The 45,452-nt window shown below is 44.1% G+C and carries 47 protein-coding genes; 41 read left to right on the forward strand and 6 right to left on the reverse strand.

Features of this window, described 5'->3' with window-relative positions; translation table 11 throughout:
* Nucleotides 1–64 precede the first annotated feature (64 nt).
* The 11 genes from D4N35_RS13415 to D4N35_RS13455 all read left to right on the forward strand — a co-directional run bounded on the left by D4N35_RS13415 (nucleotide 65) and on the right by D4N35_RS13455 (nucleotide 12,050).
* On the forward strand, nucleotides 65–1,372 hold the full coding sequence (locus tag D4N35_RS13415) for a purine-cytosine permease family protein (protein ID WP_120074498.1): 1,308 nt from the start codon (nucleotides 65–67) through the stop codon (nucleotides 1,370–1,372).
* A gap of 627 nt (nucleotides 1,373–1,999) precedes the next feature.
* Nucleotides 2,000–2,170: a hypothetical protein gene (locus D4N35_RS18145; RefSeq protein WP_164876375.1), complete on the forward strand. Its 171-nt coding sequence runs from the start codon at nucleotides 2,000–2,002 to the stop codon at nucleotides 2,168–2,170.
* A gap of 38 nt (nucleotides 2,171–2,208) precedes the next feature.
* Complete coding sequence (locus tag D4N35_RS13420) at nucleotides 2,209–3,630, forward strand: purine-cytosine permease family protein (protein ID WP_164876376.1); 1,422 nt, start codon at nucleotides 2,209–2,211, stop codon at nucleotides 3,628–3,630.
* A 62-nt stretch (nucleotides 3,631–3,692) separates the two neighbouring features.
* A complete protein-coding gene (locus D4N35_RS13425) occupies nucleotides 3,693–4,790 on the forward strand; it encodes a carbon-nitrogen hydrolase family protein (protein WP_120074502.1) in 1,098 nt (365 codons plus the stop codon).
* A 138-nt stretch (nucleotides 4,791–4,928) separates the two neighbouring features.
* Nucleotides 4,929–5,099, forward strand: coding sequence for a hypothetical protein (locus tag D4N35_RS18150; RefSeq protein ID WP_164876377.1), 171 nt, complete (start codon nucleotides 4,929–4,931; stop codon nucleotides 5,097–5,099).
* Nucleotides 5,100–5,135: 36 nt separating this feature from the next.
* The gene (locus D4N35_RS13430) at nucleotides 5,136–6,527 is read left to right on the forward strand and encodes a purine-cytosine permease family protein (RefSeq protein WP_120074504.1); all 1,392 of its coding nucleotides are present in this window, start codon (nucleotides 5,136–5,138) and stop codon (nucleotides 6,525–6,527) included.
* Between the two features lie 358 nt (nucleotides 6,528–6,885).
* The gene (locus tag D4N35_RS13435; RefSeq protein WP_120074507.1) at nucleotides 6,886–7,704 is read left to right on the forward strand and encodes a carbon-nitrogen hydrolase family protein; all 819 of its coding nucleotides are present in this window, start codon (nucleotides 6,886–6,888) and stop codon (nucleotides 7,702–7,704) included.
* Complete coding sequence (locus tag D4N35_RS13440; protein ID WP_120074510.1) at nucleotides 7,694–8,341, forward strand: cyclase family protein; 648 nt, start codon at nucleotides 7,694–7,696, stop codon at nucleotides 8,339–8,341. The genes D4N35_RS13435 and D4N35_RS13440 overlap by 11 nt, the downstream gene beginning before the upstream one ends.
* 30 nt (nucleotides 8,342–8,371) lie before the next feature.
* A complete protein-coding gene (locus D4N35_RS13445) occupies nucleotides 8,372–9,526 on the forward strand; it encodes an iron-containing alcohol dehydrogenase (protein WP_120074512.1) in 1,155 nt (384 codons plus the stop codon).
* A 75-nt stretch (nucleotides 9,527–9,601) separates the two neighbouring features.
* Nucleotides 9,602–10,561, forward strand: a complete 960-nt coding sequence (gene speB, locus D4N35_RS13450) for an agmatinase (protein WP_120074588.1) — start codon at nucleotides 9,602–9,604, stop codon at nucleotides 10,559–10,561.
* A 13-nt stretch (nucleotides 10,562–10,574) separates the two neighbouring features.
* Entirely contained in the window at nucleotides 10,575–12,050 is a 1,476-nt protein-coding gene (locus D4N35_RS13455) for an aldehyde dehydrogenase family protein (RefSeq protein WP_120074514.1), read from the forward strand.
* Between the two features lie 40 nt (nucleotides 12,051–12,090).
* Here the strand turns inward: D4N35_RS13455 and D4N35_RS13460 are convergent, their stop codons facing one another.
* Complete coding sequence (locus D4N35_RS13460; protein ID WP_120074516.1) at nucleotides 12,091–12,978, reverse strand: LysR family transcriptional regulator; 888 nt, start codon at nucleotides 12,976–12,978, stop codon at nucleotides 12,091–12,093.
* A gap of 150 nt (nucleotides 12,979–13,128) precedes the next feature.
* On the opposite strand from D4N35_RS13460, the gene D4N35_RS13465 reads away from it, so the two are divergent.
* The 4 genes from D4N35_RS13465 (at nucleotide 13,129) to D4N35_RS13480 (ending at nucleotide 17,834) form a co-directional block, all read left to right on the forward strand.
* Nucleotides 13,129–14,076, forward strand: a complete 948-nt coding sequence (locus D4N35_RS13465; protein WP_164876378.1) for a D-2-hydroxyacid dehydrogenase — start codon at nucleotides 13,129–13,131, stop codon at nucleotides 14,074–14,076.
* Nucleotides 14,077–14,109: 33 nt separating this feature from the next.
* A complete protein-coding gene (gene speB / locus D4N35_RS13470) occupies nucleotides 14,110–15,066 on the forward strand; it encodes an agmatinase (RefSeq protein WP_120074520.1) in 957 nt (318 codons plus the stop codon).
* Nucleotides 15,067–15,223: 157 nt separating this feature from the next.
* Complete coding sequence (locus tag D4N35_RS13475; protein ID WP_120074522.1) at nucleotides 15,224–16,624, forward strand: sodium:solute symporter family protein; 1,401 nt, start codon at nucleotides 15,224–15,226, stop codon at nucleotides 16,622–16,624.
* Between the two features lie 247 nt (nucleotides 16,625–16,871).
* A complete protein-coding gene (locus D4N35_RS13480) occupies nucleotides 16,872–17,834 on the forward strand; it encodes a nuclease-related domain-containing protein (protein WP_120074524.1) in 963 nt (320 codons plus the stop codon).
* Between the two features lie 184 nt (nucleotides 17,835–18,018).
* On the opposite strand, the gene D4N35_RS13485 is transcribed toward D4N35_RS13480, so the two are convergent.
* Nucleotides 18,019–18,363, reverse strand: a complete 345-nt coding sequence (locus tag D4N35_RS13485) for a spore coat protein (RefSeq protein ID WP_120074526.1) — start codon at nucleotides 18,361–18,363, stop codon at nucleotides 18,019–18,021.
* 22 nt (nucleotides 18,364–18,385) lie between these two features.
* Entirely contained in the window at nucleotides 18,386–18,649 is a 264-nt protein-coding gene (locus D4N35_RS13490) for a hypothetical protein (protein WP_120074528.1), read from the reverse strand.
* A 143-nt stretch (nucleotides 18,650–18,792) separates the two neighbouring features.
* On the opposite strand from D4N35_RS13490, the gene D4N35_RS13495 reads away from it, so the two are divergent.
* The 23 genes from D4N35_RS13495 (at nucleotide 18,793) to D4N35_RS13605 (ending at nucleotide 41,158) form a co-directional block, all read left to right on the forward strand.
* Nucleotides 18,793–19,710, forward strand: a complete 918-nt coding sequence (locus D4N35_RS13495; RefSeq protein ID WP_120074530.1) for a proline dehydrogenase family protein — start codon at nucleotides 18,793–18,795, stop codon at nucleotides 19,708–19,710.
* A 138-nt stretch (nucleotides 19,711–19,848) separates the two neighbouring features.
* Nucleotides 19,849–22,251: a 3-hydroxyacyl-CoA dehydrogenase/enoyl-CoA hydratase family protein gene (locus D4N35_RS13500; protein ID WP_430722750.1), complete on the forward strand. Its 2,403-nt coding sequence runs from the start codon at nucleotides 19,849–19,851 to the stop codon at nucleotides 22,249–22,251.
* Between the two features lie 33 nt (nucleotides 22,252–22,284).
* Nucleotides 22,285–23,460 carry an acetyl-CoA C-acetyltransferase gene (locus D4N35_RS13505; RefSeq protein ID WP_120074534.1) on the forward strand — a complete coding sequence of 392 codons (1,176 nt, stop codon included), beginning with the start codon at nucleotides 22,285–22,287 and terminating at the stop codon, nucleotides 23,458–23,460.
* 16 nt (nucleotides 23,461–23,476) lie between these two features.
* Nucleotides 23,477–25,261: an acyl-CoA dehydrogenase FadE gene (locus tag D4N35_RS13510; RefSeq protein ID WP_120074536.1), complete on the forward strand. Its 1,785-nt coding sequence runs from the start codon at nucleotides 23,477–23,479 to the stop codon at nucleotides 25,259–25,261.
* Nucleotides 25,262–25,548: 287 nt separating this feature from the next.
* Nucleotides 25,549–26,373 (forward strand): MotA/TolQ/ExbB proton channel family protein, encoded by an 825-nt coding sequence (locus tag D4N35_RS13515; protein ID WP_235870393.1) that lies wholly within the window; start codon nucleotides 25,549–25,551, stop codon nucleotides 26,371–26,373.
* Nucleotides 26,360–27,115 carry an OmpA family protein gene (locus D4N35_RS13520; RefSeq protein WP_120074538.1) on the forward strand — a complete coding sequence of 252 codons (756 nt, stop codon included), beginning with the start codon at nucleotides 26,360–26,362 and terminating at the stop codon, nucleotides 27,113–27,115. Before D4N35_RS13515 ends, D4N35_RS13520 begins: the two co-directional genes overlap by 14 nt.
* A 266-nt stretch (nucleotides 27,116–27,381) precedes the next feature.
* Complete coding sequence (locus D4N35_RS13525) at nucleotides 27,382–27,747, forward strand: arsenate reductase family protein (protein WP_120074541.1); 366 nt, start codon at nucleotides 27,382–27,384, stop codon at nucleotides 27,745–27,747.
* Nucleotides 27,748–27,817: 70 nt separating this feature from the next.
* Nucleotides 27,818–28,201, forward strand: coding sequence for a glycine cleavage system protein GcvH (gene gcvH / locus D4N35_RS13530; protein ID WP_120074543.1), 384 nt, complete (start codon nucleotides 27,818–27,820; stop codon nucleotides 28,199–28,201).
* 158 nt (nucleotides 28,202–28,359) lie between these two features.
* The gene (locus D4N35_RS13535) at nucleotides 28,360–28,713 is read left to right on the forward strand and encodes a toprim domain-containing protein (protein ID WP_120074545.1); all 354 of its coding nucleotides are present in this window, start codon (nucleotides 28,360–28,362) and stop codon (nucleotides 28,711–28,713) included.
* An 8-nt stretch (nucleotides 28,714–28,721) separates the two neighbouring features.
* A complete protein-coding gene (locus tag D4N35_RS13540; protein WP_120074547.1) occupies nucleotides 28,722–29,039 on the forward strand; it encodes a thioredoxin family protein in 318 nt (105 codons plus the stop codon).
* Between the two features lie 123 nt (nucleotides 29,040–29,162).
* Nucleotides 29,163–29,321 (forward strand): YuzK family famiily protein, encoded by a 159-nt coding sequence (locus D4N35_RS18735; RefSeq protein WP_483409538.1) that lies wholly within the window; start codon nucleotides 29,163–29,165, stop codon nucleotides 29,319–29,321.
* Nucleotides 29,322–29,512: 191 nt separating this feature from the next.
* Nucleotides 29,513–30,295, forward strand: a complete 783-nt coding sequence (gene sufC, locus D4N35_RS13545; RefSeq protein WP_120074550.1) for a Fe-S cluster assembly ATPase SufC — start codon at nucleotides 29,513–29,515, stop codon at nucleotides 30,293–30,295.
* 17 nt (nucleotides 30,296–30,312) lie between these two features.
* Entirely contained in the window at nucleotides 30,313–31,623 is a 1,311-nt protein-coding gene (gene sufD, locus D4N35_RS13550) for a Fe-S cluster assembly protein SufD (RefSeq protein WP_120074552.1), read from the forward strand.
* Nucleotides 31,623–32,852 carry a cysteine desulfurase gene (locus D4N35_RS13555; RefSeq protein WP_120074554.1) on the forward strand — a complete coding sequence of 410 codons (1,230 nt, stop codon included), beginning with the start codon at nucleotides 31,623–31,625 and terminating at the stop codon, nucleotides 32,850–32,852. The genes sufD and D4N35_RS13555 overlap by 1 nt, the downstream gene beginning before the upstream one ends.
* Nucleotides 32,842–33,279 (forward strand): Fe-S cluster assembly sulfur transfer protein SufU, encoded by a 438-nt coding sequence (gene sufU / locus D4N35_RS13560; RefSeq protein ID WP_120074556.1) that lies wholly within the window; start codon nucleotides 32,842–32,844, stop codon nucleotides 33,277–33,279. Before D4N35_RS13555 ends, sufU begins: the two co-directional genes overlap by 11 nt.
* Before the next feature lie 20 nt (nucleotides 33,280–33,299).
* The gene (gene sufB / locus D4N35_RS13565; protein WP_120074558.1) at nucleotides 33,300–34,700 is read left to right on the forward strand and encodes a Fe-S cluster assembly protein SufB; all 1,401 of its coding nucleotides are present in this window, start codon (nucleotides 33,300–33,302) and stop codon (nucleotides 34,698–34,700) included.
* A 934-nt stretch (nucleotides 34,701–35,634) separates the two neighbouring features.
* Nucleotides 35,635–36,477 carry a DUF72 domain-containing protein gene (locus D4N35_RS13575; RefSeq protein WP_120074562.1) on the forward strand — a complete coding sequence of 281 codons (843 nt, stop codon included), beginning with the start codon at nucleotides 35,635–35,637 and terminating at the stop codon, nucleotides 36,475–36,477.
* Nucleotides 36,478–36,495: 18 nt separating this feature from the next.
* Nucleotides 36,496–37,851: a bifunctional metallophosphatase/5'-nucleotidase gene (locus tag D4N35_RS13580; protein ID WP_120074564.1), complete on the forward strand. Its 1,356-nt coding sequence runs from the start codon at nucleotides 36,496–36,498 to the stop codon at nucleotides 37,849–37,851.
* 119 nt (nucleotides 37,852–37,970) lie between these two features.
* The gene (locus D4N35_RS13585; RefSeq protein ID WP_120074566.1) at nucleotides 37,971–38,273 is read left to right on the forward strand and encodes a YunC family protein; all 303 of its coding nucleotides are present in this window, start codon (nucleotides 37,971–37,973) and stop codon (nucleotides 38,271–38,273) included.
* 59 nt (nucleotides 38,274–38,332) lie between these two features.
* Nucleotides 38,333–39,109, forward strand: a complete 777-nt coding sequence (gene yunB, locus D4N35_RS13590; RefSeq protein WP_120074568.1) for a sporulation protein YunB — start codon at nucleotides 38,333–38,335, stop codon at nucleotides 39,107–39,109.
* 26 nt (nucleotides 39,110–39,135) lie between these two features.
* Nucleotides 39,136–39,339 carry a hypothetical protein gene (locus tag D4N35_RS13595; RefSeq protein WP_186306596.1) on the forward strand — a complete coding sequence of 68 codons (204 nt, stop codon included), beginning with the start codon at nucleotides 39,136–39,138 and terminating at the stop codon, nucleotides 39,337–39,339.
* A 182-nt stretch (nucleotides 39,340–39,521) separates the two neighbouring features.
* Nucleotides 39,522–41,042: a sodium-dependent transporter gene (locus tag D4N35_RS13600; RefSeq protein WP_120074570.1), complete on the forward strand. Its 1,521-nt coding sequence runs from the start codon at nucleotides 39,522–39,524 to the stop codon at nucleotides 41,040–41,042.
* On the forward strand, nucleotides 41,042–41,158 hold the full coding sequence (locus tag D4N35_RS13605) for a methionine/alanine import family NSS transporter small subunit (protein WP_120074572.1): 117 nt from the start codon (nucleotides 41,042–41,044) through the stop codon (nucleotides 41,156–41,158). Before D4N35_RS13600 ends, D4N35_RS13605 begins: the two co-directional genes overlap by 1 nt.
* 36 nt (nucleotides 41,159–41,194) lie before the next feature.
* On the opposite strand, the gene D4N35_RS13610 is transcribed toward D4N35_RS13605, so the two are convergent.
* Nucleotides 41,195–42,172: a M23 family metallopeptidase gene (locus D4N35_RS13610; RefSeq protein ID WP_120074574.1), complete on the reverse strand. Its 978-nt coding sequence runs from the start codon at nucleotides 42,170–42,172 to the stop codon at nucleotides 41,195–41,197.
* A 74-nt stretch (nucleotides 42,173–42,246) separates the two neighbouring features.
* On the reverse strand, nucleotides 42,247–42,885 hold the full coding sequence (locus D4N35_RS13615) for a YhcN/YlaJ family sporulation lipoprotein (RefSeq protein ID WP_120074576.1): 639 nt from the start codon (nucleotides 42,883–42,885) through the stop codon (nucleotides 42,247–42,249).
* Between the two features lie 116 nt (nucleotides 42,886–43,001).
* On the opposite strand from D4N35_RS13615, the gene D4N35_RS13620 reads away from it, so the two are divergent.
* Complete coding sequence (locus D4N35_RS13620) at nucleotides 43,002–43,277, forward strand: YutD family protein (RefSeq protein ID WP_120074578.1); 276 nt, start codon at nucleotides 43,002–43,004, stop codon at nucleotides 43,275–43,277.
* A 402-nt stretch (nucleotides 43,278–43,679) separates the two neighbouring features.
* Here the strand turns inward: D4N35_RS13620 and D4N35_RS13625 are convergent, their stop codons facing one another.
* On the reverse strand, nucleotides 43,680–43,994 hold the full coding sequence (locus tag D4N35_RS13625; RefSeq protein WP_120074582.1) for a cytosolic protein: 315 nt from the start codon (nucleotides 43,992–43,994) through the stop codon (nucleotides 43,680–43,682).
* A gap of 112 nt (nucleotides 43,995–44,106) precedes the next feature.
* Between D4N35_RS13625 and D4N35_RS13630 the strand changes: the two genes are divergently transcribed.
* Together D4N35_RS13630 and nucF are read left to right on the forward strand one after the other, a co-directional pair.
* Entirely contained in the window at nucleotides 44,107–44,544 is a 438-nt protein-coding gene (locus tag D4N35_RS13630; RefSeq protein WP_120074584.1) for a DUF86 domain-containing protein, read from the forward strand.
* Nucleotides 44,545–44,564: 20 nt separating this feature from the next.
* Nucleotides 44,565–45,329 carry a 5' nucleotidase NucF gene (gene nucF / locus D4N35_RS13635; RefSeq protein ID WP_208646306.1) on the forward strand — a complete coding sequence of 255 codons (765 nt, stop codon included), beginning with the start codon at nucleotides 44,565–44,567 and terminating at the stop codon, nucleotides 45,327–45,329.
* Nucleotides 45,330–45,452: the final 123 nt, after the last annotated feature.

A 45,452-nucleotide genomic window follows, 5' to 3' on the forward strand; every position in this document is an offset into this window, starting at 1 on the left:
CCCATTTTAATGGGGAGAGGTTTCAGAAGCCGCACTTGGCAATGATAATATACGCCCGCTGTCGATGCAGCAGCGAACTGTAGGATTCTTTGGTATTTTTTCTATTTGGGTATCGGCTAACTTTGTTATTACAACAATTTTAACTGGGATGCTTTTCTTACCTGACATTTCATTCTTAGATGCACTAAAGGCGATATTCCTCGGTTCGGTAATTGGGGCTATCCCGATTGCGCTGATGGGAAGAATCGGAACGAAGACAGGCTTGCCGACTATGGTTATTGCCAGGGCAGCTTTTGGGCAAAAAGGTGCCCTCCTACCAGCGGCTGCCAATACAGTCATACTTATCGGTTGGAGTTGGATTCAGGCTTATATGGCAGGATTAAGTCTGGATTATGCAATTAATTTTCTAACCGGTTATAGTAATATAAATTTATTTACCATCCTGACTCAGGGGCTTGTCATCTTCATTGCCATATATGGTATACGTGGTTTTGATAAAGTTCAACGGTTTATTTCAAGTGCAATGTTAATTTTGTCATTTACCATATTTTATAAATTGTTTACCGCATATGACGTTCATTCTCTTATCCAACTTCAATTGTCGGAGAATCCGGAAACAACAGTTATTATTGCCTTCGATGTTGTTATAGCAACCGCTTTTTCTTGGATGTCTTCAGTTTGTGATTATAACCGGAGTGCTAAATCTGAAACTGGCGGGATGATTGCCACTTATTTGGGCTATATATTGGCATCGATGCTGGCATTAGGCCTTGGAGCTGCTGTAGGTGGCTTCAGTCTTGTACTTGGGATGGAGCAGACGTATGACCCTGTTGTACTTCTTGCCGCTCATGGTTTCGGTCTTGTTGCAGCCATTGTAGTTTTTCTTTCTGTCGTATCGACAAATGCGATGGCCCTATACAGTGCAAATATGTCATTTTTAAATGTATTTCCGAAAGCTTCCTTTTGGAAGTCAGCTATTATATTGGGAGTCATAACAGTCATGGGTGCATTATTAAAGGAGAGATTAATGACACATTTCTTTGATTTTGTACTATTTATTGCAACTTTGTATATTCCGATTTTTTCTATTATGATGGCCGATTTCTACATCGTGAAAAAACAACGTTACGACGCTGATGATATAGCTCTTGATAAAAAAGGTTTATATCGCTATATAAAAGGGTTTCACCCAGCTGCGTTTATTGCTTATGCACTCAGTGCTGCTTTTGCTCTTTATTTCACTTATGTCAGTCCACTGACCATCGGATCAACTGTTATCACGTTCTTTTTAGCAGGAATTCTTTATACAGTGTTGGCAAAAATGATGAGTTCCAGTTCTATCGCAAAAGGGAAAAGTGAGAAAACAGCATGAAAAAATGGAAATTAGCCGTCGTACAGAGTGATTTTAACGGTGGAAGCAGTTTGCCATAGATTGAATCTCATATTATGGGCTGCATGCAGAAGAATCCGGAAACAATTTGTTTTTCGGTCCGGTAATTTATTATTGGAAGAGCAGTGAGAAGCAATGCCGAGCCGGCAGTCACTATTATATGTTTTCATCAAAAGGCTAAAGAGGCGGTCCGCTTTGCGGGCCGTTTTTTATATTAAAACATCAATTCAAATATGAATCAAAATGCATTTTTGAATTGATGTTTCCAGTTTTGATTCATTAATAAATCACTCATTTCGACATAAATCAACACGAAGGGTTAATGAAGGGCTTTTCTAATTGGCATGATATTTGCATTGATAAAATTAAGAAAAAGAACTACCTATGCAGCCAGATGCGTGGACAGATTTGTATACGCTTCATTCAAGGGGGATTTCATATGAATTGAAGAGTAAAACTAATGTTATTGGATAATGAGGTGTGGGAGATCTTTCCTAATGTTAATTAGATTGTTTGGAAAATTTCTGATAAAATATTGCCCCTTTTTGGAAAGGATTACTTAGGGAATTATAGAATTTTTCAAAAAATATAGGTTTTGGAGGGGAAAGCATGAATACTTCTGAATTTGATAAAGAATTTGTGGAAGAAGTGGAGAAAAGAATTGAAATAATAAGCAATGCAGATACACCTGATAAAAGGTTGAGCACCATCGATTATATCCTGATAGGAATACTAAGTTTTCTAGCTGTTTTATTATTGCTTTTCGGTCGGATTTTATAAAAATAAATTGATTAAAAATGAAAGAGGTGCGTTGCCAAGTGGAAAAATCTAATGGACAAAGTGATCTTTTGCCACTACTTCCCAAAGAAAGGACATGGGGAAGCCTTGACTTTTCAATGGTGAATATTGGTCTTGCTATCGCAACATGGTGTTTTTTAATTGGTGGTACATTATCGCTTTTCGTAGGTTTGAAAATGGGGTTTATTGCCACATTAGCAGGTAATACAATCTCCGTTCTTTTTGTAGCTTTGTCAAATGCCATTCCATCAAGCAGGTATGGGATTGACCAGTATATATTTTTACGGAGTATATTTGGAAAAAAGGGAACCAAGATTCCTGTAATATTAATGGTCATTGTAGAATTTGGATGGGTAGCCACATTAGCTGTTATGTTTGGAAAGGCAAGCAGTAATGCTTATGGTGCTATAACAAATACGCCGTCTGTCTCCAACACAACTGTTATCATTTTTGCACTTATGGCTATAGTGATAAGCTGGATAATTGTATCAAGGGGTTCCAATTCCATCAATTGGTTAAACCGGATTGTAGCCCCATTGTTGGTAACTATGTTAATCGTTATGTTTTACATGCTGTCCCAGCAATACAGCTTTGGTGAAATGTTAGCGCTACAGCCAATAAGCCCTTTTCCAAATGATTTACACAACTATATTGTTGCCTTTGAACTTGGCCTTGGTTCAGGGTTTTCCTGGTGGCCCATCATGGGAGGGCTGACCCGGTTAACAAAATCGGAGCGGGCTGCCTTATGGCCGAATATGATTGGAGTTAATATTTGTGCAGTGTTGGGAACGATGATCGGACTATTGGCTGGATTGGCCATCGGTGATAGCGATCCGACTGCTTGGATGATCCCGATAGGTGGAGCAGTCCTAGGTTTGATCGCATTGATCATTATTTCATTTGCTAACGTTACTGCCATGACATCGCTTGTCTTCTCTACTTGTATGGCTTTAAAACAAATTAAGTTCTTTAGAAATATGAAATGGGAAAACTTAACACTGCTGTTTTTAACATGTACAGCTGTGTTTGCCCTCTTCCCTGAAGTAATATATGGGAACTTCAGCCTGTTTTTAGCGGCATGCGGAACAGTGTTTGGACCATTATCGACAGTCATGTTTGTGGATTACTATTTATTGCGCAAACAACGAATAGATATGAGGGCTCTTTATTTGGATACACCCGGAAAGCCTTATGATTTTATTGGAGGGTACAATATCACTCCAATCATATCAGTAGCTATCTCGGTATTTGTATACTTTTTAATAATCGATCCGATTAGTTTTGAAGGGTCAGCCTTCTTCGATTATGCCTCTGCTACGTTGCCGGCAATGCTTTTAGCAGGAATCCTGTATTACGTGATAACAAAGTTATTTGTCATTCCAAAAGGAATGGGTGGATATGATGCATCTGAAAAAAGGGAAAAAGGCGAGAAAAGTGCTTAATGGTTAAAATTGAGGTTTGGTTGTCGAGGATTATTTATAATCGATAAAAGGAGTGCTGCAAAATGGGGAAGGCAATATTTGGGGGAAAAGATAAAATTACTGTAGCAATAGCCCAAGTTTCACCTGTTTTTTTGGATAAAAAAAGGACAATTGAAAAGGCAATAGATTACATTCATAAGGCAGGAAAAGAAGGAGCAGACCTTGTTGTTTTCCCCGAATCTTATATTCCGGCATTTCCGTACTGGCAACAGGGATATAACGATCCGTCTACTGATTGGTTTGATGTCCATGTAAAGTTTCAAGAGGAATCAGTTGTTGTTGGGACGGAAGACACCGCTTTATTGGGAGAGGCAGCACGTCAAGCAAATGTTCATCTTAACATGGGGTGTACGGAACTTGACGATGCTGTGGGTTCCCGTACACTTTACAATACGATGCTGTATTTTGATAAAAAAGGGAGTTTGTATGGGAGGCATAGAAAGGTTGTGCCGACCAACCAGGAGAGATGTTTTCACGGTATGGGAGGCGGTGGAGATAATCTTAAAGTATACGATACAGATATCGGACGTATTGGCGGTTTGGTTTGCTGGGAAAACCATATGATATTGATCAGGGCACTAATGGCCTTGCAGGGAGAAGAAATTCACATCGCTAATTGGCCGGGTACATGGAGCGGACTCCCAACAGAAAATATGACTTATGTAGACCAAGAGTCAAAAAACCCCCAGTCTTATAATACTAGCGATATTGAACCGGCAATCAGGGCCCACGCCTTTGAAGCGCAGACTTTTGTCATTAGTGCATGCGGCTACCAGCCTGCCGATGAAGTACCGGATGACTTTCCTTATAAAGAAAAAACCAACTGGGACTGGGCAAATGGCGGCAGTTCAATCGTTGATCCGTTTGGCTGTTACATCGTTGAACCGGTTTATGATAAAGAAGCCCTTATCGTTGCAGAATTAGATGGAACAATGATAAAAGCTGCAAAAAACGGTTTTGATCTTTTAGGCCATTATTCACGCCCTGATTTGGTGCAGCTTGCTTATAATAATACTGAATACAGACATTTGGTAGACATGATTAAGACAACGGGTGATGAAGGAACATTGCAAGAAATAAAGGCCCACTTATCGGAAATTACAAGTAAATTACGCAATTGACTAAAGTTACAAAGGACTGTCCAGAAAATGAAGCTCATTTTCTGGACAGTCCTTGTTTTTATTGTCGTATCGAAAGGTTGTTTTATTTCATTCAGGCTGGACAAGATATTTAAGGAAAAAAAGGGGTGAATTTTACAAATGGAAGAGAATAGTCCTGAATATGAAAAAGAACTTGAACGCAGAATTTCTATACTTACCGATAATGGAAAAAAAGACAGTATTATTGAACAACTGCAAAAGTTTGATTTTATGATGATGGGCATTATTGTAGTCGTTTCGTTTCTAATCTTTTATTGGGGCTGGCAATAAATATTCATAAGTTAATAAAAGAAAAGGGGTTTATCTATGAGTAAGGATGATGGCACTTTTGGTCTTTTGCCCGTTTTACCCGAAGAAAGGGTTTGGAACGGTTTTGACTTTTCGATGGTCAATATTGGGTTGGCCATTGCCACTTGGGGATTTCTAATTGGCGGTACACTTTCGGAATTTGTCGATCTAAAAATGGGAATCGCCGCCTCTATAGCGGGGAATACTCTTGCAGTTATGCTTATGGCATTGGTGACAACTCTACCGTCGACAAAATATGGAATAGACCAATATGTATCGTTTCGCAGTGTGTTTGGAATTCAAGGTGTAAAGCTAACTTTAGCTGTTATGGTATTGGTTGAGTTCGGCTGGTGCGCTGTTCTGGCAATTATGTTCGGGCGGGCATCCAGTAACATTTTGGGTGAGGTCACCAATATCTCATCTAGATCAGTTGTACCTGTAATCATATTTGGATTTATAGCCATTGCCATTAGTTGGCTAATTGTCGCCAAAGGGCCAGTTTCAATCAAATGGTTAAATCGTATTGTTGCTCCAGGCTTAGTCTTAATACTTGTTATCATGCTGGGCATCTTGTTAAGCAAATACTCAGTGTCTGAGGTTTTTTCCTTTAAGCCTTCCAGCCCAAATCCTAACCTATGGTGGAATTACATGATTGCATTTGAATTGAATCTTGGCGCAGGACTTTCATGGTGGCCGATTATGGGAGGTCTATCAAGACTTTGCAAAACGCAACGTGCCGGATTTTGGCCGAATTTAATCGGTTTAAACTTTTTCGCAGTATTCGGCCAAATAGTTGGGTTAATGGCGGGATTGGCACTTGGGGTAAGTGATCCGACCGAATGGATGGTTCCTTTAGGCGGAGCGGTGCTTGGGATTATTGTGCTAGTCTTTATAGCATTCGCTAATATTACTTCCATCACCTCGCTCGTATTTTCAACGTCGATGGCTCTGAAGCAAATTAAGCGTATCGAAAGAATGGATTGGTCAAAGCTGACATTCTATTTTCTGCTTTTAACGATTCCGCTAATATTCTTCCCTGACGAAGTTTATAGCCACTTTAATACTTTTCTGGCTATCTGCGGAACTTTCTTTGGGCCGCTGTCAGGGATTTACTTTGTGGATTATTTTATTCTTCGGAAAAGGCGACTTGATATTCGCAGCCTTTATTTTACACATTCGGGAAAACCTTACTACTATTGGGGCGGTTTTAATTGGTCGGCGATTGCAGCCTTTGTGATTGCAACAGCTGCTTATTTTATTATTTTAAATCCAATCACATTTGATAATTCCACGGTATTTCTTTATTTATCAGCATCCATTCCTGCGACAATTTTTGGCGGAGTACTTCACTACATTTTTTCAATGATGATTGTTATTCCCAAAAAATTGGGCGGATATGTTAAAAGCTAATAGGGATATGAATATGGCGAAAACCATATTTGGTGGAAAGGCATTGTAAGTAGACAAGATTAAAAAAATTCAAATGCCGATAATTTGATTCGAATCCAAATTAAAATACATTTTTGCATCAATATTTCTTATTTCAACCCAATAATGAATTAAAATAACTTTAAAAGGCCTTTCTTAAAGCGTTTTCTGTTGGCATGATTTTTGCGATAGATATCAAAGAGAGAATTAAATGGCTCTTTTATAAGCGCAGCGGTATAAGTCTTTGCTGCTGAAAGCGATATCCGGCATCATAAAGCCTCTTTTTCAAGAAATAATAGCGTTCCAATTCAATAGAGTAGGCAGAAGGTGAAAAAACGGTATGACAAAATGGAAGCTTGCCGTCGTACAGGACGATTTTAACGGCGGAGCCAATTTACGTTTAATGGAATCCTATATCATTGACTGCATGCAAAAGCATCCGGAAACAAAGCTCATTTTGTTTCCGGAAGCTGCCGCTGCCGGTTATATTTTTTCAGAAGAGCATGTGAGGAGTAAAGCTGAGCCTGCTGACGGTCCTTCTTGCAGGTTCCTGTCCGGTTTGGCGAAAAGGTTTGATTTGTACATCGGTTACGGTTTGATTGAAAAAAAGGATGACAAATTATTTAATTCACTGAATTTGATCAGTCCGGAAGGCGAACTTTTGGCCACTTATCAGAAAATGCATTTGACCCCCTTGGAAAAACACTTGTTTTCCGCGGGCAACAGACTTGTCACTGTAAAAACCAAACTTGGCACATTCGGCTTAATGATTTGCTGGGATATGGCTTTTCCGGAGCTGGCCCGCCTGCTTGAAAAGCAGGGAACAGACGTCATTCTTGCGCCAAGTGCATGGGAGAGTCCTTATGAGGGGGCGTACGATCGGATGGCATCTGCAAGGGCAATGGATAATACGGTTTATTTGGCAACATGCAATTTCACCGGCGGGGATGGGGACGTCCAATTTTTCGGCAAATCCGCCATTTATGGGCCGGATGGAGCTGTCATAAGTGAAAAATTAACGGGGGAAAGCAGTATCGTTCCAGCAGAAATAGATATTAAAAAGAGACAAGAATTGAAGGAATCTTTTTATTCGATGCGGTCCGATGAACGTACAGATTTGTATACGATTCAATGGAGGGGAGAACGCTATGGAAGTTAAAAAAATAGTGGATTTATCCTTGCCGTTGAATAACGATCTCCCGATTTTTCCCGGGGACCCGGAACCAAATATCCGGCCGGCAACAACAATCGCAAAGCATGGCTACAATACCTCTTATCTGGATATAGGCTCACACACCGGAACACACGTGGATGCTCCTTTTCATTTTAGGGAAGAGGGGAAAACGATTGACCGGCTGCCTTTGGAACATTTTATGGGCGAAGGTGTTTTGATTCCTGTCACAAGTAAACAAGGCGGGCAGGCAATAACGCTTGATGATGCCAGCCCGTACATGGAGAAGCTGGGGCCGAAAAAAATTGTTTTATTCCACACTGGCTGGACCAAATACCTGGGACAAGAGGAATACTTTAACCATCCCTATGTGGATATTGAAGTCGTAGTGAAAATGCTTGACCTTGGCGTCCGTACCTTTTTAATAGACGCTTTGAATGTTGATCCGCCCAACGGCGAGGATTTCCCGGTACACGAAGCAATTACCGTAGTGAATGGTATTATCGGAGAGAACTTTACGAATTTTGATCAGATTACTTTTGACAACCCGCTGATTATCGCACTCCCGCTAAAAGTTGCCAATGGAGACGGGTCGCCAGTAAGGGCAGTTGCGATAAAGTGTTAAATGCTTACATTAAAAAAAGGAGCTAAAAAAATGAATTTCCAATTTACCATGCAAACAAACGTATTGTCTGAACCAGGTGTTGCTGGGAAGGCAGGCTTTTATTTAAGAGAATATGGTGTAAACAATGTACTTATTGTGACAGATCAAGCAATTGTAAATGCCGGTCTGCTAGAGGGAATTTACGAAAGTTTAAAACAGCAAGGTCTAAATTACACCATTTTTGATAATGTCAAGCCAAATCCGAAAAATACAGAAGTTGAAGCCGTTGCCAAACGTGCACGGGAAAGCTCCGTTGATGGCCTTATTGCAATTGGTGGCGGAAGTGTTATGGATTTTGCTAAGGGTGTCGGTGTTTTACTTACCCACGAAGGCAATATAAAGGATTGGGAAGGTGACTTTACACTTCAAAGGGAAATCACTCCCCTAATTTGCATTCCTACAACGGTAGGCACCGGTAGTGAAGTCACATGGATTGCAGTTATCACAGACACTGCAAGGAATTTTAAGATGGGAATAGTTGACCCTAAGGTAGCACCAAAAATGGCCTTATTGGATTCTGATTTAATTAAAACGCTCCCGCCGTCTGTTACTGCGAGCACTGGAATGGATGCACTTACACATGCGATAGAAGCGTATACTTCCCGTTTTGCTTCCCCAATGACAGATGCTTTGGCATATAAAGCTATCGTGATGATTAAGGAAAATCTTGAAGACTTGGTTCGTGATTCAAAGAATCAGAAAGCTGGACAAGCGCTGTTGAATGCAAGCATGATGGCGGGAATTGCCTTTAACAATTCCAATGTTGGGAGTGTGCACTGTCTTTCCGAAGCGATAGGCGGTTATTACGATTTGCCGCATGGTGTTTTAAATAGCATCTTTTTACCTTTTGTGTTTAGGCGCAATATTCAAGCCGATCAGTCCAGACATGCGGAAATCGCCTATTTATTAGGTGCTGAGGGGAATTTCTCAACTGAAGAAGAGGCAGCCATGGAAGGGTTCAATATCATAATGAAATTGAGGAAAAGTTTAAACTTGCCGAAGTTTGGTGAATTGGAAAAAGTGTCACCTGAAGACTTTAAACATTTGGCGAAGGTAGCAAAAGAAACTCCAATGGACGAAAGCAATGCCAAAGAACTGTCTGAAGAGGAGTATTTGGAAATTATTGAAGAAGCATTTGGGGAATAAAGGGAGGATGGTGTGTAGTCAGCCATCCAAAAAAATCCTGAATTTTAAATTGCTATTGTAAGGAGGGCTCTAATGATGCCAAAATATAAACCGAAAGACTCATCACAATCTCCGCGTTTTGTAGGAAACAGGACTTTTATGAGATTAGAGCAGGTCAGAACGACTAACGATATAGATTTCGCCGTACTTGGCGTTCCTTTTGATACGGCAGCATCCAACCGGACAGGGCAGCGTTTCGGACCCCAGCATATCCGTGATTTTTCCGTGCTGCTCCGTCCGTACAATCCGGATATGGATATTGATATATTCGAATATTGTTCAGGAGTCGATTACGGGGATATCAACGTCATTCCGGGAAATGCACTTCGTACGTACGACAGCATGGTCGAAGGACTGACGCCGCTGCTTGAGAAAAATGTCATCCCGGTCATTATGGGGGGAGACCATTCGATCACGCTGGGGAACCTGCGTGCTTTCCATAAAAGATACGGCAAAATAGCGCTCGTCCATTTTGATTCCCATGGCGACACATGGGAGCATTATTACGGCGAGAAATATATGCACGGAACACCGTTCAGACGTGCGGCAGAAGAAGGGCTTCTCGATATGGAGCATTCCATCCAGGTCGGCATGAGAGGACCGCTTTACGGACCGGGAGATATTGAAGATGCGAGGGATCTTGGCTTTGAAGTCATTCCGATGAAGGAAGTGCGCCAGATCGGTTTCGAAAACGTGATGAAAAGAATCCATGAACGCGTGAAGGACCGCCCGGTATTCGTCACTTATGACATCGATTTCGTTGACCCGGCCTTTGCGCCTGGCACCGGAACCCCGGAAGTGGGCGGGCCGACGAGCTACGAGGCGCTGGAATACGTCCGTGGACTGGACGGGCTCGATGTTGTCGGCTTTGACCTGGTGGAAGTGCTTCCGGCTTATGATGCCAACGAAATCACTGCTGTGCTGGCATCGGCAGTTATTTATGAAATGATTACACTCATTGCTCTGAAAAAGCGGCGTCAGCAGGAGAATCAATAAGGAGGGCCTGACCTTGATGAAATTACAGATGTACATTAATGGGGAGTGGAAAGAATCAAGCGACAAAGCCGTTCGCGATATTATCAACCCCGCCAATGGGGAAGTGATCGCCCAGGCAGCGGAGGGAACCCTTGAAGATGCGGAAGCAGCCATTAAAGCGGCGAGGGAAGCTTTTGACAGCGGGATTTGGTCAGATCTTACCGCCGCGGAGAGGGCGGGTTATCTTTTTAAAATAGCGGATAAATTGGAAGAACATCATGAAGAACTCGTTGAATTGGAAGTGATGGATAATGGAAAGACCCGGGCCGAAGCCGAGTTTGACATGGAAGATGCGGCGGCTTGCTTCCGGTACTATGCGGGATTGATAACAAAGCCTGCTGGTGAAACATTTGATGTGCCTGATCCAAACATTCATTCAATGGTAGTACGTGAGCCTGTTGGTGTAGCGGGGCTCGTTGTTCCATGGAATTTTCCGATGCTTATGAGTGTCTGGAAAATCGCTCCGGCCCTTGCTGCCGGGAATACGATTGTATTCAAGCCTGCGGAAATCACTCCAATTACGGCAGTGAAGGTGTTTGAGATCATGGAACAGGTTGGAATCCCTGCCGGTGCAGCAAACATGATTTTGGGTGATGGTCGCGTAGTTGGACAGGCGGTTGCTGAAAGCCACGATGTAGATGCCATTTCTTTCACGGGAAGTACTCAGACCGGAAGGAAAATTATGCAGGCTGCAACAGGGAATTTGAAGAAAATCTCTCTTGAATTAGGCGGAAAATCTCCTAATATCATATTCGATGATGTGGATTTGGAAATTGCCGTAGATCAGGCTTTGTTCGGGATTTTCTTAGGCGCTGGGCAAGTATGTGTGGCAGGAAGCCGCATTCTTGTTCAAGAAGGATTATATGACCGTTTCGTCGAGCGCTTTGTCGAACGTGCCAAAAAGATCAAAGTAGGACCAGGAAACGAAGAGGGCGTGGAAATGGGCGCCATCGTCAGTGAAACACAGATGAATAATATATTGAACTATATCAAGATCGGCCAGGAAGAGGGCGCTGTTCTTGCGGCTGGCGGCAAACGAATCATGGATAGGGGCTTGGATAAAGGATTCTTTATTGAGCCGACCGTATTTACGGGTGTGACGCAGGACATGCGTATCGTCCAGGAAGAAATTTTCGGCCCTGTTGTGACAATCCAAAAATTCAAGGATGAAAAAGAAGCCATTGAATTGGCGAACGACGTTGATTATGGTTTGGCCGGCAGCGTTTTTACGAATGACGGTGCACGTGCTTTACGTGTCATTAAAAAGCTTCGGGCAGGCATTACATGGGTCAACATCTACCATCCGGCATTCGTTGAAGCGCCGTGGGGCGGCTATAAACAGAGCGGGATCGGGAGAGGCTTAGGAACATATGGTTTGGAGGACTTCCAGGAAGTCAAACAGATTAATATTAATTTGAACCCCGGCATGGCAGGCTGGTTCAAGGATTGATAAAGAAACTCAACAGTGCATCATGCATTGTTGAGTTTCTTTATTTTTCAACGGCTTTTGTCCATAATTCTTCAATTACTTCGCTGAATGATTTTAAAATCGCTTTTTCTTCTTTTTTCTTTAAATAGATTAATGATGTTTTAAAATGGAACTTTTGATCTGTAAGTGGAATGGGAATCAGTTCTCCGTTTTTAATTTCCTTTTTGATGAGGTTGCTTGAAAGCACGCCATATCCAGTTCCTTTCAAAATTGCCCGCTTAATTGCTTCTTCGCTGCCAAATTCAATGATTTTCTTTGGGTGGAGATCCGCCTGGTGAAGGTATTGATTGATGAATCCCTTATAGTTTCCTTCGATTCGATACCGGATAAAAGGCAGCTCGGTAATCAGCTCATCGATCTGGAACTCCTTCATGGCATTTTTTCCGGCCACTAGCAATAACTCTTCCTCATCAAGCACGATGTTTTTCAAGTCGTTTTTCGATATTTCCCCGACAATGACACCTAGATCGTAGGTGTTGGATTCAATTCCCTTGATGACCTCGTCGCTGTTGCATGAAACCAGGTTGATATGGACATCTGGAAACGTTTTTAGAAATTCGGAAATGACCAAAGGAAAAAAGTTCGTGCAATAGTACTCTGAAGCGGCAATTTTAAGATAGCCGTGCGGTTTGCCAAGCTCCAAAAAAGCTGTTTCCATTTCATCTGCAATCATGAAAAGTTGGTCAGTGTATTTTTTCAGAAGCTTTCCGGCGGGGGTCAAATGGTTCTTTTTGCCAACACGAAAAAATAATAACTGGTTGAGCTCCCTCTCCAACGACTGAATTTGGGCTGTGACGGTCGGCTGTGTAAAGTTCAGGATTTCCGCGGCTTTCGTAAAGTTTAAGCATTCAGCTACGACTTGAAACGTCTTTAAATTTCTTAGTTCCATGGTCCCCACCCCTGTGTTCTTTCTAGTCACAGTTTATCACAGATCCGGCCCGACAGAGAATGCATCAGCCGGAGCTATCGTAACGATAGTATTTGTCAATTTCACAACTGTTCCTTCACGTGCTACTTTTATTTTAGTGGAGGTGATCTCGTGATTGTCTGTACAACTCCCGATTTATCGGATGAGCTGAAAGAAACATTGGCAGCCCAGACGCAACTGCGTGTCCATCAAAAAAAGATTGCCGAACTTGGTGCAAGGGATAAAGAGGAGACGGAGATTCTGATCACCTACGGCAATTTTGAAGACGCCGTCACGGTTGAAGAGCTGGAGCAGCTGCCAAATTTGAAGTGGATTCACGTATTAAGCAGCGGCACGGAACAGCTGCCGGCGAACTATACCAAGGAACAATCTATTCTTGTTACTTCCTCGAAAGGAATTCACGCCATTCCGATCAGTGAGTATGTGATAGCCGCTCTTCTTTATTTTGCAAAAAGAATTCCGGATTTTCGCCGTCTTCAGGAACGTATGCAGTGGTCATACTCCGAGGAGATGTTTGAAATCCATGAAAAAACTTTAGCTGTATTGGGAACCGGTTACATTGGCAGTGAAATCGCCAAAAAGGCGAAGGCGCTCGGAGTGAATGTGATTGGAGTGAATCGAAGCGGCCGGGATACTGATGGTTTCGACAGGATTGTAAAAATGAAACGGCTGAAAGAAATCCTTCCGGATTGTGATTATGTATGCAGTGCGCTCCCATCAACCGAAGAAACAAGGAACTTAATCGATCATGGGATGATCCGGCACATGAAAGAGGAGGTAGTTTTTATCAATGTCGGAAGAGGAGACCTAGTCGTCGAAGAGGACTTGATTCAAGCTTTGCAATCCGGAAAAATAGCCGGCGCCGCATTGGACGTTTTCAGAGAGGAACCTCTTGAAAACGGACACCCCTTTTGGCGGATGGAAAATGTTCTGGTAACACCTCATGCGTCTGCCAGGACAAGTAGATACATGGAGAGGGCTTTAAGCATTTTCTTGAATAACTTCTCTCATTTTAGAAATGGAGAAACCGGCAACTTGGCAAATAAAGTGTCCTTTTAAAACGAGATTAAGAGAGCAAAGGAGAACTGACAGATGAAATATCAACAGGATCCAACATTCAAAGAACCCCGATTCAGCGGCATCAGCACATTTATGAGGCTTCCGCATGTGAAAACAACGGAAGATGTGGACGTGGCCGTCGTTGGCGTCCCTTTTGACACCGGGCAGACCTTCCGGACAGGCGCAAGGCTCGGACCGCAAGCGATACGGAACTTTTCTTCCTTGGTCCGCTGTTCTTCCAACCACCACAAGATTAATATTTTCGATTATATTTCAGCAGTGGATTATGGGGACATTCCGGTTGTTCCCGGATTTATCCAAGAAACATATGAAAATATGGTCGATGTGCTGGCTCCCATGTATCAAAAGGGAATTGTCCCTATCGTTATGGGGGGAGATCACTCTATCACATTGGGAGAATTGCGGGCGGCAGCTAAAACATATGGGCCTGTTTCTTTACTCCATTTTGATGCTCACACTGACACGGTTGACAGCTACTTCGGGCAAAGATATACGCACGGTACTCCATTCAGGCGTGCTGTCGAGGAAGGGCTGATTGATCCGGCGTCATCCATTCAGATCGGCATGCGCGGCTCCATGAACAGTGTGAATGAATACGACGATTCCAGGGAACTCGGATTTGAGGTCATCACTACAGATGAGTTGCTGGAAATGGGAATCCCTGCGCTGATTTCAGCCATTAAAAATCGGGTAAAAGGCCATAATGTATTTCTGTCTTTTGACGTTGACTTCATTGACCCGGCTTTTGCCCCGGGAACAGGAACTCCGGAGGTCGGAGGCATTTATCCAAGGGAAGCCTTTCAAATTTTGCGGCAGTTGACAGATATTCCATTTCTCGGCTTTGACGTGGTGGAAGTCCTTCCTGCATACGACCATGCCGACATTACGTCTGCATTGGCAGCTAACATCATGTTTGAGATGATGTGTTTGGCTGCATTGAATAAGAAAGCGGCGGTCCTCGACATTTAGTGAGAAACCCGGCACTATTCCGGGTTTCGCCTAACCATAGGAACTATCTATTGAAACGATAAGAAACCGCGATTTTTAAACAGGCGGAAGCGGTGCTATATTTTATAAAAGCATCAAACTTGTAAGCGTTTACCTTATTTTCAAAAGGGGGATTTTGATGGGGACAATTGACATCGTAATCATTATTCTTTATTTTGCCCTGATTGCAGGTGTTGGTGTTTATGGGGCACGGCGGGCGACGAATTCGGAGGAGTATATGGTTGCAGGACGCAATCTGAATTTCTTTATGTATCTTGGCTGCTTGGCTGCAGTCATACTTGGCGGAGCTTCCACGATGGGAACAGCCAAACTGGGGTACGAGTTCGGGCTGTCGGGCATTTGGATGGTTGTTGCGATCGGTGCGGGTGTCGTTTGTCTGGGAATCTTTTTAACAAAGAAAATATCGCGCTTTAAAGTATTGACGATCAGCGAAATGCTGGAAAAACGCTACAATAAAGAAACGAGACTGGTCAGTGCAATTGTTGCCGCTATTTATACCTTGATGTTGACAGTTGTTCAGATGATCGGCATCGGCTCTCTTCTAAATGTCTGGCTGGGGTGGAATTTACCGCTGTGTATCATCCTCGGCGGAGGAATCGTTTTTTTATATACCACCTTGGGAGGCATGTGGTCTGTCACAATGACAGATATTGTGCAGTTTGTCATAATGACAGTGGGGGTTTTCTTCCTTATGCTGCCGCTCAGTCTGTCTAAAGCGGGAGGCTGGGGTACATTAAATGCAGAATTACCAGCGGAATTTTTCAACCTTGGACATATAGGCGGGGACCGCATCTTCCAATATTTCATCCTGTTTACACTCGGGTTGATGGTTGGACAAGATATATGGCAGAGGCTTTTTACAGCCAGGACGCCTAAAGTATCAAAATACGGTACGATGGCAGCAGGAATGTATGCCATGGTCTATGCCATTGCACTGGCAGTTATTGGCATGTGTGCTTTTATCTTGATTCCAAATATCGCCGATACGCAAAATGTCTTTGCAGAGATGGCGATGGTGGCTTTGCCCCCAGGGATTCTGGGAATTGTTTTGGCGAGCGTCGCTTCAGCCGTCATGTCTACAGCATCCGGGACCATCATCGCCTGCTCCACATTAATTTCAAACGATGTTGTCAAAAGATTCTTTAAGCCTGATATAGGTGATAAACAGTTCATGCTTGTTTCCCGTTTGACCACTGTTGGTATCGGCATCTTCTCAATCATATGCGCCATTTGGATTCAAGATATACTCGTTGCTCTGGACGTTGCCTACGCCGTATTATCAGGCGCTTTATTCTTCCCGGTTATCTTCGGATTGTTTACAAAGAAAGTCAACGCCCGGGCGGCCTTTTACTCTATCATTTTAAGTGCAGCCGTCATTCTTGCGGGATTGGGAATATTGGGCATTACAGCAACGGAGCCGATTGTTTACGGTTTGGCGGTTAGCCTGGTCTCAATTGTCCTGCTCTCGTTTTTCCCATCTAAAAAAGAGAAAAATGAAGCGGATATAAAGGTTGGATAACGGTTTTGCTGAATTCGTGCAATTCCGGCTCAAAATTGTGCAATTCAAGCCCAATATCGTGCAATTCCGTCCGAGGTTCGTGCAATGAATAATCAATTTCGTGCAATCCAACCTAAAATTTTACAATAATGGGCTTAAACGTAAAAAGCAGATCATTAAGGTCTGCTTTTTTCTATAAACTTGTAAAAGAAGGATTTTGTTAGAAAATGTAGAATTTCATTTTAATTACTATAAAGGGGTTGTATCAATGATTGTAAAAAAGAAAATTGTTCCTATCCTTATCCGGAGGCTGGAGGCCCTAAACCGAAGACTTCCAGAGACGAATCTGAAGAGATTGACTGTTATAAAGGATTTGAATATTAGGAAGGCCGGACATAAAGGAGAGCACTCAATTGATTACCACTTAAGTTTTCTCGAGGAAAAGCGATACCATATTCTTCATGACTTAAGATTGTTGAACCATTTCGGATTAGATTACTTCCAACTTGATAATGTCATTATATCTACTTCTTTTATTACCTTAATTGACGTGAAGAATTATAAAGGAATCATCCAGTTTGATGATCAGTATCATCAGTTGATACAAATAGCAGACGGGAAAAAAAGAGCGCTGGAAGATCCTATTCCACAAATAAGAAGGCAGAAACTGCAATTAAAGAAATGGCTGCATTCCCATCGTTTCCCCGATATTCCCATCGAGCCTCTGATTGTGATCAGCAATCCATCCACTATTATTGAAACAACAGGTCATTCCACCTACTTTAAATATATTACCCACAGTATTAATCTACCGTTTCAAATCAAATCTTTCGAGGAAAAACATCCGGTAGAGGTATTTACACAAAAAGACTTATACAGACTGGGAAATGTGCTAATGAAAAAAGACAACCCCCTCGACTACAATGTACTTGATTATTATGGTATCCATCCGGATGAATTGATAAGAGGCGTACACTGTCCCAAATGTTTTGCCATTCCAATGAAACGGGGTCATGGTAGGTGGATATGCCTGGATTGTGAGTTTGCTTCTGCAGATGCCCATATTTATTCCATTCAAGATTATAAATTACTTTTTGGTCATATAATCACAAACGAAATGCTCCGTAAATTCCTTCTCTTGGAAAATTCCCGCACGATTGCGACCAATATTTTAAAATCGATGAATCTTCGTCATACTGGAGAGACGAAAGGAAGGATATATTTTCTCTGAAAAAGGCATTCGTGCAATTCTGTTCAAGAATCGTGCAATTAACAGGTAGATTCGTGCAATTCCCAAGTGAATTCGTGCAATTCCTGCTCAGATTCGTGCAATTCCACCCAAAGTTCGTGCAATGGACCCACCCTTTATCATAAAATGGCTAAAAGCAGACCCTTCAGGGCCTGCTTTTGCCAGTTTATTGAACTCCGCCATACGGAAATTGGTTGGAATATCCGGCGTGCTGCTGGTAAGATTGCTGGATCTTCTGCTCGCTTTCCGCATCAAAGGAGTACCAGCCGTTTTTGAACATGTGTTCAAACAGGCTGCGCTGCGCATGCTGCGTTTCGTTGAAAATGGTAAGCAGATCATCATAGAGATGCTGGTGGCTTGCTTCGTGAAGAGCAACCGCGTAGCTGTTTGTCATGTATTTTTCCGTTGCCAGCATGTCGTTCATAAAATCACGGTCATTCATCTGCGGCGTCTTTGGAACTTGCATCGACGGGTTCTGGATTTTTTGTCCCGGTTGGTTTTGGTTATTCATGTAAGTTGCGGTCTCCTTTCTATTACATGATTTGGTTGTTCTGCTGCTTTTCCTGCAAGTGGGCAAGCAGCATTTCGTAATGGCGCTGGTGCATTTGTCCGCATTTTTCGATTTCCGTTTTGATGGCCTGGTCCTGGCACTGCCCCGCAAAAAAATGTGCTTTTTTCATTGCCAGCAGGTTCCACGCCAGCATATCATTGATGTAAGAGAGATCTTTTGTTGTAATGACGTGCGGCGGTTGCGGCATGATCGGCTGCTGCTGATTCGGCATTTGCTGATTTTGCATATCTTTCCCTCCTTGATCTTTACAAAATAGCTTGCGTGCACGTATGATTTTTATTCATGAAAATGGTAAACAACAAAACTGAAAAGTGATACGATACAGGAAAGCGGTTACATTCAGAATTGCATTCCTAGGAGGCATCATTCATGGAAAATGTAATGCGCAATTTCTTTTTGTTTTTATCAAAAAATAAATTTCTTACAAGGTCGGCAAAAAAATACGGTCTTCGCTTCGGAGCTGCAAGGTTTGTCGCCGGTGAAACCATCGAACAGGCGGCTGCCGTTATCAGGGATCTGAATGAAAAAGGGTTGAAGGCCACGATTGATTACCTGGGGGAATTCGTTGACAACAAAAAGGAAGCAGATCAAATGGCGGACAATTGCATCAATGCAATCGAGGCGATCGGGCGGGAGAAGCTTGATTCGCAAATATCTCTTAAGCTGACATCGATGGGGATGGATATTTCCGATGACATTGTCATGGCCAACATGAAAAGAATCATGGAAGCGGCGAAAGAGAATCATGTCTTTGTCACCATTGACATGGAAGATTATGAACGGTGTGAAAAGACCCTCCAGATTTTCAAGCAGCTCAGGCTTGAGTATGACAATATCGGAACGGTCATCCAGGCGTATCTTTTCCGGACACTCCAGGATATGAAGGACCTGGATGAGTACGCGCCCAGCCTGCGACTCGTCAAAGGAGCCTATAAGGAGTCTTCCGAAGTAGCATTTCCTGACAAAGCGGATGTGGATGAGAATTATAAAAAAATCATCCAAATGCATCTTTTGCATGGACATTATACGGCTGTTGCCACACATGATGATGCGATCATCGAATTCACGAAGCAATTCGTGAAAGACAACAACATATCCAATGATCAGTTCGAGTTTCAAATGCTGTACGGCATCCGGCCGGAACGCCAATTGGAGCTTGCCAAACAAGGCTATACGATGCGGGTCTATGTTCCGTACGGAACTGACTGGTACGGCTATTTTATGCGGCGGCTTGCCGAACGGCCGGCCAATGTCTCATTTGTATTAAAAGGATTGCTTAAAAAATGATGCCAATATATTTTTCGAACTTTTAATTAGAAATGATTGCGCAAATTTTACAATTCCGTTATATTAGTAGTTAACGAGACTCATTTCATACATGAGATTTTTTTTAAAAACAAAATGAATGAGTGTTCATTCAAAGTTATGAAGGAGGAAATTGCATTGTCATTTCGAATTCGAAAGGCGGCAGTCCTTGGTTCAGGAGTCATGGGCTCCGGCATAGCTGCGCACTTGGCCAACGTTGGGATCCCAACCCTGCTTCTGGATATTGTTCCAAAGGAGCTGACGGAAAAAGAAAAGGCAAAGGGCCTGACACTGGAAGACAGAGAGGTGCGGAACAGGAATACGGCAGAAGCTTTGAAAAAACTGTTGAAGCAAAAGCCTGCTCCTCTTACAAGCAAGAAAAATCTGAACCTGATCACAGCCGGAAATCTGGAAGATGACTTAGACAAACTGAAAGATGTGGATTGGATCATTGAAGTGGTAGTGGAAAACCTTGAAGTGAAAAAGAAAGTGTTTGAACAGGTTGACCAATACAGGAAAGCAGGATCAATCATCAGCTCCAACACATCAGGAATATCTGTGGAAGCGATGTCAGAAGGAAGGTCCGATGATTTCCAGAAACATTTCCTTGGGACACACTTTTTCAATCCGCCGCGCTATTTGAAGCTGTTGGAAGTCATCCCGACAAAAAAGACTGAGCCTGAAGTGCTCGAGTTTATGAAAAAATTCGGGGAAGATGTACTGGGCAAGGGGGTCGTTGTTGCCAAAGACACACCGAATTTTATCGCAAACCGCATCGGGACGTACGGCCTTCTCATAGCTGTCAGAGAAATGTTGAAAGGCGGATACAGCATTGGTGAAGTGGATTCCATCACGGGAACGTTGATCGGAAGGCCGAAAAGCGCCACGTTCAGGACGCTCGATGTTGTCGGTCTTGATACTTTCATCCATGTCGCCAACAACGTGTACGAACTGGTGGACGGCGAGGAGAAGGAAGTATTTGAGGTTCCTGATTTTATGAACAAAATGCTTGAAAAAGGCTGGCTTGGCAGCAAATCCGGGCAGGGCTTTTATATGAAAAAGGGCAAGGAGATCCTGCAGCTCAATCCGGAAACGTTCGAATATGAACCGCGGAAGAAGTTCAAAACACCAGGACTTGAAATGGCAAAGCAGGAAAAGGGAATAAAGCGGAAAATGAAAGCGCTTATGTATTCGGACGACCCGGCAGGGAAGCTGCTCTGGAAGATGACGGCTCCGGTGCTGGCAATTTCGGCGGAACTGCTCGGAGAAATTGCGGACGATATCGTCGCGATTGACCGGGCGATGAAATGGGGGTTCGGATGGGAACTCGGGCCTTTTGAAATGTGGGATGCCATCGGAGTGGAGAGTTCTGTCGCCAAAATGGAGGAGGAAGGCATCAAGATTCCTGGCTGGGTAAAGGAAATGCTGGATAGCGGCCATACTTCTTTTTATCAAGAAAACGACGGAATCGAATACTATTTTTCCAACGGTGAATATAAAGAAATTCCTAAAAATCCTAAAGTGATAGATTTGAAGCTTTTGAAAAAACAGGGGAAAGTGTTAAAGAAAAATTCAGGAGCAAGTGTAATTGATGTCGGAGATGGGGTGCTTCTTCTTGAATTTCATTCCAAAAGCAACGCAATCGGATTTGATATCATTCAAATGCTCAATTATGCGATCGAAGAAACTGAAAGGAACTATAAGGGCCTCATCATCGGAAATCAGGGAAAAAACTTCTGCGTAGGAGCAAATATTGCCTTGATTTTAATGGCAGCCCAGGACGATGACATTTTCGAAGCCGATATGATCGTCCGCCAGTTCCAGCAGGCGATGATGAAAATTAAATACAGCGAAAAGCCGGTTGTAGCGGCGCCATTCGGCATGACGCTCGGCGGGGGAGCAGAGGTCTGCCTGCCTTCTGCACATATCCAGGCATCCATGGAAACGTATATGGGTCTTGTGGAAACAGGCGTTGGACTCATTCCGGGCGGAGGCGGAAATAAAGAGCTTTATATTAAAACACTAAAGAGCATGGCTGATGGTGTGGAGTTTGATTTGCAGCAAGTGGCGAATAAGGTGTTTGAAACGGTCGCCATGGCGAAAGTATCCACTTCAGCGGAAGAAGCGGTGGAAAATAACTTTTTGAATCAGGCGGACGGCATATCTGTCAATGGAGACCATCTCATTTATGATGCGAAACAGGCTGTTTTGGCCTTATATGAACAAGGATATAAACCGCCGGCCAGAGAAAAGATCCCAGTTACAGGAGAGACAGGATACGCGGCCTTGCTGCTGGGTGCGGAAGCCATGAAGCTGTCAGGCTATATTTCCGAGCATGATATGAAAATAGCGAAGAAATTGGCATATGTGATTGCGGGCGGCAAAGTGCCGTATGGAACTGAAGTAGATGAGCAATATTTGCTGGACCTTGAAAGGGAAGCTTTCTTAAGCCTTGCGGCAGAGCCGAAATCACAGCAGCGCATGCAGCATATGCTTGTCAAAGGGAAACCATTGAGAAACTGACCAAAGTTTACTAGGAAATGAGGAGGATCATTTATGCGTGAAGCGGTCATTGTGGCCGGTGCCAGGACGCCGGTCGGCAAAGCAAAAAAAGGGACGCTCGCCCATACGCGTCCGGATGATCTGGGGGCGCTGGTCGTAAAAGAAACTTTGAAGCGGGCAGGCGATTATGAAGGAAACATCGATGATATCATAATTGGCTGCGCCGTCCCGGAAGCCGAGCAGGGGTTGAACATGGCACGGAATATCGGGGGGCTTGCGGGTCTGTCCGATGATGTCCCGGGTATTACGATCAACCGGTTTTGTTCCTCGGGTTTGCAGTCGATAGCATATGCCGCCGAGAGGATCATGGTTGGATCTTCAGACACAATCATTGCCGGGGGCGCTGAATCGATGAGTCTTGTACCGATGACAGGGCATGTCATCAGGCCGAATCTGCAGCTCGTGGAATCAGCCCCTGAATATTATATGAGCATGGGGCATACAGCCGAAGAGGTCGCAAGGAAATTCGGTGTATCAAGGGAAGACCAGGATGCTTTTGCGGTACGGAGCCATCAAAAAGCGGCAAAGGCCATTGCCGAAGGGAAATTCGATGATGAGATCGTTCCGGTAGATGTGGTTGCAAGAACGGTGGGCCCAGATAATAAGTTAAAAGAAAAGCATATTCAATTTTCCCGGGACGAGGGAGTCCGTCCGGATACGAATATGGAAGTACTGTCAAAGCTTCGCCCGGCGTTCTCTGTCACGGGCTCGGTCACGGCAGGAAATTCCTCACAAACGAGTGACGGAGCTGCCGCGGTCATGGTGATGGACCGGGAGAAAGCGTATTCTATCGGGCTTGAGCCGATGTTAAAATTCCGTTCGTTTGCCGTTGCGGGAGTGGCGCCGGAGATCATGGGTGTGGGGCCGGTTGCAGCTATACCGAAGGCATTGGGAATTGCAGGACTCGAGTTGTCTGATATCGGCCTGTTTGAATTGAATGAAGCATTTGCATCCCAGGCGATCCAGGTGATACGGGAATTGGGGCTTGATGAAGAAATTGTCAACGTAAACGGGGGAGCCATTGCGCTTGGCCATCCGCTCGGATGCACAGGTGCGAAACTGACCTTGACGCTCGCCCATGAAATGAAGCGGCGGCAGGTGCAGTTCGGAGTCGTCACAATGTGTATCGGCGGCGGTATGGGAGCGGCTGGTGTGTTTGAACTTTTATAAAATGGAGGAATGAGCGATGTCTAAAGAAACTGAAAAACTCATTAAAGGCGGGGCATTTTTAATCGAGGATATTTCTGCTGATCAAATGTTCACTCCGGAAGACTATACTGATGAGCAAAAAATGATTGCGAAAACAACGGATGATTTTGTTACAAACGAAGTAATGCCGCAAGTGGAGCATCTGGAAAATCATGAATTTGACCGCTCGGTCAAACTGTTGAAAGAAGCCGGGGAGCTTGGACTATTGGGAGCCGATGTTCCGGAGGAATATGGAGGCTTGGCACTTGATAAGGTCAGCTCCGCCCTCATTGCGGAAAGAATGGCAAAAGCCGGGGGTTTTTCAATTTCCCATGGCGCGCATGTCGGAATCGGATCGCTTCCCATTGTGTTGTTCGGGACGGATGAGCAGAAACAGAAATATTTGCCGTCTTTGGCAACCGGCGAACTGCTTGCCGCATACGCGTTGACCGAGCCGGGATCTGGATCGGATGCATTAGGGGCAAAAACAACGGCCAAGCTGAATGAAGCGGGAACCCATTATATTTTAAATGGAGAAAAACAATGGATTACGAACTCGGCATTTGCAGACGTATTCATCGTCTATGCAAAAGTGGACGGGGAGCATTTTTCCGCATTCATTGTTGAAAGGGAATATCCGGGAGTATCGACCGGTCCGGAAGAAAAGAAAATGGGGATCAAGAGCTCTTCGACCCGTACCCTCATTTTGGAGGATGCCGAAGTTCCTGTTGAAAATCTGCTCGGAGAAATAGGGAAGGGCCACCGGATCGCTTTCAATATTTTAAATATCGGCCGCTATAAGCTGGGGGTAGGTGCCGTTGGTGCTTCCAAACGGGCCCTTGAGATCACTTTGGAATATGCCAACCAGCGGAAACAATTCAAGACACCGATTTCCCAGTTTAATTTGACAAAAGAAAAATTCGGGACGTTGGGAGCGGAAATCTATGCTGCAGAAAGCTCAGTCTATCGGACGGTCGGCCTGTTTGAAGAAAGAATGAGCCGGCTCAGTGGCGAAGAGATCAAAGATGGGACGGAAGTGGCGAAATCAATCGCGGAGTATGCCATTGAATGCTCGTTGAATAAGTTTTTCGGAACGGAAGTCCTTGACCATGTTGTCGATGAAGGTGTGCAAATCCACGGCGGATATGGCTTTATGGAAGAATATGAGATTGAAAGGGCGTACCGCGATTCGAGAATCAACCGGATTTTTGAGGGAACAAACGAAATCAACCGGCTACTTGTCCCGGGAACCTATTTGCGCAAAGCATTCAAGGGGGAACTGCCGCTCCTTGAAAAGGCACAAACGCTTCAGGAAGAGCTGATGATGCTCATACCGGAAGAACCCGGCAATGAACCGCTCGCCCAGGAAAAACAATTGACTGGCGGTACGAAGAAAGCAGCACTCATGATTGCGGGGCTTGCTGCCCAAAAGTACGGAAAAGCATTGGAAAATGAACAGGAAATCTTGTCCAGGATTGCTGACATTGTATCGCTTGCCTATGCAATGGAATCTGTGGTCCTTAGAACAGAAAAAGCCATTAACCGCAGCGGTCTGGAAAAAAACAAGCAGAAACTGCTTTATACAGAGATTTTCTGCCAGGATTCCATCGTGAAGGTGGAACAATTGGCGAGAGAAAGCCTCGCTGCAATCGAGGAAGGAGATACCTTCCGCATGATGAACTCCGCCCTTCGCAGGTTGACGCGCCACACGCCAATCAACGTCATTGCGAAAAAGCGGGAGGCTGCCGAACAGTTGATCGCAGCGGAAAAATATGTAGTTTGATAAAAAGGGAACGAGCAGGCCCTGAGGCTTGCTCGTTTTTGATTTGGATCTAATGGGACTCGTGCAATTCCAATGCTAATAATGGTGCAACCCGTGCAATTCTGATCCGGATTCGTGCAATTAAGCATGCGATTCATGCAATTACAGCCAGGATTCGCGCAATTAAAATAACCCCGCGCCATCCCCGAACGAACCCCTCCGCCACTCGCTCATTCTCCCCTGTTAAAAATATTTTCCGCAAACCGATATTAAGGATAGTGGCATTACAGAAAGAAGGTGCATCATCTGTGTTCAGGAAGGATATACTGACACCCATTGGAATTATATTAGGTTTTGCGGTGATATTTTTTGCCATCTACCTTGCAGGGGGCTATGACAGCTTTTTAGTCTTTATCAGCTTTTCCTCCTTCATCATAGTTTTTGGAGGGTTGTTTGCTTCATTATTTGTAGGTTTTGGTGCGAAGGAAGTAGGCAGTATGTTAAAAGTATTACATACAACCTTCAGGCGCAAAGAAGTGCCGATCCAGGATTTCATCAACAATCTAGTACAACTGGCAAGGACTTCAAGGATTGATGGGATGATTAAGGGGCTTGAAAGGGAGCGGGAAAGGACGTCTGATCCGTTCATTCAAAAAGGTCTCCGCCTTGTCATTGATGGGTATGAAGAAGATATGATACGGAAAATTATGGAGATGGACATCCGGGCCATGGAAAAAAGGCATGCCCGCGGCCAGCAGCTGATTACGAAAGCCGGTGAGCTGTCGCCGGCTTGGGGAATGATTGGAACCATCGTGGGACTGGTCCTTATGCTCCAGCAGCTTGACAATCCGGGGGAATTGGGACCGGCGATCGCCGTGGCGTTGATTACAACATTTTATGGAGTGATTACGGCAAATCTTGTATTTATTCCGATCGCCAACAAGCTGGTTCTTCTGACGGAAGAGGAAGTCTTTTTAAAAGAGGTCGTCATTGATGCGCTGATCAGTATACGGAACAACGAAGGGCCTACAATCTTAAAGGACAAATTGCAAATGTTCCTGACGGAAAGCAGTACACAGGAGCCTATGATTATCGATGATTATGCAGGAGAAGGCGCACATGAACAGAAATAAGTTTGAGGTGCCGAGAACAAGCCAGCCGTGGCTTGTCACTTTTGCCGATTTGCTGATGGTTATATTGATTCTCTTCGTATTGTTGTACTCTTATTCGGATACAGATTTTAAATCTGCTACGAATTCCTTTCAAAATCACAATCGGGGCTCGGCACCTGAAGGGGGCGGAGCGGGCGGTGGCGAAGAAAAGTCTTCAGATGATGAAAAAGATTCAAACGAAAGCGAAAAGACTGTTCCAAAGGAATATGAAGATCAGCTGGAAGAAATGATAAAACGGGAAAAACATATCAAAGAAATTTTAGATTATGTAAAAACGTACGCCGTCGAACATGATTTGGAAGATAAGATGACAGTGACTCCAACAGAAAAAGGAATCGAAGTCGTACTCCCGGAAATCATGCTTTTCCCTTCGGGTAAAGCTGATCTGATAAAAGAAGCAGAGCTGTTTTTGAATGATATGGCGCCGCTGTTGGCGGAGATTTCCAATATCATTGAAATTGAAGGGCATACGGATAACCGTCCGATTTCTACCGAGCGCTTCCCTTCCAACTGGGATTTGTCCACGGCAAGGGCCAATGTTGTTATCCGTTATTTGACTGAAGAGCATAAGCTTGATGCCGGGCGCTTCAAAGCTGTGGGTTACGGTGAATATCAGCCAATCTCTTCGAATGATACTGATGAAGGGAGAAGCAAAAACCGCCGCGTCGTTCTAATCATATCGAATGAGAATTTCCCCAAATAGGATTATTTTAGAAAAGGTTTTTTGCAAGAGATGTCGAATATAGGGATTATAGTGAAGTATGATTTTTAAGAAAAGCGCAAGCGCCTTGCTCAGCCCCGACAAGCACAAGACGATTCCCGAGGAGGCAGTTCTTCAGCCACCACAGGGAAGCGGCTTGTGACCTCGAGGGGCTAGGCGCTGGAGCTGGACAAAGTATAGCTTCTTTTGAATAAATTTTTTCTTAGCAAGTTATACTTTTATCATTTTATAAAAAGGAGGGTGATTGAATGCCGCTTGACGTATATTCATATCCGCGCTGCGGAACTTGCCGCAAAGCAAAGAAATGGCTGGATGATCATGATGTGGATTATAATGAGATACATATCGTAGAAGAGCCGCCGTCAAAAGATAAGCTGAAAGATTTATATGAAAAAAGTGGATTGGAATTGAAGAAGTTCTTCAATACAAGCGGTCAAAAGTACAGGGAGCTCGGTTTAAAAGACAAAGTCAAAGAGGCCCCGGAAGAAGAGCTGCTTGAAATACTTGCATCAGACGGAATGCTGATCAAACGCCCGATTGTCACAGACGGACAGAAAGTTACAGTCGGTTTTAAAGAAGAAACGTTTGATGAAGTATGGAATAAAGGGAAGTAAGAGCGTTTTCTTGCTTTCAAAATGCTCTTTATGTACATTAAAATGAGAAAAAGATGATGGAGGGATTTGTATGAACACACCGGCAGAGTTACGTTATTCGGAAGAACATGAATGGGTAAAAGAAGAAGGGGAAAAAGTGCGGATCGGAATTACCGATTTCGCTCAATCTGAGCTTGGAGATATCGTATTTGTTGAACTTCCTGAAGTTGGAGATGAAATTACGGCGGACGAGCCTTTCGGCAGCGTTGAATCAGTTAAAACTGTTTCCGAATTGTATGCGCCGGTCAGCGGAAAAGTTGTTGAAGTAAACGAAGATCTCGAAGACAGCCCGGAGTTTGTCAACGAATCTCCATATGAAAAAGCATGGATGATCGTAGTAGAGCCTTCAGATACAAGCGAATTTGACAACTTGATGTCTGCAGAAGACTATGTAAAAATGACAAGCGAAGAATAAAAAGAAAAGCGGAAGGCGGCTGCCGCCTGAGGCTGGACAAAAGAAAAGCAGAGGGCTCCAATGCGCCCGAAGCCAGATTAATATCATAAAATGCGCCTTGGATTTCAGTTCCCAAGGTGCATTTTTTTCCAAAGATGATAAAAGCGGGGTCGCAGACAATGAATCCACAATCAAATATCGCCATTATCGTCGAGGGGCTGTCCGACAAGAAAGAAATTATGAAGGTAGTCAGGGAGCCTGTTGAAATCATTTGTACGAACGGGACGATCGGCCTGTCAAAATTGGATGAACTCGTAGAGGAACTGGAAGGAAGGGACGTATTCATTCTGGTTGATTCGGACGCTTCCGGGGACAAACTCCGCAAGCAATTGAAGCGCGAATTCCCATTAGCCCGGAATCTATACATTGACCGCAAATTTAAAGAAGTGGCAACCGCCCCATTGGAGCACCTCGCACAAATTTTATTAAGAGCCCGAATTGATGTCCATGCCCAGTATCTTCATAAAGGATGAATTGTTTCATGGAAGAATGTAATAAATCAGATATCATCGACATCATGTCCAGGCAGGAATCTGCCTTCATTTACTTTTATACACCCTTGTGCGGGACTTGCCAGGTGGCAGGGCGTATGCTGGATATTGTGGAAAAAATGACCGGAGTGGCATTTGCAAAAGCCGATTTGAATTATATGCCAGATTTGGCCATGGAGTTAAAAATTGAAAGTGTCCCTTGTCTTTTAATCCTCCAGGATGGTTTGCCGGCAGAGAAAGTTTATGCTTTCCGGTCTGTTCCCAACATGCTTGGAATCGTGCAAAAGTACCTTGGCAAAGGCCAATAATTCAAATTCCATGTTTAATGTTGAATCTTTAGGGAAAACGATTGGTGTGCGCAAAAGGCGTCCACGAAAAAACGAAAGGAATGGTTTTTTATCAATCCCCTAAAGATTCAGTACACAAATGATATGGAAAAAGCACTTCACGGAGCCCACGGAATCGGTTACGAAACGTACAGGCGAGATTGCGAAAAAAGAATCGAGATTGAAAAAAGGCGTGAAGAAGAGTACGTGGAGTCGCAGATAGTGGCAGCGAACATAGGTGGAGGCCTTTCGTCAGGAGCATAATATTATCAGGCCGATCTGTTGAAAATATACAGATCGGCCTTTTATATTTGAGAAAGTTCTCAAATATAATAAGGGATAATTCAATCCGGGCGTGCGCTTGTTGATAATTATTTTAAAATGCGATAAGATGATAACTGAGAAACAAATGATAAAGAGAGAACATATATTTTCTATATTTGGAGGTAATGAGGATGGCTTCAACGTTGACAATCAAAGATCTTAATGTGTCTATCGACGATAAAGAGATCTTAAAAGGTGTAAACATTAATATAAATGGTGGAGAAATCCACGCCGTCATGGGTCCCAACGGAACAGGGAAATCCACTTTAGCCTCAGCTATCATGGGACATCCAAGATATCAAGTGACAAGCGGAAGCATTATGCTTGACGGGCAAGATGTCCTTGACATGGAAGTGGATGAGCGTGCAAAAGCCGGGCTGTTTTCAGCTATGCAATATCCGAGTGAAATCAGCGGGGTAACGAACGCGGAATTTCTTCGTACGGCAATCAACGCACGCCGCGAAGAAGGCAAAGAAATCTCCTTGATGAAATTCATCAAGCAAATGGACAAGCAAATGGAACTGCTTGAAATGGACCCGAATATGGCTCAGCGCTATTTGAATGAAGGATTTTCAGGCGGGGAAAAGAAACGCAACGAGATTCTTCAATTATTAATGCTTAAACCGAAATTTGCAATCCTGGATGAAATTGACTCAGGTCTTGATATAGATGCATTAAAAGTAGTTTCCAAAGGAATTAACGAAATGAGAGGCAGCGATTTTGGATGCCTCATTATCACCCACTACCAACGGCTTCTCAACTACATCACACCGGACTTTGTACATGTCATGATGCAAGGCCGTATCGTAAAATCAGGCGGCCCTGAACTTGCGCAGCGCCTGGAAGCGGAAGGCTATGACTGGGTTAAGGAAGAGCTTGGAATCGAAGATGAGACTGTTGGCCAAGAAGCATAAGTGGTAGGGGGATTGAAATGACAATTGATACGAAAATGACTATAGATCAAGAGTACATTCGTTCTTTTTCTAGCAAAAACGATGAGCCGGAATGGTTTGCAGAATTAAGGATCCAAGCGTTGGAAAAGGCCGAAGGCCTGCCAATGCCCAAACCGGACAAAACAAGGATCACAAATTGGAATTTCACCGAGTTCGCCAAACATGGAGCTGAAGGCAGCACGTTTGAAACGCTGGCTGATTTGCCGGAAGCTGCCAAGTCAGTTGTTCATGTGGATGAAGCTGGCCAGAACTTGTATATTCAACATAATCAGAAGCCGGCTTATTTTTCTCTGTCTGATGAGTTGAAGAAGCAGGGGGTCATTTTTACTGACCTGTTTACAGCTCTGCGCGAGCATGGAGATCTTGTAAAAAAATATTTCATGACGGATGCGGTGAAGGTCGAAGAACATAAACTGACGGCTTTTCACGCTGCCCTTGTCAACGGTGGAGCGTTCTTATATGTTCCTAAAAATGTGGAAGTGAAGGAGCCTATTCAGGCTGTTTATCTATTTGATGACAAAGAAGCGGCAATGTTCAATCACGTCATTGTCGTAGCGGATGACAACAGTTCCGTTACTTATGTAGAAAATTATTTGTCAACGGATGAAGAAGTGAACGGCATTGTCAACATCGTGTCTGAAGTGTTTGCCAATCAGAACGCGAAAGTAGCGTATGGCGCAGTAGATACGATTGCCGAAGGTTCTACTGTTTATGTGAACCGCAGAGGCATTACCGGACGCGATGCCGAATTGGATTGGGCGCTCGGCATGATGAACGATGGGAATACCATTGCTGAGAACACGACAAACCTGATTGGGCAAGGCTCAAAAGCGGACGCGAAGACAGTAGTCGTCGGAAGGGGAAAACAGACCCAAAACTTTACGACAAGCGTCGTTCACTTTGGCAGAAACACAGAAGGTTTCATATTAAACCACGGAGTTATGAAGGATGCGGCAACTTCCATCTTCAACGGAATCGGAAAGATTGAAAAAGGCGCATCGAAAGCGAATGCCGAACAGGAATCACGCGTATTAATGTTAAGTGAAAAAGCAAGAGGGGATGCCAATCCGATCCTGCTTATTGATGAAGACGATGTAATGGCGGGACATGCGGCGTCTGTCGGACGTGTCGATCCAATCCAGCTCTTTTACATGATGAGCCGCGGCATTTCCAAAACAGATGCAGAGCGTCTTATCATCCATGGTTTCCTTGCACCTGTTGTGGAAAAACTCCCTATCGAAGCTGTAAAAAGCCAATTGACAGAAATCATCGAAAGGAAAGTGCGATAATGAAAGCGAGCGACGTACGGAAACAGTTTCCCATTCTTGATCAAGAAGTAAATGGACATCCGCTCGTATACCTGGACAGTGCGGCGACTTCACAGAAGCCTGTCCAGGTCATTGAAGCCCTCGATGAATATTACAGGGGATACAACTCTAATGTTCACCGGGGAGTTCATACACTCGGTACAAGAGCTACGGATAAATATGAGGGAGCCAGGGAAAAGGCAAGACGTTTCATCAATGCTTCTTCCACTGAAGAAATCATTTTTACCCGAGGCACAACAACAGCGATCAACACGGTTGCGGCGAGCTACGGCCGGGCAAATGTAAACAAGGGCGATGAAATCGTCATTACTTACATGGAGCACCACAGCAATATCATTCCCTGGCAGCAGCTCGCGAAGGAAAAAGGTGCGGAGCTCAAGTTTATTCCAATGCATGAAGATGGCTCCATCAATATGGAAGAAGCGAAAAACACAATTACGGACAAGACGAAGATCGTCTCAACCGCGCATATTTCCAATGTCCTTGGGGTTATCAACCCGATCAAGGAACTGGCTGCTATTGCACACAGCTTTGGTGCGGTGATGGTCGTTGACGGAGCCCAGGGCGCTCCCCATATGAAGGTGGATGTCAGGGACCTTGATTGCGATTTTTACGCTTTCTCAGGCCATAAAATGTGTGCTCCGACCGGCATTGGAGTATTGTATGGGAAGAAAGAGCATTTGGAAAAGATGGAACCGATCGAATTTGGCGGCGAAATGATTGATTTCGTTGGGTTGTATGATTCCACATGGAAGGAGCTTCCTTGGAAGTTTGAAGGGGGTACTCCAATTATTGCAGGAGCCATCGGGCTCGGGGCTGCCATTGATTTCTTAAACGAAATCGGTCCTGAAGCCATTTTGGAGCATGAACATAAATTGGCTGCCTATGCTCTTGAAAAAATGTCTGAGATTGAAAATCTGACGATCTATGGGCCGCTTGAAGCAGAAAAGCGCGCCGGTGTCATCACGTTCAACATCGAAGGCGTCCACCCTCATGATGTTGCAACTGTCCTTGATGCTGAAGGCATTGCGGTACGGGCTGGGCATCATTGCGCACAGCCGCTCATGAAATGGCTGGATGTATCGGCAACAGCTAGGGCAAGCTTTTATATATATAACACCGAACAAGACATTGACAGACTTGTTGAAGGCCTTGTTAAAACGAAGGAGTATTTCACGAATGTCTTTTAATAATCTTGACAATCTCTATCGGCAAGTGATCATGGATCATTATAAAAACCCGCGGAACAAGGGAAGTCTGGGAGACGGGAGCCTGACTGTCGATATGAACAACCCTACCTGCGGGGACAGGATCCATTTGACGATGAATGTAGAAGACGGAAAAGTGACGGATGCCAAGTTTGAAGGGGAAGGCTGCTCCATTTCAATGGCTTCTGCCTCCATGATGACCCAGGCAGTCATCGGACAGGATACGGGAACAGCACTGAAGCTTTCGGAAATATTTTCAGAAATGGTCCAAGGGAAAGACTTTGACGACGAGGATTTGGATCTTGGCGATATAGAGGCGTTGCAGGGAGTATCCAAGTTTCCGGCGCGGATCAAATGTGCGACATTGGCATGGAAAGCGTTGGAAAAAGGAATTAAGGAACACCATTAGAAGAATGGAGGAATGGATGAATGGCTAAAAATGCACCTCAAATAGGCGGCGAATATAAATACGGCTTTAGGGACAAAGACGTTTCCATTTACCGTTCAGAGCGCGGATTGACACGTGAAATTGTTGAGGAAATTTCAAAGATGAAAAAGGAGCCCCAGTGGATGCTTGATTTCCGCCTGAAATCACTTGAGCATTTTTACAAAATGCCGATGCCGCAGTGGGGCGGGGATTTGAATTCCCTTAACTTTGATGAAATCAGATACTATGTAAAACCGTCCGAGCATACGGAGCGTTCATGGGATGAAGTGCCGGAAGAAATTAAACAGACTTTTGACAAGCTCGGTATTCCTGAAGCGGAACAAAAATGGCTTGCAGGGGTTTCCGCCCAGTACGAATCAGAAGTCGTTTACCACAACATGAAAGAAGATCTTGAGAATATGGGGATCGTCTTTAAGGATACGGATTCCGCTTTACAGGAAAACGAAGAAATCTTCAAGGAGCACTGGGCAACAGTGATTCCTCCAACCGACAATAAATTTGCCGCATTGAATTCGGCAGTCTGGTCCGGGGGATCATTCATCTACGTCCCGCCTGGAGTAAAAGTGGATACGCCGCTTCAAGCCTATTTCCGGATCAATTCAGAAAACATGGGGCAGTTTGAGCGTACGCTGATCATCGTCGACGAAGGTGCACACGTTCACTATGTTGAAGGCTGTACAGCGCCAACTTATACAACAAACTCGCTTCACAGTGCAGTTGTTGAAATCATCGTCAAAAAAGATGCTTACTGCCGCTATACAACGATCCAAAATTGGGCGAACAACGTATACAATCTTGTAACGAAGCGTGCGGTTTGCCATGAGCGGGCTACAATGGAATGGATCGACGGCAACTTCGGTTCAAAATTGACGATGAAATATCCTGCTGTCATTTTGAAAGGTGAAGGAGCCAGAGGTTTGACGCTTTCCATCGCGATGGCTGGTAAAGGACAGCATCAGGACTCGGGTGCGAAAATGATGCACTTGGCTCCGAATACGACGTCCTCCATCGTTTCCAAATCCATGTCACAGCATGGCGGAAAAGTGACGTACCGCGGAATCGTCCACTTCGGCCGCAAAGCCGACGGTGCGCGTTCAAACATTGAATGTGACACAATGATTCTGGACGACAAATCGACATCAGATACAATTCCTTACAATGAAATTTTAAATGACAACATTTCTTTAGAGCACGAAGCAAAAGTTTCCAAAGTCTCTGAGGAGCAGCTCTTCTACTTGATGAGCCGCGGAATCAGCGAGCAGGAAGCAGTAGAAATGATCGTCATGGGCTTCATCGAGCCATTTACAAAAGAACTTCCGATGGAATACGCGGTTGAAATGAACAGGTTGATTAAGTTTGAGATGGAAGGTAGTATCGGCTAGGGGTATATCAATGATTAAACGGTATCTAATCGCGATATGATACACGTTTGATACCGTTTAATCAAATATACGCATCACTTCATGCTTGAGGCAGTGACTATAATGATAAGGAGTTAGTCCACCGAAAATATAATCATCTTCATTGAATCCGTATATTTTTTCTGCGGATTCTTTTTTTATTTTCTGTCGGCATTTTATGGACCAAATTAGGAGCAAATTAGGAGTCGGAATGACCGCTTCACTTGCTTTTGTCTTTACGGCGGTTTCTTCCCTTTTATTGATGTTCCAAGCTTTTTGATGTCCAAGCTTTGTTTATCTTGCTTGCTATCAAGGTGGTATTCTTAGCCCACTTGCCACACTATTTTCCGAATACCCAATAAATGTATGGCATCTTTAAGGAGTTTACCAGCAACGAAACGGCGGTCTATGCCTTACAATTTCATTTCTAATAACAGGTCTATGAATGTGTTTAGGTACATCTACAATGTGTAGACGATTAACATGAACAACTGGATGGATGATTGGTTGTGGACGGTGAACAAAACGATTATGGACCCTGTATCTTGGAGGACAATGGATTGGTCTATTATGAGGAAACATTTATTTTACACCTCCCTTATACTTATTAGTCATTAAATGTTTCATTGTCTCTTTTTGAAACGGACAAATATATCACTATGGACACAGATAGGTTAAAAATGGTTCATGAACTAAGAAATGAAAATTGCAATTAAGCTATTTTATTGCGCAGTACGGGAGCGGTGTGGGGAGTAGGTTATGTGAAATTAAAAGAAGAGATATGATTTATTTGAACATAACACATTATCCGTCCCGGGATAATCCGGACGGTTTTTTAAATTCTCCCAAAGGGAATATAATGGATAATATTATTAATGAATTTCTAATCATGCTACACTGAAAGCAGGTGATGTACATGATTTATATTGGGGTGACCGGATGGGGAGACCATGACATTTACCCGAAGGGAATGGCTTCACGCGATAAATTAAAGGAATATGCGGCACACTTTCTGACTGTGGAAGTGGATGCGTCCTTTTATGCAGTTCAGCCTGCCCGCAATGTGGAGAAATGGGTCAATGACACGCCTGCTGATTTTCGCTTTGTCGTTAAGGCCTATCAGGGCATGACAGGACATCAGCGGGGAGAAATCCCGTTTTCTTCAAAAGAGGAAATGTTTGAAGCGTTTAAGGAATCGCTTGCGCCGTATAGGGAGAGCGGCAAGCTTGCGATGGTCCTTTTTCAATTTCCGCCGTGGTTTGATTGCCGGAAGGAAAACGTCGCTTATTTGCGGTATTGCCGTGAGAAAATGACTGGATACCCGGTTGCGCTTGAGTTTCGAAACCAGTCTTGGTTTTCGTCCAGTTTCCGTTCACAAACCTTAAGGTTCATGGAAGCCGAAGAGTGGATCCACAGTATCTGTGATGAGCCGCAGGCGGGGGAAGGATCAGTTCCGACAGTCCTCAAGGCTACCGATAAGAAGAAGACACTTGTCCGCATGCACGGAAGGAATACCGCTGCATGGATGAAGCCGGGCGGGAAATATTGGCGGAAGGTCCGCTATTTATATTGCTACAACCAAGAGGAATTGCTCGAATGGAAGCAAAATATCCTGAAGCTGCAAAAGCAATCGAAGGACATCTATGTTCTGTTCAATAATAATTCCGGCGGAGATGCTGCCGGGAATGCAAAGGATTTTATTCAATTGATGGACATAGAATATAAAGGACTTGCTGCCAAACAGCTGGATTTGTTCTGACTGATAGGAAGTGTATTTGTGAGAGAAAAAATTCATATATACCATACGAATGACGTCCACAGCCATTTTGAAAAATGGCCGAGGATCAGGAAGTTTTTGAAAGAAAGAAAAGCTCTTCATGAAGCCAACGGGGAAGATGTTTTTATTTTTGACTGCGGTGATTTTGTTGACAGGTGGCATTCTTTTACGGAAGGGACCCTTGGAAAGGGGAATGTTGAGCTTCTGAATGATGCAGGATATACTGCGGTCACTTTAGGTAATAATGAAGGACTTACATTGCCGCATGATGTTTTAAATCATCTATATGATGAAGCTGAATTTGATGTATTGGCGGCAAATCTGTATTTGCCGGGCGGAACAAGGCCTTCATGGGCTCTGCCTTATCAAATTTATAAAACCTCAAAAGGAACAAAAATAGGAGTTACTGCAGCAACAGCCTATTACCGGCCTCTATACAAACTGCTGGGCTGGGAACTGTCTGAACCGCTGTCGGAGCTGGAGAACCAAATTGCCGAGTTACAGAAACAGGCTGACATCATCATCGTATTATCCCATTTAGGCATGCACGATGATCAAAAAATTGCAGAGAACAATCCACGGGTCGATTTAATTTTAGGTGGCCACACCCACCATGTTTTTATGAACGGAAAAAAGGTGAATCATACAACTTTGTGTGCTGCCGGAAGATACGGGGAATATATCGGCTATATTGAGGGTGAAGTTGATACGAAAAATTTCAACGCTTCCCTTTTCGAAACCGCCGTTTTGGACAGCCCTCCAAATGCAGCAGAATATATTAAAGATTTGGATGAAATCGGAAAAGATTTGCTGCAAACCGAGGTGGTCACACTACCTGAACCTCTGGATTATTCCTGGCTGGAGCAATCCGATTTGCCGGCCATATTGTGCGAGGCATTGTACAAATGGTGCAAAGCAGATTGTGCCCTCATCAATTCTGGACTCATTCTTTCAGCGCTTGAGAAAGGCGTGGTGACGAAGTATGATTTGCACCGAATGCTCCCGCATCCGATCAATCCATGTGTCGTAGAACTTTCAGGCGCAGAGCTTCAAGAGGTTCTTGTCAAGGCCGAAGAGAGCGGCTTATCTGAACTTGAGTTTCAAGGGCTGGGATTCAGGGGTGTCATGATGGGGAAATTTGTTTACCATGACATAGAATACGGCAAAGACGGCAGATCCATCAAAATTGCCGGAGCTCCTTTAGTCCGGGAGAAAATATATCATCTGGCAACTTTGGACATGTTCACTTTTGGCGTATTTTTGCCGCCTATAAAAAACGCGAGAAGCAAAATATACTATTTACCGGAATTTGTCCGCGATCTGATGGAATGGGAATTGAAACAAAGGTATAAGTGACATTCCAGTTACCCCTTCGGCAACAAATAATCAGTTGGAAAAACATATTGTAACTTAATTCGCCCTGTGCACTATTGATCCGCCCTCTCATATAATGGGTACCGGAAGGGGTGGATTGGATGGTTAGTATTGAGCCCGTGATAATCGACGGGCATATGTTTGTCGCTTCCACTGTTCGTTTGCCGAAAACAACGCTGCTTACCGTATCAAATGACCGAGGATACATCATGTGCGGTGCTCTTGATGTCGGGCTGTTGAACAGCAAGCTGAAAGACCGGGGGATTATTGCCGGGAGGGCAGTCGGTGTGAGAACGATCGAGCAGCTCCTCGATGCACCGCTGGAATCTGTGACGCTTGCTGCCAGGGAGCTTGGTATTATTCCGGGAACGAAAGGCCGGGAAGCTTTGCTTAAAATGATCTAAATAAACGTGCGCTATTCCCCCCCTTGTACGCATATGTTTGTATAAGGGGGGGATTATGATTGGCTCGATTTCGTACACGCAAATACCGGCGGGGGCCATTGCCTTTCCGTTATGTCCTGTTAATATCATTTGTTTTTTTTATTTTTTCCACAGCCGCTGGATTGTGGATTGTGAATAAAGGGATTAAACCGACATTATTAAACTATGCGGAGTCCCAAACCCGTAAAATTGCGCCGATGGTAGTAAGTAAAGCGGTCAAGGATGTCATTCCCGAGGTAAAAGATTTAAGGGAGATTACGGAGATTGTTCCGGATGGAGTTGGCGGAAAGACTGTCCAGTTCAAGACCGACATTATCAATGAAACCCAGGCAGACATCTCCAAAGCGATCCAAATGAATTTACGGCAGGCAGAAGCGGGAGACCTGGCTTCATTTTACGAGGAGACGGGTGTGCAATTTTCATATGATGAAACAGCAAAAGGGGAAGGGATTGTATATTCTTTTCCTTTGGGCCAGGCGACGCATAATGCTCTGCTGGGAAATCTTGGCCCCCGGATTCCAATCAGGTTCACTCCCGTGGGCAGCGTGAGTACGAATGTGGAGACGAAAGTGGAGCAATATCCGATTAATAATATGTTTGTAACAGTGTCTGTCCGTGTCAGCGTTAATGTCCAAATCATTATCCCATTCGGTACAGAGCAGACGAAAGTAGAGCAAGAGGTGCCGATTGCAATCGGATTATATCCGGGTGAGGTGCCGCAATTTTGGAACAACAGCGGGACAATGAACCCGTCCATCCAATATCCGGGTACGCCGGGTATACCAAAGACACCATAGTGGTCTCAAGGATTATTTTTAATGACATGGACCACGTCATAACCCAACTTCCGTATGCTTTGATATCGGCATTGATTGCGGGTATGGGGTTTGTTGCCATGGGGTTGACGGATAATGGATTGATGGGACTTGCTGCAGTGGCCTTGCTGTTGGCCATTTTTGCCCTGGCTTTGAGAAAAAACAAAGTGCCGCAAAAACAGACAGTAATGGAAGAAAGTCCTGGAAGGTAGAAGGCAGCTTTTTGCTGCCTTTTTATTTATATTAAAATAGTTTTAATATAAAATTTATATAGAGTTTATGCATAATTTCGTTTTGACAAAATAAGAATGAATAGATATACTATCTTTATAGTTTGAATAATATTCAGACTTTTTACTCAAGAAAAACTTATTTTAAAGAGGGGGTATTTTAAATGGAGAATCGTGCGCAATTTAGTTCGAGAGCCGGTTTTATATTTGCCGCTGTAGGTTCTGCGATTGGACTTGGAAACATTTGGCGTTTCCCGGCTGTTGCGTATGATAATGGAGGAGGGGCATTCTTTCTTCCGTATTTGTTCGCCCTGCTCACGGCAGGAATTCCATTGCTGATTTTGGAGTTTACCATCGGCAACAAATACAGAGGGTCGGCACCGCTTTCCCTGGCAAGGGTCCGGAGGGGCGGAGAGTGGATCGGCTGGTGGCAGATCGGCATTTCATTCATTATCGCGACATATTATTCCGTCATCATTGCTTGGGCATTGGCCTATACCTATTTTTCCTTTAACTTGAATTGGGGCAGCGATACAACGAACTTCCTGATTGCCGATTATTTGAAAGTGGGCGACACGGCTTCCATGGGCAGCTTTGTTCCCGGCGTTCTAATTCCACTTATTTTAGTTTGGGTCATCGTATTGGGGATATTATTTGCAGGTGTTAAAAAAGGTATTGAAGCAGCAACCAAAGTCATGATTCCGCTGCTTGTCGTATTATTTACGGTAATTGTAATTCGTGCCCTTACATTAGATGGGGCGGTTGAAGGATTGAATCAGTTCTTTAAACCGGACTGGAGTGCAATTGGAAACGGAAAGGTTTGGGTTGCCGCATACGGGCAAATCTTCTTCAGCTTATCCATCGGTTTTGCTATTATGATTACTTATTCAAGCTACTTGCCGAAGAAAACCGACATTACAAACAGCGCCTTTATTACGGGTTTTGCGAATTCCGGCTTTGAGCTGCTCGCCGGTTTCGGAGTATTTGCAGCATTAGGATTTATGGCGGCGCAGCAGGGTGTCGGCGTTAATGAGGTTGTACAGGGCGGAGTGCTCCTTGCATTTTCAGTCTTTCCGACTATCATCAACGAGCTGCCCGGATTCCAGCAAGTTTTTGGTATTTTGTTCTTCGTATCACTGGCACTTGCGGGGTTGACATCACTCATCTCAATCGTTGAGACGTATATGGCGGGCATTCAGGAAAAATTCAATGTTTCCAGAGCAAAAGCGGTTACGTTCGGAGGCGGGTTGACTGCAATTGTATCCCTTGCCTTCGCTACACAAAACGGCTTGAACCTGCTTGATGTTGCCGACTATTTCATTAACCAATTTGGAGTTGCGATGGCAGGCCTGTTTGAGGTAATCTTTATCGCATGGTTTGCCAAACAGTTGAAACCGCTTCAGTCTTATGCAGATGCTGTTTCTGATATCAAATTGGGTGCCTGGTGGAGAATTTCATTATCCATCATTACTCCGGTAGTCCTCGGCTATATGATGTTTGACAACCTGCGCCAAAACCTTGTCGGAGATTATGGCGGGGGCGACTATCCGCGTGAATTCCTGTTTAAATACGGATGGACCGTTGCACTCGGTGCAATGTTCTTTGGTATCCTGATGTCATTGAAACCATGGAAAGGCCACGATCTCGATTATGAGTCTGAGATTGACGAAAGGGAGGTAGGATAATGAGCGGCAGCGCAATTGCAATGATGATTATTGGAGTTGTTATTATTTGGGGAGGATTTGGAGCGAGTGTCGCTTTGGCAATCTCCAAGGCAAAGGAAGCAAAAAGAAGAGCTTAAATATTCAATGAAGCTTTGGGTACGCATCCCAAAGCTTCATTTTTTTGAATTTTCGGCCCGTTCCCACGCCTTTAAATGGGGATAAGGGTCAAATGACCATTCGTTAATCCCATTGTCCTTGTACATCCCGAAATGAAGATGCGGAGGAAATTTTCCGGCTGTTCCGGGAGGCCCGTATCCTGAGCTTCCAACACTGCCGATTACCTCACCGGGTTTTACAACATCTCCAATTTTCAAACCCTTGGCAAAGCCATTTAAGTGGGCATAGTAATGATAGGTGTTGTTCAAATCCCTGATGCCAACCCGCCAACCCCCAAATTTATTCCATCCTTTTAGTTCCACAACACCGTAAGCAACTGCCCGGACAGGGGCGCCATATCCGGCAAAAATATCGGTTCCTTCATGGATTCTCCGACCGCCCCATCCGCGGCGGTCTCCCCACGTATTATGATACGTATAGTTGTAGCCTTTTGGGATGGGAAATGCTTTTTCATCCAGGTTAACCCGGCCTATTTTCCTATAAACTTTCGCATTGGCCATAATGGCTCCGACGGTCTTATCTCTTTTGTAATAATTCCATAAAGCAATTCGGAACCTGGTGTCATCTACCCCATATTGGGCCAGGTAATTTCCGATTGTAAATAAAACGTCTTCTTCATTATGGAGGTCTGCTTTTCCATCGCCGTTTCCATCCTGTCCAAATCCATTGAAAAAACTGATGGACAGTGGATTGACATCCTTATCATCGGGATTGGCGAATCCTTTCCAATATTCGGACTGAATGTATATACCGGTCAGGCCGCCTGGTTTCGGCAAATCTTTTCTGACATGCCGGATACTGCGTTCGTATTGGTCTACGGCAGCTATATAAAACCATGGAACTCCTGTAGTCATTTCTGTCCTTTTATACAGCTCCATTCTTTTTTCATACATCTCAGACTGCGTCATTTCGCCTGCCTCAGCCGATATCCCCGAAAAAAATATCATGATCGCCAAGAGTAAAATAACTCTCAAATGAACCGACACCTCCTTTTCTTCATTGCAGAAAAACAAGCAGGCCCATGAAAATCACGGGCCACATATAAAGGCTATCTTGAGTTGATCATTCGGTCTTCTTTTGTTTCCCCATTCTCATTTTCTGTGTCACTTACCTTTCGGCCTTGGGGTGAACTTTCTTTCATCATCCGTATAGTGTCTGTGATCGCTTTATTTTTATTCGCTGTATAAGGATTAATGGAACCGATATTTTCAACATATTGCCTTAAAGCCGGATCATCTGTAACATATACGTGGTACCAGCGCGGAACTACAGACATGGCTGTTTTCTTTACCTGGTCAGCTGTCTCAAACCTCGTTTTATTATCCGTTTCGCTTAGCTTATAGGAAATCAATACCTCCGCGTCTGTTACCACGACACTGCTGTCGAGGACATTTGGGAGTGCAACGGTCATTTTGCTGATCATGCTGGCGGTTTTTTCCCTATCCAAAGTATCACCGCGTCCAATATCCGCTGTCTCGCCCGGAACCGGGCTTTTAACCTCGCGCACAAAGCCGTATTTATTATTGTTATTTGAACGGTTATATAAATCGTGCCTGTCATCTCTGTTGACCGTGTTCCCGCTTTCTTTGTAAACCGCATCATTATTTGCGGTCTCGCGCTCATTAGCCGCACAGGCACCCAATATCATGACGCTTAGGACAATCGATGCAACCCCTGCTGTTTTCAAAAAATACACCTCCTCTATAGTAGGATGTGCGGTAATGCAGTTTTTTTACTAGAAATTGTTGCCGTTTCAGTTATAATTTAAAGAAGATGATGAAATAAACTAAGCGGGTGAGATAATTGGTTGCGATACAAAATAAGCAATACGAGCTTGTTGAAGAATTCAGGGACGGCTTCAATGAGGAAGCGTTAAGAGCCCGCTTCAGCGATATATTGATTAAATATGATTACATTGTCGGTGACTGGGGATATGGCCAGCTTCGCCTGAAGGGCTTTTTTTCAGATGACAACCACAAGGCATCATTTGATACAAAGATCAGCACTTTATCGGATTATCTTTATGAATACTGCAACTTTGGCTGCGCGTATTTTGTATTGAGAAAGGTGGATAAATAATCAGAAAAGCGGAGGTGCCTGTTTATCGACGTACAGACTGGACGAGTCCTGACGAGATAAAGGATAAGGAAGTGCGAGAGTGCCTGCTTATCGGCGACAAGCATAAGACGAGCGCTGAAGAAGGCGTAGTTTGCCTTCAGCAGCGATTGGCTTATGACCTCGAGCCGATGGCACTCGGAGCCGGACAACACGGCGACGAAGGCAGGCTCAAGCAGCGACGTCCTGTCGCTTCGCCTGCACTAGCACATCCTGTGCGTCGGAGCCGATGTTGACTTATCGTAGGAAGGATGAGGAAGTCTGCTAGTCGATAGGCACCGGAGCTGGACAATAGAAAAGCGGAGGTGCCTGTACCCCCGTTCCATGAAAAATGGCCAAGCAAAGTCTTGGCCATTTTTTGCCGGGTCAGCTGTCTTCGTATGGCGGTTCCGTGTCCCGGTTTGGGTCGTCATGTGTCGGATGGGCACCCGGGAACTTCCGGGGCCTGTTTTGGTGCATGGACTTGAATTCGTAGTTAAAAGCACTGTAAGGGCGCTGCCCTTCTTTCCAAGGAGTGGATTTATTTTCAACGCGAGTATGTTTTCCTTTCGGCGCCCCGAAAGATCCTTCGGGAAGCTCCTCAGGAATAAGGAAATTTCTGCGTGTTTCCACAGTGGAAACATCTGTATATGTGATTTCCTCTTTGTCGAGATGATCGCCGTCCCGGCGTGATTCATCCATGTGAGTGACCACCTTTTTTATGTTTAAATTGCCCTTGTCCGCTGCATCTATTCGTCCACCGCCCATTTATTTGATAAAATAGTGATAATAACTCATGGAGGTAATCGGAACCGTGTATTTTGTTGATCGTGAAAAAATAGAAAAAACTTTGATGTATATGGAAAGACAGATCCAGCTGTTTGAAGAGAAAAAAGAGTGGGAGTCAATCGTTGAAAAAACCGCGCTTGAAAGAATTGCGCAAACCGTCATCGAATCCATTCTTGATACCGGCAATGCCATGATTGATGGTTTTATCATGAGGGATCCGGGAAGTTATGATGATATCATTGATATTCTTACTGATGAAAAAGTTATCACAGATGACATGAGCGAAAGCCTTAAAACCGTTATTAATTTTCGTAAGATGCTTGTACAGCAATATATTGAGGTTGACCATGGACAGGTGCAATCGATGCTGAAGGAAGAAATCAACGCCCTTAAACAATTTGCGCCAAAAGTGAGGGATTATTTAACAAACGAATTGGGGCCTGTATCAGCATTTAAAAAGTGATGTTTGGAAGGGGGTTTCCGGTGAAAAAGTATGAAGGCTATCTGATTGACCTGGACGGCACAATGTACCGGGGCAAAGAAAGTATTCCTGAGGCTGCTCAGTTTGTAGCCCGTTTAAATAAAAAGGGAATTCCCTACTTATTTGTCACTAATAATTCCTCGAAAACGCCCGGTCAAGTGGCTGATCATTTAAATCATTTTGGAATTGAGGCGAAAGAGGAGGATATATTTACAACCTCCATGGCAGCGGCAGATTATCTATATGAAAACCATCCTGATACGTCAGTTTATGTTATTGGGGAAACAGGGCTTATATCCGCCTTGCAAGAAAAAGGTCTCAATCTGACAGACAAGGATCCGGAGGCGGTCATTATGGGAATTGACCGTAAAATAACATATGAAAAGCTGGCGAAAGCCTGCCTTTTCGTCCGGAACGGAGCCTTGTTCTTTTCCACGAATGGCGACACAGCGCTGCCGACGGAAAAAGGATTGCTACCGGGGAACGGGGCGATCACGTCTGTTGTGTCTGTTTCGACTCAAACGGAGCCCATATTCATAGGCAAGCCACACTCCATCATTATGGAGCAGGCTTTAAAAGTACTTGGCTCTCCTAAAGAAAAGACGCTCATGGTCGGCGATAATTACGATACGGACATTTTGGCAGGCATTAATATTAAAATGGACACGCTTCTCGTCCATACAGGCGTAACGACAAAAGAAGCTTTGGAGATGAAAGAAAAACAGCCGTCATATGTATTGAATTCGTTGGCTGAATGGCAATTTTAAAATCCCCCGCAAGCACGGGGGATTTTGTGGCTGTTAAGGAAATTATAAAATGCTCAGGTTATTTGTCACTTAGTGCCGCGTCTGGCTCCAGCGCCTATCGACTAGCAGACTTCACGCTTCTCG

Origin of the sequence: Siminovitchia fortis, assembly GCF_003605365.2 — a bacterium.
Classification (GTDB): domain Bacteria; phylum Bacillota; class Bacilli; order Bacillales; family Bacillaceae_C; genus Siminovitchia; species Siminovitchia fortis.

Coding starts and splice junctions, on each gene's coding strand:
- D4N35_RS13595 (WP_186306596.1), top strand. CDS start 39,136: ATGGACCACGTCATAACCCAACTTCCGTATGCTTTGATATCGGCATTG.
- D4N35_RS13540 (WP_120074547.1), top strand. CDS start 28,722: ATGGAAGAATGTAATAAATCAGATATCATCGACATCATGTCCAGGCAG.
- D4N35_RS13600 (WP_120074570.1), top strand. CDS start 39,522: ATGGAGAATCGTGCGCAATTTAGTTCGAGAGCCGGTTTTATATTTGCC.
- D4N35_RS13510 (WP_120074536.1), top strand. CDS start 23,477: ATGTCTAAAGAAACTGAAAAACTCATTAAAGGCGGGGCATTTTTAATC.
- D4N35_RS13625 (WP_120074582.1), bottom strand. CDS start 43,994: ATGGATGAATCACGCCGGGACGGCGATCATCTCGACAAAGAGGAAATC.
- D4N35_RS13475 (WP_120074522.1), top strand. CDS start 15,224: ATGGGGACAATTGACATCGTAATCATTATTCTTTATTTTGCCCTGATT.
- sufB (WP_120074558.1), top strand. CDS start 33,300: ATGGCTAAAAATGCACCTCAAATAGGCGGCGAATATAAATACGGCTTT.
- D4N35_RS18145 (WP_164876375.1), top strand. CDS start 2,000: ATGAATACTTCTGAATTTGATAAAGAATTTGTGGAAGAAGTGGAGAAA.
- D4N35_RS18150 (WP_164876377.1), top strand. CDS start 4,929: ATGGAAGAGAATAGTCCTGAATATGAAAAAGAACTTGAACGCAGAATT.
- D4N35_RS13415 (WP_120074498.1), top strand. CDS start 65: ATGCAGCAGCGAACTGTAGGATTCTTTGGTATTTTTTCTATTTGGGTA.
- D4N35_RS13460 (WP_120074516.1), bottom strand. CDS start 12,978: ATGGAACTAAGAAATTTAAAGACGTTTCAAGTCGTAGCTGAATGCTTA.
- D4N35_RS13575 (WP_120074562.1), top strand. CDS start 35,635: ATGATTTATATTGGGGTGACCGGATGGGGAGACCATGACATTTACCCG.
- D4N35_RS13485 (WP_120074526.1), bottom strand. CDS start 18,363: ATGAATAACCAAAACCAACCGGGACAAAAAATCCAGAACCCGTCGATG.
- D4N35_RS13430 (WP_120074504.1), top strand. CDS start 5,136: ATGAGTAAGGATGATGGCACTTTTGGTCTTTTGCCCGTTTTACCCGAA.
- sufU (WP_120074556.1), top strand. CDS start 32,842: ATGTCTTTTAATAATCTTGACAATCTCTATCGGCAAGTGATCATGGAT.
- D4N35_RS13445 (WP_120074512.1), top strand. CDS start 8,372: ATGAATTTCCAATTTACCATGCAAACAAACGTATTGTCTGAACCAGGT.
- D4N35_RS13490 (WP_120074528.1), bottom strand. CDS start 18,649: ATGCAAAATCAGCAAATGCCGAATCAGCAGCAGCCGATCATGCCGCAA.
- D4N35_RS13480 (WP_120074524.1), top strand. CDS start 16,872: ATGATTGTAAAAAAGAAAATTGTTCCTATCCTTATCCGGAGGCTGGAG.
- D4N35_RS18735 (WP_483409538.1), top strand. CDS start 29,163: ATGGAAAAAGCACTTCACGGAGCCCACGGAATCGGTTACGAAACGTAC.
- D4N35_RS13520 (WP_120074538.1), top strand. CDS start 26,360: ATGAACAGAAATAAGTTTGAGGTGCCGAGAACAAGCCAGCCGTGGCTT.
- D4N35_RS13435 (WP_120074507.1), top strand. CDS start 6,886: ATGACAAAATGGAAGCTTGCCGTCGTACAGGACGATTTTAACGGCGGA.
- D4N35_RS13535 (WP_120074545.1), top strand. CDS start 28,360: ATGAATCCACAATCAAATATCGCCATTATCGTCGAGGGGCTGTCCGAC.
- sufC (WP_120074550.1), top strand. CDS start 29,513: ATGGCTTCAACGTTGACAATCAAAGATCTTAATGTGTCTATCGACGAT.
- D4N35_RS13525 (WP_120074541.1), top strand. CDS start 27,382: ATGCCGCTTGACGTATATTCATATCCGCGCTGCGGAACTTGCCGCAAA.
- speB (WP_120074588.1), top strand. CDS start 9,602: ATGCCAAAATATAAACCGAAAGACTCATCACAATCTCCGCGTTTTGTA.
- D4N35_RS13555 (WP_120074554.1), top strand. CDS start 31,623: ATGAAAGCGAGCGACGTACGGAAACAGTTTCCCATTCTTGATCAAGAA.
- D4N35_RS13505 (WP_120074534.1), top strand. CDS start 22,285: ATGCGTGAAGCGGTCATTGTGGCCGGTGCCAGGACGCCGGTCGGCAAA.
- speB (WP_120074520.1), top strand. CDS start 14,110: ATGAAATATCAACAGGATCCAACATTCAAAGAACCCCGATTCAGCGGC.
- D4N35_RS13495 (WP_120074530.1), top strand. CDS start 18,793: ATGGAAAATGTAATGCGCAATTTCTTTTTGTTTTTATCAAAAAATAAA.
- gcvH (WP_120074543.1), top strand. CDS start 27,818: ATGAACACACCGGCAGAGTTACGTTATTCGGAAGAACATGAATGGGTA.
- D4N35_RS13500 (WP_430722750.1), top strand. CDS start 19,849: ATGAAGGAGGAAATTGCATTGTCATTTCGAATTCGAAAGGCGGCAGTC.
- D4N35_RS13425 (WP_120074502.1), top strand. CDS start 3,693: ATGGGGAAGGCAATATTTGGGGGAAAAGATAAAATTACTGTAGCAATA.
- D4N35_RS13605 (WP_120074572.1), top strand. CDS start 41,042: ATGAGCGGCAGCGCAATTGCAATGATGATTATTGGAGTTGTTATTATT.
- D4N35_RS13585 (WP_120074566.1), top strand. CDS start 37,971: ATGGTTAGTATTGAGCCCGTGATAATCGACGGGCATATGTTTGTCGCT.
- D4N35_RS13440 (WP_120074510.1), top strand. CDS start 7,694: ATGGAAGTTAAAAAAATAGTGGATTTATCCTTGCCGTTGAATAACGAT.
- sufD (WP_120074552.1), top strand. CDS start 30,313: ATGACAATTGATACGAAAATGACTATAGATCAAGAGTACATTCGTTCT.